At 48.0% G+C, this 53,963-nt stretch carries 60 protein-coding genes, 1 pseudogene and 1 riboswitch; of the genes and pseudogenes, 51 read left to right on the forward strand and 10 right to left on the reverse strand.

The genetic code is table 11. The features are described from left to right. From KB186_RS26435 to KB186_RS26455, 5 genes and pseudogenes are all read left to right on the forward strand, one after another. Window positions 1-206, forward strand: a pseudogene (locus KB186_RS26435) (PTS sucrose transporter subunit IIBC); the annotation flags it as partial. Between the two features lie 171 nt (window positions 207-377). Further along, on the forward strand, window positions 378-1,220 hold the full coding sequence (locus tag KB186_RS26440) for a PRD domain-containing protein (RefSeq protein ID WP_173611153.1): 843 nt from the start codon (window positions 378-380) through the stop codon (window positions 1,218-1,220). A gap of 653 nt (window positions 1,221-1,873) precedes the next feature. Further along, window positions 1,874-2,020, forward strand: a complete 147-nt coding sequence (locus KB186_RS26445) for a hypothetical protein (protein ID WP_173611009.1) — start codon at window positions 1,874-1,876, stop codon at window positions 2,018-2,020. A gap of 101 nt (window positions 2,021-2,121) precedes the next feature. Next, on the forward strand, window positions 2,122-2,694 hold the full coding sequence (locus KB186_RS26450) for a histidine phosphatase family protein (RefSeq protein ID WP_173611154.1): 573 nt from the start codon (window positions 2,122-2,124) through the stop codon (window positions 2,692-2,694). 30 nt (window positions 2,695-2,724) lie between these two features. Beyond that, window positions 2,725-3,291 carry an SMI1/KNR4 family protein gene (locus KB186_RS26455; RefSeq protein ID WP_173611155.1) on the forward strand — a complete coding sequence of 189 codons (567 nt, stop codon included), beginning with the start codon at window positions 2,725-2,727 and terminating at the stop codon, window positions 3,289-3,291. A 65-nt stretch (window positions 3,292-3,356) separates the two neighbouring features. On the opposite strand, the gene KB186_RS26460 is transcribed toward KB186_RS26455, so the two are convergent. Beyond that, window positions 3,357-4,223 (reverse strand): RNA polymerase sigma-70 factor, encoded by an 867-nt coding sequence (locus KB186_RS26460; protein ID WP_173611214.1) that lies wholly within the window; start codon window positions 4,221-4,223, stop codon window positions 3,357-3,359. A gap of 46 nt (window positions 4,224-4,269) precedes the next feature. Then, the gene (locus KB186_RS26465; protein WP_173611156.1) at window positions 4,270-5,442 is read right to left on the reverse strand and encodes an NAD(P)/FAD-dependent oxidoreductase; all 1,173 of its coding nucleotides are present in this window, start codon (window positions 5,440-5,442) and stop codon (window positions 4,270-4,272) included. Window positions 5,443-5,585: 143 nt separating this feature from the next. Here KB186_RS26465 and KB186_RS26470 point away from each other — a divergent pair, with 143 nt between their 5' ends. The 3 genes from KB186_RS26470 (at window position 5,586) to KB186_RS26480 (ending at window position 8,380) form a co-directional block, all read left to right on the forward strand. Then, the gene (locus KB186_RS26470; RefSeq protein ID WP_173611157.1) at window positions 5,586-6,326 is read left to right on the forward strand and encodes a GNAT family N-acetyltransferase; all 741 of its coding nucleotides are present in this window, start codon (window positions 5,586-5,588) and stop codon (window positions 6,324-6,326) included. Between the two features lie 111 nt (window positions 6,327-6,437). Further along, a complete protein-coding gene (locus KB186_RS26475; protein ID WP_370646716.1) occupies window positions 6,438-7,004 on the forward strand; it encodes a sigma-70 family RNA polymerase sigma factor in 567 nt (188 codons plus the stop codon). Next, window positions 7,001-8,380 (forward strand): hypothetical protein, encoded by a 1,380-nt coding sequence (locus KB186_RS26480; protein ID WP_173611159.1) that lies wholly within the window; start codon window positions 7,001-7,003, stop codon window positions 8,378-8,380. Before KB186_RS26475 ends, KB186_RS26480 begins: the two co-directional genes overlap by 4 nt. Before the next feature lie 84 nt (window positions 8,381-8,464). On the opposite strand, the gene KB186_RS26485 is transcribed toward KB186_RS26480, so the two are convergent. The 4 genes from KB186_RS26485 to KB186_RS26500 all read right to left on the reverse strand — a co-directional run bounded on the left by KB186_RS26485 (window position 8,465) and on the right by KB186_RS26500 (window position 11,930). Beyond that, complete coding sequence (locus KB186_RS26485; RefSeq protein WP_173611160.1) at window positions 8,465-9,871, reverse strand: ferrous iron transporter B; 1,407 nt, start codon at window positions 9,869-9,871, stop codon at window positions 8,465-8,467. Beyond that, entirely contained in the window at window positions 9,849-10,580 is a 732-nt protein-coding gene (locus KB186_RS26490; protein ID WP_232774698.1) for a FeoB small GTPase domain-containing protein, read from the reverse strand. Before KB186_RS26490 ends, KB186_RS26485 begins: the two co-directional genes overlap by 23 nt. After that, the gene (locus KB186_RS26495; RefSeq protein WP_173611162.1) at window positions 10,577-10,831 is read right to left on the reverse strand and encodes a FeoA family protein; all 255 of its coding nucleotides are present in this window, start codon (window positions 10,829-10,831) and stop codon (window positions 10,577-10,579) included. The genes KB186_RS26490 and KB186_RS26495 overlap by 4 nt, the downstream gene beginning before the upstream one ends. Before the next feature lie 223 nt (window positions 10,832-11,054). Next, entirely contained in the window at window positions 11,055-11,930 is an 876-nt protein-coding gene (locus KB186_RS26500) for a dimethylarginine dimethylaminohydrolase family protein (RefSeq protein WP_232774699.1), read from the reverse strand. A 187-nt stretch (window positions 11,931-12,117) separates the two neighbouring features. On the opposite strand from KB186_RS26500, the gene KB186_RS26505 reads away from it, so the two are divergent. The 4 genes from KB186_RS26505 (at window position 12,118) to KB186_RS26520 (ending at window position 16,750) form a co-directional block, all read left to right on the forward strand. Further along, entirely contained in the window at window positions 12,118-12,861 is a 744-nt protein-coding gene (locus KB186_RS26505; protein ID WP_370646717.1) for an IclR family transcriptional regulator, read from the forward strand. Between the two features lie 99 nt (window positions 12,862-12,960). After that, complete coding sequence (locus KB186_RS26510) at window positions 12,961-14,490, forward strand: hypothetical protein (protein WP_232774702.1); 1,530 nt, start codon at window positions 12,961-12,963, stop codon at window positions 14,488-14,490. 21 nt (window positions 14,491-14,511) lie between these two features. Continuing rightward, window positions 14,512-15,057: an RNA polymerase sigma factor gene (locus KB186_RS26515; RefSeq protein WP_069851796.1), complete on the forward strand. Its 546-nt coding sequence runs from the start codon at window positions 14,512-14,514 to the stop codon at window positions 15,055-15,057. After that, entirely contained in the window at window positions 15,041-16,750 is a 1,710-nt protein-coding gene (locus tag KB186_RS26520) for a hypothetical protein (RefSeq protein ID WP_173611166.1), read from the forward strand. Before KB186_RS26515 ends, KB186_RS26520 begins: the two co-directional genes overlap by 17 nt. Window positions 16,751-16,908: 158 nt before the next feature. Here the strand turns inward: KB186_RS26520 and KB186_RS26525 are convergent, their stop codons facing one another. Beyond that, window positions 16,909-18,162, reverse strand: coding sequence for an ATP-binding protein (locus KB186_RS26525; protein ID WP_173611167.1), 1,254 nt, complete (start codon window positions 18,160-18,162; stop codon window positions 16,909-16,911). 201 nt (window positions 18,163-18,363) lie between these two features. Next, a riboswitch (SAM riboswitch) is annotated at window positions 18,364-18,483 on the forward strand. 370 nt (window positions 18,484-18,853) lie between these two features. Here KB186_RS26525 and KB186_RS26530 point away from each other — a divergent pair. The 37 genes from KB186_RS26530 to KB186_RS26710 all read left to right on the forward strand — a co-directional run bounded on the left by KB186_RS26530 (window position 18,854) and on the right by KB186_RS26710 (window position 47,373). Beyond that, on the forward strand, window positions 18,854-19,876 hold the full coding sequence (locus KB186_RS26530) for a sugar ABC transporter substrate-binding protein (RefSeq protein ID WP_173611168.1): 1,023 nt from the start codon (window positions 18,854-18,856) through the stop codon (window positions 19,874-19,876). A 93-nt stretch (window positions 19,877-19,969) separates the two neighbouring features. Continuing rightward, complete coding sequence (locus KB186_RS26535; protein WP_173611169.1) at window positions 19,970-21,460, forward strand: sugar ABC transporter ATP-binding protein; 1,491 nt, start codon at window positions 19,970-19,972, stop codon at window positions 21,458-21,460. Between the two features lies 1 nt (window position 21,461). Further along, window positions 21,462-22,460 (forward strand): ABC transporter permease, encoded by a 999-nt coding sequence (locus tag KB186_RS26540; RefSeq protein WP_173611170.1) that lies wholly within the window; start codon window positions 21,462-21,464, stop codon window positions 22,458-22,460. 144 nt (window positions 22,461-22,604) lie between these two features. Continuing rightward, window positions 22,605-23,789 (forward strand): glycerate kinase family protein, encoded by a 1,185-nt coding sequence (locus KB186_RS26545; protein ID WP_173611171.1) that lies wholly within the window; start codon window positions 22,605-22,607, stop codon window positions 23,787-23,789. Between the two features lie 56 nt (window positions 23,790-23,845). After that, on the forward strand, window positions 23,846-25,186 hold the full coding sequence (locus KB186_RS26550; protein ID WP_255688974.1) for an SLC13 family permease: 1,341 nt from the start codon (window positions 23,846-23,848) through the stop codon (window positions 25,184-25,186). A gap of 96 nt (window positions 25,187-25,282) precedes the next feature. After that, window positions 25,283-25,969, forward strand: coding sequence for a response regulator transcription factor (locus KB186_RS26555; protein WP_232774706.1), 687 nt, complete (start codon window positions 25,283-25,285; stop codon window positions 25,967-25,969). A 3-nt stretch (window positions 25,970-25,972) separates the two neighbouring features. Beyond that, the gene (locus KB186_RS26560) at window positions 25,973-27,337 is read left to right on the forward strand and encodes a HAMP domain-containing sensor histidine kinase (RefSeq protein ID WP_173611215.1); all 1,365 of its coding nucleotides are present in this window, start codon (window positions 25,973-25,975) and stop codon (window positions 27,335-27,337) included. A 12-nt stretch (window positions 27,338-27,349) separates the two neighbouring features. Further along, window positions 27,350-28,183 (forward strand): PepSY domain-containing protein, encoded by an 834-nt coding sequence (locus tag KB186_RS26565; RefSeq protein WP_232774708.1) that lies wholly within the window; start codon window positions 27,350-27,352, stop codon window positions 28,181-28,183. A 294-nt stretch (window positions 28,184-28,477) separates the two neighbouring features. Further along, window positions 28,478-28,693, forward strand: a complete 216-nt coding sequence (locus KB186_RS26570; RefSeq protein WP_217367232.1) for a hypothetical protein — start codon at window positions 28,478-28,480, stop codon at window positions 28,691-28,693. A 5-nt stretch (window positions 28,694-28,698) separates the two neighbouring features. After that, a complete protein-coding gene (locus KB186_RS26575) occupies window positions 28,699-29,028 on the forward strand; it encodes a DUF2085 domain-containing protein (RefSeq protein WP_173611175.1) in 330 nt (109 codons plus the stop codon). Window positions 29,029-29,122: 94 nt separating this feature from the next. After that, window positions 29,123-29,938, forward strand: a complete 816-nt coding sequence (locus KB186_RS26580) for an alpha/beta fold hydrolase (protein ID WP_173611176.1) — start codon at window positions 29,123-29,125, stop codon at window positions 29,936-29,938. 136 nt (window positions 29,939-30,074) lie between these two features. Continuing rightward, the gene (gene map / locus KB186_RS26585) at window positions 30,075-30,818 is read left to right on the forward strand and encodes a type I methionyl aminopeptidase (protein ID WP_173611177.1); all 744 of its coding nucleotides are present in this window, start codon (window positions 30,075-30,077) and stop codon (window positions 30,816-30,818) included. 123 nt (window positions 30,819-30,941) lie between these two features. After that, window positions 30,942-31,499: a DNA-3-methyladenine glycosylase I gene (locus tag KB186_RS26590; protein ID WP_015893337.1), complete on the forward strand. Its 558-nt coding sequence runs from the start codon at window positions 30,942-30,944 to the stop codon at window positions 31,497-31,499. A 28-nt stretch (window positions 31,500-31,527) separates the two neighbouring features. After that, on the forward strand, window positions 31,528-32,004 hold the full coding sequence (locus KB186_RS26595; RefSeq protein ID WP_173611178.1) for a DinB family protein: 477 nt from the start codon (window positions 31,528-31,530) through the stop codon (window positions 32,002-32,004). 374 nt (window positions 32,005-32,378) lie between these two features. Continuing rightward, window positions 32,379-32,717 (forward strand): RNA polymerase sigma factor, encoded by a 339-nt coding sequence (locus KB186_RS26600; RefSeq protein ID WP_173611179.1) that lies wholly within the window; start codon window positions 32,379-32,381, stop codon window positions 32,715-32,717. Continuing rightward, entirely contained in the window at window positions 32,663-32,890 is a 228-nt protein-coding gene (locus KB186_RS26605; protein ID WP_017251813.1) for a hypothetical protein, read from the forward strand. The genes KB186_RS26600 and KB186_RS26605 overlap by 55 nt, the downstream gene beginning before the upstream one ends. Then, window positions 32,887-33,084, forward strand: coding sequence for a hypothetical protein (locus KB186_RS26610; protein ID WP_173611180.1), 198 nt, complete (start codon window positions 32,887-32,889; stop codon window positions 33,082-33,084). The genes KB186_RS26605 and KB186_RS26610 overlap by 4 nt, the downstream gene beginning before the upstream one ends. A gap of 250 nt (window positions 33,085-33,334) precedes the next feature. Then, window positions 33,335-33,988 (forward strand): hypothetical protein, encoded by a 654-nt coding sequence (locus KB186_RS26615; protein WP_173611181.1) that lies wholly within the window; start codon window positions 33,335-33,337, stop codon window positions 33,986-33,988. Between the two features lie 200 nt (window positions 33,989-34,188). After that, the gene (locus KB186_RS26620; RefSeq protein ID WP_173611182.1) at window positions 34,189-34,326 is read left to right on the forward strand and encodes a hypothetical protein; all 138 of its coding nucleotides are present in this window, start codon (window positions 34,189-34,191) and stop codon (window positions 34,324-34,326) included. Window positions 34,327-34,347: 21 nt separating this feature from the next. After that, window positions 34,348-34,845 carry a hypothetical protein gene (locus tag KB186_RS26625; RefSeq protein WP_232774709.1) on the forward strand — a complete coding sequence of 166 codons (498 nt, stop codon included), beginning with the start codon at window positions 34,348-34,350 and terminating at the stop codon, window positions 34,843-34,845. After that, window positions 34,845-35,036 (forward strand): hypothetical protein, encoded by a 192-nt coding sequence (locus KB186_RS26630; protein ID WP_173611183.1) that lies wholly within the window; start codon window positions 34,845-34,847, stop codon window positions 35,034-35,036. The genes KB186_RS26625 and KB186_RS26630 overlap by 1 nt, the downstream gene beginning before the upstream one ends. Window positions 35,037-35,038: 2 nt before the next feature. Further along, window positions 35,039-36,376 (forward strand): phage tail sheath subtilisin-like domain-containing protein, encoded by a 1,338-nt coding sequence (locus KB186_RS26635; RefSeq protein ID WP_232774710.1) that lies wholly within the window; start codon window positions 35,039-35,041, stop codon window positions 36,374-36,376. After that, the gene (locus KB186_RS26640) at window positions 36,377-36,829 is read left to right on the forward strand and encodes a hypothetical protein (protein WP_007723453.1); all 453 of its coding nucleotides are present in this window, start codon (window positions 36,377-36,379) and stop codon (window positions 36,827-36,829) included. A gap of 15 nt (window positions 36,830-36,844) precedes the next feature. Further along, window positions 36,845-37,231 carry a phage tail assembly chaperone gene (locus KB186_RS26645; RefSeq protein ID WP_047069578.1) on the forward strand — a complete coding sequence of 129 codons (387 nt, stop codon included), beginning with the start codon at window positions 36,845-36,847 and terminating at the stop codon, window positions 37,229-37,231. A 232-nt stretch (window positions 37,232-37,463) separates the two neighbouring features. After that, on the forward strand, window positions 37,464-39,935 hold the full coding sequence (locus KB186_RS26650; RefSeq protein WP_221868320.1) for a phage tail tape measure protein: 2,472 nt from the start codon (window positions 37,464-37,466) through the stop codon (window positions 39,933-39,935). After that, entirely contained in the window at window positions 39,932-40,522 is a 591-nt protein-coding gene (locus tag KB186_RS26655) for a hypothetical protein (protein ID WP_047069576.1), read from the forward strand. The genes KB186_RS26650 and KB186_RS26655 overlap by 4 nt, the downstream gene beginning before the upstream one ends. A 15-nt stretch (window positions 40,523-40,537) precedes the next feature. Further along, window positions 40,538-41,491, forward strand: a complete 954-nt coding sequence (locus tag KB186_RS26660) for an XkdQ/YqbQ family protein (protein ID WP_221868321.1) — start codon at window positions 40,538-40,540, stop codon at window positions 41,489-41,491. A gap of 3 nt (window positions 41,492-41,494) precedes the next feature. Then, on the forward strand, window positions 41,495-41,743 hold the full coding sequence (locus KB186_RS26665; protein WP_221868322.1) for a hypothetical protein: 249 nt from the start codon (window positions 41,495-41,497) through the stop codon (window positions 41,741-41,743). Then, window positions 41,743-42,177: a DUF2634 domain-containing protein gene (locus KB186_RS26670; protein WP_221868340.1), complete on the forward strand. Its 435-nt coding sequence runs from the start codon at window positions 41,743-41,745 to the stop codon at window positions 42,175-42,177. The genes KB186_RS26665 and KB186_RS26670 overlap by 1 nt, the downstream gene beginning before the upstream one ends. Further along, window positions 42,165-42,980, forward strand: a complete 816-nt coding sequence (locus KB186_RS26675; protein ID WP_221868323.1) for a baseplate J/gp47 family protein — start codon at window positions 42,165-42,167, stop codon at window positions 42,978-42,980. Before KB186_RS26670 ends, KB186_RS26675 begins: the two co-directional genes overlap by 13 nt. Beyond that, window positions 42,977-43,528: a hypothetical protein gene (locus tag KB186_RS26680; RefSeq protein ID WP_221868324.1), complete on the forward strand. Its 552-nt coding sequence runs from the start codon at window positions 42,977-42,979 to the stop codon at window positions 43,526-43,528. The genes KB186_RS26675 and KB186_RS26680 overlap by 4 nt, the downstream gene beginning before the upstream one ends. Next, complete coding sequence (locus KB186_RS26685; protein WP_221868325.1) at window positions 43,522-43,821, forward strand: hypothetical protein; 300 nt, start codon at window positions 43,522-43,524, stop codon at window positions 43,819-43,821. Before KB186_RS26680 ends, KB186_RS26685 begins: the two co-directional genes overlap by 7 nt. 1 nt (window position 43,822) lies before the next feature. Further along, window positions 43,823-45,445 carry a carbohydrate binding domain-containing protein gene (locus KB186_RS26690; RefSeq protein ID WP_232774711.1) on the forward strand — a complete coding sequence of 541 codons (1,623 nt, stop codon included), beginning with the start codon at window positions 43,823-43,825 and terminating at the stop codon, window positions 45,443-45,445. 18 nt (window positions 45,446-45,463) lie between these two features. Then, a complete protein-coding gene (locus KB186_RS26695) occupies window positions 45,464-45,811 on the forward strand; it encodes a hypothetical protein (RefSeq protein ID WP_232774712.1) in 348 nt (115 codons plus the stop codon). Between the two features lies 1 nt (window position 45,812). Further along, complete coding sequence (locus KB186_RS26700) at window positions 45,813-45,950, forward strand: XkdX family protein (protein ID WP_232774713.1); 138 nt, start codon at window positions 45,813-45,815, stop codon at window positions 45,948-45,950. Between the two features lie 124 nt (window positions 45,951-46,074). Further along, on the forward strand, window positions 46,075-46,530 hold the full coding sequence (locus KB186_RS26705; protein ID WP_232774714.1) for a phage holin family protein: 456 nt from the start codon (window positions 46,075-46,077) through the stop codon (window positions 46,528-46,530). Window positions 46,531-46,536: 6 nt separating this feature from the next. Beyond that, window positions 46,537-47,373: an N-acetylmuramoyl-L-alanine amidase gene (locus KB186_RS26710; protein ID WP_232774715.1), complete on the forward strand. Its 837-nt coding sequence runs from the start codon at window positions 46,537-46,539 to the stop codon at window positions 47,371-47,373. Window positions 47,374-47,418: 45 nt separating this feature from the next. Here the strand turns inward: KB186_RS26710 and KB186_RS26715 are convergent, their stop codons facing one another. The 3 genes from KB186_RS26715 to KB186_RS26725 all read right to left on the reverse strand — a co-directional run bounded on the left by KB186_RS26715 (window position 47,419) and on the right by KB186_RS26725 (window position 50,222). Beyond that, window positions 47,419-47,925 carry a S4 domain-containing protein gene (locus KB186_RS26715; protein WP_232774716.1) on the reverse strand — a complete coding sequence of 169 codons (507 nt, stop codon included), beginning with the start codon at window positions 47,923-47,925 and terminating at the stop codon, window positions 47,419-47,421. A gap of 312 nt (window positions 47,926-48,237) precedes the next feature. Then, window positions 48,238-49,122, reverse strand: coding sequence for a glycosyltransferase family 2 protein (locus KB186_RS26720; RefSeq protein ID WP_232774717.1), 885 nt, complete (start codon window positions 49,120-49,122; stop codon window positions 48,238-48,240). Further along, on the reverse strand, window positions 49,119-50,222 hold the full coding sequence (locus KB186_RS26725) for a glycosyltransferase family 2 protein (RefSeq protein ID WP_232774719.1): 1,104 nt from the start codon (window positions 50,220-50,222) through the stop codon (window positions 49,119-49,121). Before KB186_RS26725 ends, KB186_RS26720 begins: the two co-directional genes overlap by 4 nt. Before the next feature lie 149 nt (window positions 50,223-50,371). On the opposite strand from KB186_RS26725, the gene KB186_RS26730 reads away from it, so the two are divergent. Next, complete coding sequence (locus KB186_RS26730; RefSeq protein WP_232774721.1) at window positions 50,372-51,460, forward strand: glycosyltransferase family 2 protein; 1,089 nt, start codon at window positions 50,372-50,374, stop codon at window positions 51,458-51,460. A 441-nt stretch (window positions 51,461-51,901) separates the two neighbouring features. Continuing rightward, window positions 51,902-53,963: alpha-helical endospore appendage domain-containing protein (locus KB186_RS26735; protein WP_232774723.1), on the forward strand; the 2,062-nt coding region annotated here is incomplete at its 3' end.

A 53,963-nucleotide genomic window follows, 5' to 3' on the forward strand; every position in this document is an offset into this window, starting at 1 on the left:
GCGGCCATTGGAGGGGGGTGGGCGGGGCATATGTCGTAGGTGCTCACGTGGTTGCCAACGCATATGGCTTAACCGGAATCCCCATGCTTGCGCTCGTGACTCCATTAGGAATATCAAACGCAGTCCATTATCTTATTGGTCTAGCTATTGCGGTTACTACCGCTTTCACCTCGACATGGATACTTAGATTTACCGAAGAGGAATAAATCATTCTGATGACCCGGGAGAAGGTTTTCCTGGTCCAAATTGGATGCGTTATATGGGTGATGGTTACGGTAAAATGAAAGGTAATGGAGCTCCTCGCAGATGTAATTTTTCTCATCATGGTTCACCTAGTAAATGGGGAAGGTGACGGGAGGATAGACAGGAGGGATACCATGAAAATTAAAAAAATCTTAAATAACAACGCGGTCGTTGTCCAGGATCAGGGAGAAGAAAAGATCGTTATGGGCTTAGGGATCGCTTTCCAGAAAAAAAAGAATGATCTGGTAGACATTTCAAAGATAGAAAAAGTATTTGTCATGAATGAATGGCAAGAGTACGGAAAGTTCGAAGAGATATTAATAACACTTCCTGAAGAACATATCCAAGTGGCTGAGGAAATTATCTCCCATACGGAAAAAGAACTAGGGATAACCTTGCATGACCATATTCATATCGCTTTGACCGACCACTTGTCCTTCGCCCTAGAAAGATTAATGAAGGGAATGGTCATTAAAAATACCTTGCTGAACGAAATCAAAATTTTGTATGCAAAAGAATTTCAGATCGGTTGCTGGGCGAAAGCATTGATAAAAGAAAAGCTAGGGATAGAAATTCCCGAAGATGAGGTCGGTTATATTGCATTGCATATCCACACTGCCAGGATAAACGCGGGAGATATGGCAAAAACAATGGATATGACCACTATGATACGGGATATGATCGATCTGATCGAAAGCAGTTTGAAAATCAAGATTGAGGAGAAAACGGTTTCCTATGAGCGATTAGTCACACATTTGCGCTTTGCAGTACAACGGGCGGAGTTTGGCGAATCGTTTCATGATATAGAACCGGAAATGTCCCAGATCATAAAAGAACAGTACGAGGAATCTTATTTATGCGCACAAAAAGTAGGTGAATTTGCGCAAAAAGAATATGATTTTGAGTTCCCCGAGATGGAATTGGTCTACATCACGATGCAGATTCAAAGGATTTATAGTAGAGTGTTGAGTGGTTAACCCATACGAATGCGACTCGCTTGCCCTAAGGAAGCGAGTTTTTTTCAAGTACCCATGAACATTATCCATGCAAGGAGGAGACCAGAAAGAGGTCCCGGGAAATTCTAAATATAGTGGAGCCCGAATTGTTTGATAAGCTCGACAAACATGATGAGAAGATCACAGTAAGAAACAGCACAGGGAAAAAGACTGCGCACGACTACACATCCGTTAACAATAAAAGAAAGGCTTCATCTCAGAAGGGATTGTCTTTTTCTACACCAACGCGTAATTATTCTCTTCCGGAAGGTAGCATTTGTATTTCATATCCGAGATGGTCACCGATTCATGCTTATCCCCTTTAGTCACATCGATTGTTTCGTCATGATTGTCAATCCACAAGTTCTCCAATTTTTCGAACAAACCCGGTGTGTCTTTCTCAACAACAAGGAAAAATGTTCACCGCCAAGCCCGTTGTTGTCCCTGAAAATTTTTTTGTACCGGAATACCCAAACTAGATCCTGATTCTGCTTGTGCTCCTGAGCGCTCTTTAATTGATATCCTTCGGGAACCTGCAGCAGTTGCAACGCTGCTTGTAACGCTTTGCTGTAATCCTGCTATTTCACTTTTGGAACCAATAAACGGAAATTGCGATCACTGACTCGAAGGAATCGATGGAAAAAATCAACCTGTTGGCAGAGGCGATCACTGAGCAATCCCGCATTATTGCGGATAACAACCAACAGGTCGCGGCTATTTCCGAGCGAAATGTCGGCTTGACGGAGACGATGGAAGAGATCGTGCATCGGTTCAAAATCTAAGAGTGCCCCCTTTCTGGTCAAAACGGAAAGGGGTTTTTGTTGTAATATATTTGCAGGAAGGATGATGGGCGGAAAATAAAAAATTTCCACGGAGGGTATGTATGAAAACCTTTATTTACATGGTCAGGCACGGAGAATCACCAAAAAACGAAGGGGACGAAAGAACACGAGGACTGACTGAGAAAGGAAAGTCAGATGCCCGTATCATTACGCAATTGTTGAAAGATGAGGCGATAGATACGTTCATTTCAAGTCCGTATAAAAGAGCAATGGCAACCATAGAAGAATTAGCCCAATCCGTAGGGAAAGAGATCGTGGTTTTTGAAGAGCTGAGAGAACTCGTTTTTATCGGAAACAATCAGACCATGGCCGATAACGAGTTGTATCCATTAGTAAAGAAGATGTTTACTGAGCCAGACTTTTCTTTACCTGGAGGAGAGTCCATCACAATTTGCCGGAATCGTGTGGTAAGAACGTTCCGAAACATTTTAGAGCAATACAGAGAGCAGAAAGTTGTAATCGGAACACATGGTGCTGTTATGACATTAATGATGGGATACTTTGACAGTCAGTACGACTTGGATTTTTTATGGACGACGTCCAAGCCTGATATTTACAAGATGGAGTTTCAGGATGAAGTACTCGTGGAAACGAAGCGATTATGGAAGAACTGACTTCCTATTAGGAAAAAGGAGGCTTACCATATGGAAATAAGAGAGTATATCAAGAATGGTTTTGAAGCTTACTACGCTCGATATAACCAAGTGACAGAAGAAGGTTTTTGCAGATGGATGCGGCCAGACGTCCCTGATGTCATGAAGGTAGCTGATGTCGATGAAGAATGGTCCAGATGGAAGCTGGTTCCTTCTAGCGTAAGTCAGGAGGATGTGGCTGCACTCGAAGGAGAATTTGGGTTGACATTTCCGGAGTGGTATAAAGCCTTCATTTCTACTTATCATCATTTTTTCGACGTCATTCCTGAACAAGGGATTGATGAACCATTCGATCGTATTCAGGATATGTACAATCCATTGCTTTGCAAGTTAGGCTACCTTCCTTTTTCATGGGATACAGAGTACGGAAAAATACGATGTATCGATTTGCAAGAAAGTCTGGATGAAGAGAAGTGTGGAATCTATGAAATTGACCATGAAATTTTGTTTGAAATGGATGAAGAAAATACGGATCGGAGCAAGCTGAAAGAGTCACTAGTCTTTTTGTACCCGAATTTCAAAACTTATTTTGACCACACTTTTTTGGAACGTTCATGACGCGAAATCAAACCCTCTTTCACGAAAATAGGAAAGAGGGTTTTGTGTTCTACGCTAAGAGCCGACTACGGCTCTATGAATCGTAACTTATCAGGATTTCTGACAAAGTAGAGGTTACGAATAACTCCGTGTTCAATATGCAAAAACACCACGGTGTCGATTCTGCCGTCCAGTCTGATTACAAATCCGGTCTGATCGTTTAAAGGTGCGAACTCTACAGCGAAATCTGGACGCTTCGATAAGCCCCGCATCAAGCCGAGTAAGAAGGATGCCACGCGTTTGCCAGATAAGATCGGATGCAGGGCTGCGGTGACCTTGCCGCCGCCGTCGGAGAGCAATACCGCATCTGTGGCAAGCAGAGTGAGCAATCTCTCGACATTTCCGTGCTCCAGCGCAGACAGAAAACGGCTGATCCATTCTTCGCCGAGCTCTTTGTCTGCGGTGAGATGAGATTCCTCTGGGTCAATCCCCATTTTCTTTTTAGCCCGACTCACGATCTTGCGGCAATTCGCTTCAGTTTTTCCAATCAGCTCAGCAATCTCGTCGTATTGGAAGTCAAAGGCTTCTCGCAAGACGAACACTGCTCGTTCCGGGGGAGACAGTCGCTCTAACAGGACGAGCATGGCGTAAGATAGCAAGTCTTTGGTAATGACAGAATCATAGCTGTCTGCATCAGGGGTAGAGATAGGCTCTGGCAGCCATGGCCCAGTATACAGCTCCCGTTTTTTGCGGGCTGATTTTAACAAATCGAGGCAGCGGTTTGTGGTCATTTTGCACAGGTAAGCCTTCGGTTCAAGCATCTGTTCCAGCGAGACATCATGGGCCTTCACGAATACGTCCTGCACGATATCCTCCGCATCTGTGGCCGAGCCAAGCATCTGATAGGCGAGGCGGAACATGAGCCCCTTATATTGTTTGTACAGAGCCTCCATGGTCTGTGTCACTTCCTCTTGTGTCTTCGTACTTCCCTCTTTTTTCCTATTTTATCATGCTGGCAATATTCCAGGTGAACTGGCGAAGCTTCCACGCCAATTTCCCTGTCAAAATGATATCCAGTCCCCATTTTCTCGTCCAAACCATTCCGCGTTCAGGGCCGAGTCCGACGCAGTACATGTCCATGTAGCTTTTGTGTGTGGGGGCAGGGGTTCCATCCAAGTCGGCCAGCACAATTTTGCCCAAACGTATTGCCTGACCGGAGGCTTCCTTACATGTCATCGTGTCTGCTTGCCCGCTGGTTGGATCTACGATGCGTGCACAATCGCCAATACTGTACACCCCAGGCGTTCCCGCTACACGATAGGATTCATCGACGACCACCTGTCCGTGCGTGGTCAGTGGCAGGCCCATGCTGCGCAAAGCTGGATTAGGCTGGAGTCCGAGCGACCAGACGCACAGCCCGACAGCAAGCGTGTGACCACTGTCTAGCGTCAGCACCCCGTCCCGCTCATGAAGGGCCTTTTGACCATGCAGAATGGTAACGCCGCCATCCGTGAGTGCACTCTCCAGCTTACGCCCCATTTTGGCAGGACCTTCCGTAAACAAACGACTTTGTGCGTTGACGAGATAGACCTTGACTTCATCAGGATGAATGCCCAAGTTCTTCGCTTCCTCGCGCATGGCAAAAGCCAGCTCCGCAGCGGTCTCCATCCCGCTGATGCCAGCTCCCGCAACGGCGAGCGTCAACAATCGCTCACGTTCGGATGGCTGCTTCACTTGGACAGCTTGACGCATATTGGCAAGCCACTTATCCCGAGCTGCCTCGGCCGCCTCTACGCCCGTCAAAGCGATGCCGCCTTGTTCTGGCTCCGGTTGGCGAATGACGCTTCCTACTGCCAAGATGAGCATGTCGTAGGGTAACGCCTGTTCTTGGCTGTTTTTGTTCCGGAATAAGAGGGTTTTCTCCTTCCCTTTTATCGACGTGACTGCACCTTGCACAAATTCGACGCCCTCTGGAAACAGGTTTTTTAGCGGAATGGAAATATCCGTTTTGGCAGCAGCTGGTTTGAACAACAGGACTTTTCGAAGGTGATGAGGTTCTTTATCGATTAAGATGAAGCGGATCGGGTGTCCTTTGCATGTATCCCGAACGGCTTTTAGTGCGTGGATACCTGCGTACCCGCCTCCGACAATCACACATGTTTGCTCTTTCATACCAATCAGCTCCTCGCTTGGTTTGACCATATAACGAGAGAGGGGGTGATTGTGTGACACATCCCAAGAGGAAAATGTCGAAGAAAATCGAATAGGGAATAGATGGGAAGCTAGACATCTGCGTTTGTAGGAGGATTCCAAGCATGTCATACAACATCTACACTTTCGCGCAAAGATCAGATCTAAACGATCAAGCTGATGCACTAATTGAAGCAAGCTGGTCTGCCTTCATGCTGAATGACGAAGTGGCTAATGAATATTACAGTCATCTGTATGACTGGTTCTCTCCTTATCAATTTATGCTGACAGACGAGGCTGACAAAGTGATGGCTGTAGGAAATGCGATTCCATTTTATTGGGATGGCACTGCGGAAGGGCTGCCAAAAGGCTGGGATGATGTCTTTCTGCAAGGGATTGAAGACTACCGCCAAGAAATACAGCCTAACGCGTTATCGGCCCTCTCCATCTCCATCGATCCCCGCTATCGCGGACTCGGTCTGAGCAAGCAGATGGTTACGGCGATGAAGGATATCGCCAAGGAAAATAGCTTGGTGCACTTGGTGGCACCTGTACGTCCATCGCTCAAGCACAAGTACCCGCTCACGCCCATGGACAAGTATGTTCAGTGGAAAACAACCGATGACGCTCCGTTTGATCCGTGGGTGCGCACGCATTGGAAACTGGGAGCGACGATCATGCAGGTAGCGCCGGAATCCATGCTGATCAGAGGAAGTCTGACGGATTGGGAAAGCTGGACTGGGATGAAATTTCCCGAGTCTGGATCGTACATCATTCCTGACGCATTAGTTCCGGTGCAGGTCGACGTGGAAAAGGACGAAGTGGTATATATCGAGCCGAATATTTGGATGCAGCATTTTTTGTAGAGCGATAGCGAAGTAGCCGTTGTGGAAGCCACAGCGGTTTCTTTTTGTATTTTCTGTCACCTTTTTGCTGTGAGATGGATCATACCTAATAGCAAGCATTTAACGGATGAGGTGAACGGGTTGAACGAAGCAGAAACAATGCCAGCGAGTCTGGAGGTTACACGGGAAGCCAGACTGAAATGGCTGATGCAGCAATACGGGGAGAAGATTTTTCATCTGGTGAGTCTCACCGTAAAGAATCATGCCTTGGCGGACGATATTACCCAAAACGTGTTTATCCAAGCATATCGACATCTCGATCAGTTTCGCGGGGACGGAGAGATCAAGCATTGGCTCTACAAGATCGCGATGAATGAGAGCAAAAAGCATTTTCGGTCGTGGTCGTTCCGCAACATTTTTCCGACGATGGATGATCATTTGGGCGACCTGATGGATCGGCAGGCAAACAATCAGGTAGAGGAAGAGATTTTGAACCGGGTGAAGCGGGAAGAGATCGTCACATACATTCAATCCCTCGCACCGAAATACAGACAGGTTATCCTCCTGCATTATTACGAAGACCTGTCGATTGCGGAAGTGGCGGATATTCTCTCGGTTTCGCAGGAGGTCGTCCGTACACGGTTGCATCGAGCCAGGAAGCAATTGAAGGAAACCATGTCGAAGGAGGTAAAAGGATGAGCGACGATCGCATGTGGAGGGAATGGAGTCAATCAGCAAAGCAATCCGTTCGTGAAAAATATCCGTTTCATTTGGAAAAATTCGAGCAGGAAGTACTCACAAAAATTCAGCGTGAGAAGCGTCGCCGTCGTTGGCAGGTAACCTCCTGGGCAGCAGGAGTGGCAGTTGCTGCGACGTTGTTCTTCCAGATTGCACAGCCCTTTGATAGAAGCTTGTGGGGACTGACGGGGGCAGAGGAAGGTCAGGAAGCTTTTGAATGGATCACACCCGATGAAGGTTTCATGCATGCTTTGAAAAATGGCTATCCGATTTTGTCTGAGGTGAAATTGGAAAAGGACGGTTTTGTTTATCAAATCAGGGATGCTATGGTCGATCATAGACGGATTACGTTTACGCTGTTAATCTCCGGTGAAAAAATGGAGGAGATCGCGCGAATTCCGGACGAATCGACAAGAAGCGATATGCTTTATGGGAGTCTTCGTGTAGAGTTGGGGAAGCTGTCAGAAAGAGGTCATGGATCAAGGGATTTTCAAATGATCGATGGTGTGCATTATCTCATAATCAAGTCGGATTATCGAATTGACGAAAAAGAAATGCAGGCGCTGATGGGTCAGAGCAAGCCTGTCCTGCCAGTGCAAATCGTTGATATGCGAAAATCAGGAGATGATGTAGTGGTCGCTGAGCTGTTGCTGCCCCTGCCACAGTCTGTCACTGCAGCCGAAAAAGTAATCCAACCGGATTCAGATGTAAATGCGGTGCTTAAAACAGATGGTTTGGTGACGAGCTTACAAGTGAACCGAATGATAGCTTCGCCTACTGTGACAGAGATAGAGCTTGAGGCTAAGTTTGAGGATGGGTTTGTTCTACATCGATTAGAAAATATGAAATTGGTGGATAGAAGCGGGAAAGAGTATCAGGCGATAGACGACAAGGTGAATAAAAACGTGGAGCATGTGCAGGGGACAGATACCTATAGGGCGCAATTTATTCCGTCGCTGTTCTATGGGGCTCTCCCGGAAAAATTGGAGCTGCGATTTGATGAAGTGACGATGAAGCGATCCCTAAAGGATAACTTCGTGCTTGATATGAATGCCAAATATCCGCAAACGATTCCGTTTGGAAAAAAGAAACAGCTGGACATTGAAAAGGTAAATTACGACAAAGGCAAGCTGTCCATTGTCGTTCCAAACAAGGGACCAGAAGAAATTAACTTACGTGTAGAGGGTCAGGCTTACAAGGATATGATTGTGGCAGAGAATTTGGAAACTGTTTCCATTGTTTTCAGGGTACCGAAACAGGATACGTATACGGTAGAGATGGGCGGGCTAGAGTTTGAGAGAGTCAGATTGGATGGCGTGATACCTATTACAAAATAAAGTACGATTCCACTGGGAAAGTCACGAAAAAGCCTTTGCACGAACCAGGAGGTCTGGTTTTGTGCAAAGGCTTTTTGCTGTTTTTTACACCCAACCGAGTGCCCTTGCCACCTGGGCAGTCAAGAACGTTACTCCGATAGCAATGGCGAGCGGAATGAGTGCGGATAGTACTGTCCATTTCACACTTTTCGTTTCCTTGTAAATATTGAACAAGGTTGTGCCGCAAGGGTAATGAAGCAGAGAGAACAGCATCATGTTGAGTGCAGTCAACCAAGTCCACCCGTGCTGCAAGAAGACATCCTTGATATTGTCGATCCCTTCCACATCAACCATGGCACCGGAGGACATGTACCCCATCAGAAGGATCGGCAGCACGATTTCATTCGCAGGCAAACCGAGAATGAAAGCCATGAGAATATAGCCATCGAGCCCAATGATTTGCGCAAACGGATCAAAAAAGGCAGCCATATGGGCGAGGATACTGTCTCCACCGACATAGATATTACCCAATACCCAAGTGATGATACCGGCAGGGGCGGCCACAATGACAGCTCTTTTCAGCACGCTCCACGATTTATCCTTGCTTGCGATCAGGATCGTTTTCCATATCTGCGGACGGCGATAGGGGGGCAGCTCCAATGTATAGTGTGTCGGTACTCCGCGCAGAGCTGTTTTGGATAGTGTCCAGGAAACCGTAAGAGTGATAGCGATTCCAAAAATAACCATACCCATTACAATGAGAGCAGTAGTCAAAGATTGCCATCCACTTGTCGCGCTGGTCGCCATAAATAGCGAAGACAATAAAATCAATGTGGGCCAGCGACCATTGCACGGAACGAAATTGTTGGTCAGAATCGCCAGCATTCGCTCCCGAGGAGATTCGATGATTCGGGTTGATAGGATGGCAGCTGCGTTACAGCCAAACCCCATCGACATGGTCAATGCTTGTTTTCCGTGTCCGCCGGCATTTTTAAACAGACGATCCATGTTGAACGCAACACGCGGCAGATATCCGAAGTTTTCGAGCAGGGCAAAGACTGGGAAAAAGATAGCCATCGGAGGCAGCATGACGCTGACAACCCATGAGGTACCGCGAAAGAATCCGAGAACCAGAATGCCGTGCAGCCAATCTGGTGCGTGCACAGCTTGAAAGCCAGCAGTCAGATAACCCTCGACAACGCCGAACATGTCGGCAAGCATTCCAGATGGAACGTTGGCACCTGCGATTGTGATCCAAAATACCGCGCCTAAAATCGCCAGCATGATCGGGTAGCCCCATATTTTGGACGTCACAATTTTATCAAGCTTGTATGCGCTAGACAGCTTTTGCTTGTTTTCGTAGGTCACAGCTTCCTTACAAATACTGCGACTGGTGCGGTAAATGTCACTTACAATCGTGTCCCGAATCTCACTTCCTTCTGCTGAGGCGCGGGCCACGGAAAGAAGCGCATCCAGTGGATCGGACGGATTAGTGGCAAATGGTTTGGCCATGGGTCAAGCGCTCCTCCCCGAAAGACTCAGCTGGCTCTTGCATTCGCTTCCGCAAGGTATTCAACAAACTCTCATCGCCATCCAGCAGCCTCAGAGCGATCCATCTTGTCGGAAAACGGCTACCCAAGGTTTTCTCAATGAGAGGCTCCAACTGTGCCAGCTTGGTTTCAATTTGTTCACTGTAAGTTATCTGTACAGGATTGGACACGATGGTTCCGTTTGCGACCTTCTCCACCTGATCGAGTAAATTCTCGATCCCGATTTGATTTCTGGCGGAAATGGCGATACAGGGAACGCCTAATCTTTGCGAGATTTTTTCCAGATCAATACGAATGCCAAGCCTTTTCGCTTCATCGATCAAATTGACGCATACGACAACGTGCGGAGTCATTTCCAACACCTGCAAGGCCAAATTGAGATTCCGTTCCAATGAAGTGGCATCCAGGACCACGATGGTGACGTCAGGCTGCTCGAAGATAATGTAATCTCTCGCCACTTCTTCATCCGCCGAGTTGGAATACAAGGAGTACGTACCTGGCAAATCGATGATCCGAAAAGTCGTATTTCCCCGAGAGAATTCTCCCTCAGCCATTACGACTGTCTTTCCTGCCCAGTTTCCTGTATGTTGGCGCAGTCCCGTCAATGTGTTGAATAATGTACTCTTACCGGTATTCGGATTTCCTGCCAACGCAATTGTGTATGAACTCATTTTTCGTCACTTCCTACGTACTCGCCGAATATGAGGGAGCTTTCTTCTTTGCGCAGGGCGATGATCGTGTTATTTACCCGAAAGGCAATGGGATCGCCTAGCGGACTTTTTTGCATGACTTCCACGATGTTGCCGGGGACGAATCCGAGATCCAGCAATCGCCTGCGCAGTATACCCTGAACGTCAATACGATCCAGACAGATGTGGCTTCCAATCAAGGCATTAGACAAAGGAATGCTGATAGATGGCATGATGTTCACTCTCCTTTTTCGTTAAGGACAAACTGTTGGCTTAGGGCAAAAATGAAGGTAAAAAAAAGTACGCGTAGTCGATATCTTCATGATTTTAGTTTAAGGTAAGATTCTTTCCTAGGCAACAAAGTTTTTGCTTAAGGAAACTTTTTGGTCATAGAAAACTGCACCGCCAATCGTTAATGGTATCTAACAATGGAGGTACAGTTCAGCTTGTTAACAGCTATATTCGTTCCACCGGGCTTGTCAGGCAAGTAGGTCCACCTGTTCCCTTATAAGAAATCTCCTCGCCCTCATACTCGTACACAGTCGCTCCTGCGTCGAGAAGGCGTTGCCTGGTAATCGGGTTGCCTGCCACGACCATGCACACACGCGGCGCAAGGGCGAGAACATTGCTGCCGAGATTATCGTACTCATGATCGGGTACCTCGATTAGCTGAATGCCTCTATCAATGAGCAGTTGACGGAAAAATACAGGCATCAGCTTGGAGTAGACCACTGCCAAATCATGATCGACCATGCTGATAATCGACATCAGATGCAAACATTCCGCAGGGCCGCGATCATACGGAAGCTGTACCACGATGATTTCGTCCGTGAAATCCTTGACCATTTCCGTAATTTGAGCGATAGCCGCTTTGTTCGTCCGGAAGCCAAGGCCAATCGCGAGTGTTTTTTCATCCAGCCAGACGAGATCGCCGCCATCTGACAAGGCATCGCCTGTGAGCTGTCCCAGGATCGGAATATTGTTTTCGTCTAAAAAAGCTTTGTATACTTCTGCTTCTCCCTGACGGAGCTCTTTACCAGATTTGAGGATGATTGCCCCTTTGGAAGTAAATTTCACCGGATCATGGGCGTAAATGGAATCCAGTCCGGTTTTATCGGATTGTGGCAAGTGCAGGACATTTTCCACATGCTCGCGCAAAATCGATTCGAATTTGGCGTATTCATGCAGAGCGCGGTCCCAGTCAGGGCGGTCTGTATAGTTGAAGGTTTTCCACGATTGATCGAGATGTTCTTGACTGATAAATGCTTGATGGGGATGCTTGATGATGACTGTTTTCATCTTTTTGACCATGGATTGGCTGCCTTGGAACATAGTTGCCTCCCTTTTTCCACATTGCAGAATATTATTCATATTTCGAAATGTTCATTATTAGTTTACACATTCTGATTTCTGACTGTCAATCTGTGATTCCTTGGAGTTTTTTTGCGATTCACAAAATTAGAGCAAATGGTTTAACATAGTTTCATATGAGAAGATAGATAGAAAAGGGGGGATGACCGTGATTCAATCGTTTGATCGAGCAATGGCGATTGCAACGGCACTTTCGTCGGATGAACATAGAAAATGGTGGACGATCAATGATTTAGCGAAGGAATGCCAGCTCCCGGTCAGCACCATTTATCGACTGTTGTACACGTTGATGAACCATGGACTGGTAGAGCAGGATGCTGCGACCAAGCAATATACGTTGGGGATAAAATGGATGGAGTTCGGCTTGCGCGTGCTTGATCGGATCGATTATCGGAAGGTGATCAAGCCGATGATCGAGGAGCTCGCCAGAGAAGTGAACGAAAGTGTTTATTTCAGTCAGCCTAGCGGACTCGAATCCATTGTCGTTGATCGCGTAGACAGTCAGCACAATATCCGCATCTACGACCAGTTGGGCTTGCGGATTCCGATGCATATCGGTGCGGCCAATAAAGTCGTGCTGGCCCACATGCCTGTGGAGGAAGCACGACAAACCGTAGTGCAGCTAGTGGGTGAAGAGCAGGTGCCTGCTTTTATGGAGAAGCTTCAGGAGATCAGGGCAGCTGGTCATGCGGTCAGCTTTGCGGAGCGGACGGAAAATACGGCGTCTGTCGCAGCACCGGTGATTGATTACACCCAAAAGGTAATCGGGGCGTTAAGCATTGGAATTGTTACGTATGATTTGAAGGAGGAACGACTCCAGTATTTGATTGAACGGGTAAAGGATGTCGCTCACAAAACCTCGCAACGGCTAGGCGGCCTGTCAAAGGCTTGACTGGCCTTTTTTTATTTTGATTTCCTTGTAACATTTCCCTTTTGCTTCCGACTATTGGGCTAAGAACGTAAAAAAGAGGAAGCCAGGAGGAAATTCAAAATGAAACCATACGCAATCAAAAAGCTGATGATCACAGTAGGAGCTGCTGCTTTGCTCTTCTCAAGCCCATTGTGGATTACGCAACCACAAGTATCTGTACAAGCCGCGGCAGTCAAATCGACACAACCCCAATTGAACAAAGCAGCCCAAAAAACCGTAGACAGGCTGAACAAACACTACCCGGAATTAAAAAATGCGGAAAAAACCATTTCGCGTAACAATCAGGAGCGAGATGTTTTCCACATCCAATTCCGCATCTTCAGCAACAAGGAGCGGACGGAAGTATCCCTGTATGCGGATGCCAAAATCGATGCAAACAACGGTATGCTGTTATTCTTCTCTGCACACGACATTCCCAAAAAGAAACCGACTGCACGTCCTACGGAAGCGATGGGAAAAGAAAAAGCGCCGAGTATTCTGAAGGATTTCATCGGTGACGCCATCAAGCAATACCAAATAGACGAGGTAACAGTTGATGGTGAGGGTGCAGAGGCCGTGGCAAATGTGCGTTTCGTTCGGGTTGTGAATCAGATTCTGGTAAAAGACGATCTTTACGTAGTAGGGATCAATGGAGTAGGCGAGCTAGACTATATAAACGCAGGAAACACAACAGGATTGCAGATGGACGCAAGTAAATTCGCCGCTCCGTCAGGGGTTAGGAATCCAGACGAATTCGGCAAACAATTAGAAGACATGCTCCACCTTCGCTATGAGCAAAAAGCAAGAGACATAAGCGCTGGCTTCCGCCCAGTCTACAGCCTGAATTTTTCCGGATATCTGGATGCACGATCAGGAGCCGAGGTAGAGTCCGGATGGACCAAGAAAAATAAGTACGGGAAACCAATCCCGATAACGCCTGGCAACCAGCGGGTCTTCGCCAAAACAAATGAGGAGATAGCCACCGCACTCTCCACTTTTATTCCATTGCCTGAAGGAATTGAGTTTAAAATAACCAAAGGTGCGCCAGTTCTCGAAGGGGAAAAGGAGTATGATGCCGTGGTTGGAAACAAAAAGTTCTCAGTGAGGACAGTGAATGATCAGATTGCGTACTTCCATGTAGTTGAAAACCCACCAAAGCAGAAAGTGATTACAGAGGCAGCTGCCGAGGAAAAAGCAGTGGTGTTTCTGCAACCGTTTGTAGACGCAGAGGTAACGGAGCTAGTACCACAAATGGAGCTGGTACCACAAATGAATAACAGAGAAGCAGGCAAGCAAACGTTTCTATTTTCCCCTGTACACCAAGGGATTATGGTTGAGGGACAGGGCTATTCAGTAAAAGTTGACATGCATACGGGAGACATTGTATCCGCCAGTTTACCAATAACTACTGGTAAATTATCCTATGATGATGCCTCAAATGTCGTAGGGCCCGAGCAAGCCGTACAAGCATTGTTGAAAGCTAATCCGCTTACACTGCGCTACGTGTTTCCTTCCCTTAACGGACGGTACCAGGGAACACCTGTCCTTGTTTATGAGCCGAAAGAAAGAAACGGAAAGGTTGACGCGGTTACAGGTCAATTTATCAAGTAGGGAGCAGGGAGAGGAAATCCAGTGCAGGACACAGTCGATTACGAAGCGCGGATTAAAGCGATCTATCGCGAGCATTACCGTGATGTCTATCAATATCTCTACTACTTTACGGGGAAGCGTGAGCATGCGGAGGATTTGACACAGGAAGTGTTTATCCGGGTCTTGGACGCTTTGGCCAGATATGAAGAGCGTTCCAGTGTGAAGACATGGATTTTGCATATTGCCAAGCATGTCGCCATCGATGATTACCGGAAGAGGCGGGTGCAAACGCTTTTTGGCATGGATTTGTTAAAAGGGCTGCCTTCTCTTCTGGGAAGGCCGGAAGCGGAGCTGGCTTCCAAGGAAGAACAGCTGGAAATTGAGCAGGCGATGCAGAAAATGAAGACGCATCATCGGAATGTACTGATTTTGCGTGGCATCAAGGCCTACAGTATTCGGGAAACGGCAGAAATCCTCGGGACAAGCGAAGCCAAGGTCCGCGTAGATTTTCATCGGGCAACAAAAGAACTCAAAAAAGTTTTGCATGTCGATTGGATAGGAGGGTTGGCCAATGAATACTCCAAATGACGAGCAATTCTTCGCGGCTCTTCCTCGGTCAAAGGATGCGGAACCAAGGAGCGAATTCGTAGAAGCGCTGGAAGCAAAGCTGGTGCAACGGGCACGCACCAAAACGAATCGTCCGAAAAGAATCGTCCTCAAGCTGGCAACATGGACAGTTTCCGCTGCGACGGTGGCAGCAGCAGTATGGATGATGGGGGTAACCCCGGAGATATTCAAGCAATCTCGGTTTGAATCACAAGCGCATCTGGTACCCCGCTCCTTCTCATCGACAGAAATAACAGAAAGCGAGCTAAGCCAAGCGGCGATTAGAACGTTGGAAAAGCTGTACGAGAAATATCCTCCTTTTCGGGAAGCGGAAAAGAGGGTCTACGTAACCAAAGCTCCTCGCGAGGTGTACAACATAGATTTTCGCACGTTCAGCAACAAAGATCGAACAGAAGTGTCGCTATATGCCAGAGCGAAATTGGACGCCAAAAGCGGACTCTTGCTCGGGTTCGACCTGGAAAAGATTCCAGGGCAAGAGAAAGTCGAAGGAGTGCCTTCCAAGGAGAGAATAGAGCGACAGGCGAAGGCATTTATGGAACCGTTTCTGGGCAAAAATCTGGAACAGTATCGGATCGAACAAGTAGATGGGCAAGAGGGAGCAGATACCGTTTCGCATGAAGCCGTCCGATTGCAACGCTACGTGAATGACGTGCAGGTAGAGGGAGATAACTATGGGATCGGCATGAGTGATGCCGGGCATATTCGCTATGTCAATTCAGGGGATTCAACGGGAATGAATTTGGACACCGGGCAGTTTCCTTCAATTGCTGAGCGGCCTTCTCCGAAGAAAACGGAGAGCGGACTTGCAGAAGTCATGCAACTGACGTATCAGAGAGGCGGGAAGAAGGACGTGGACTACGTTCTTCGTTATACGGAAAACTTCTCCGGGTATCTCGACGCTCGTACTGGCAAGGAAGTGAAAACGACCTTGTGGCGCGGGGAGTCGTTTCGCGACAGTATTGCCGTCAATCCCGGAGGCAAGAAGACAATGGTTGCATCGGCAAAAGAGGCTGCGGCCGCCATGGAGTTCTTCGGTCAGAAGGTGGAGGGCTTCACATTTACCGGGAGTAATGTGCCCGATTATATGATGGGAGACAACGAACGGGAATACCAGGCCAAAAAAGGAGAGCGATTCATGCAGCTGACTACTGTCAACAATCGGGCAGCAGCGTTCAAGATATCTTATCCGGAGCTGCGAGAAGGTGATCCGACACTTGCCGTCGCAGAATTGCAGGAGCGAGCGATCTTGTTTTTGGAGCCGTATCTGGATTCACGGGTGAAGACTGTTCGGATGCAGGAGCAAATTTATGTGATGGGCAGACAGGTTGAATTGAAATTTGTCCGAGAAGTAAACGGCGTAATGGTGCCGGATCAGTATTATAAGGTCACGATCGACGGGCAGACAGGAGAAATTATCGGGGTGAATTTAACATTCCCGCATGAGCAGGAGACCTTCCCAGATGCGTCCAAGGTGATTTCAGCAGAAGAGGCGGCGCGGGTTTATCTCCAACATAAATCACTCAGTCCCCGTTATCTATTCCCGCTTGAAAACAATAGGATTCAAGAGCAACCGATCTTGGTCTATTCGGCGGAGATACTGAAAAGCAACGGGGATGTGGATGCCATTACGGGAGAATGGCTACCATTCCAATAAAGAGAGACACCAGGGGGAAACTCCTGGTGTTTTGTTTTGCGTAATGTCTTCCCGGAAATTGCATAGTAAAGCGTGAGGGGAAGGGCAACCGACCGTCATTTGCATCATTATCGATCGAATGGAAAAAGGCACAGTCCCTCTGCAAAAGCTGCATGAAGTCACTGTGCCTTATACGGGAGCATAATGGTGAATTTGGTTCCTACTCGCGGTTTGCTTGATACATTGACCGTTCCGCCAATTGCATGGATGACATGATAGGAGTACGTCAATCCAAGACCGGTCCCGGTTGTTTTCGTAGAAAAGTAAATCGTTCCGAGGCGGCTGATCTGTCCTGCATCCATGCCGACACCGTTATCCTTGATGACCAATAGGGCTTTGTTTCGCTCGATGAGCAAGTCCAGGGAGACTTTTCCGTCCGAAATATCTGAGCATGCCTCAATGGCATTTTTGATGAAATTCACCAACACTTGCTTGAACTCATCTGGATTGGCCTTGATCGTCACAGGTCTCTCAAAGTCTTGCAGCGTAAGCTCCACGTTATGCATATTGGCAAAGGGGAGCATCACTTCGCGGATGGCATGCAGATGCTCACTGACATTAATGATTTCATGCCGTTCCTTGAGCGGCTTGGAAATCGCAAGGTACTCGGTCAAAATGGCTTCTGTCCGTTGGATTTCATCGAGACTGATCCGAATGTATTGATCGACTTTTACCAAATTTTCCGGACATTCCTGTATTAATTTCAAGAAGCCTTTGACTGCTGTCAGCGGATTGCGAACCTCATGTGCAAGCGATGCAGCAACATGACTCATCGTCTGGATTTTTTCGTTTTGCGCGTGGCGGATAAACAGCTCCTTATCCGAAACGCATTTGCTGAAAAGCGACATTAATAACCAGAGGCCGAAAAAGTTTTGAATAGGAATCACTATGGTGTAGTAAACGAGGTGTTGAGTTACATAGGTGGGAAAAAAGTAATAGGTAGTCCCTAAAGCAACCGTAGAAAAAATCGCACTCGTCATAAAAAGATACAGTGTTTTCCGATAACTGGCTTTGTAGTGTCGATACAAAAAGAGTGATATGACAAAATTGACTGTAAGGATCAGCAGGGCAACCCATGTTCCTTCGCCACCGAGGTAGTACCGATAAACCAAGGCTTCAATCAGAAGGAGCAAGGCAATCTCGACTCCGCCATAAACCAGTCCGAAAAGAATGATGACATGTCGGATATCAAAAAACATGCCATTCGTGACACTCGGGGCGAAGGTCATCGCGAGAAACATGCAGGCTGAGCTGGTGATGACAATAAAGGAACGGCTGTAGTTCCTCATTTTGTCACGGTAATAAATGTTGAAAAACACAAACGGGATAATGGCGAAACACCATTGAAGAATGACTTCTTTTAATAGACTCATGTAGCATCCCCATCGCAAATATTTGCTAGGCTTGTATCAATCTACGATAATTCGACAAGACACAACAAAATCCCTCTTGATGTTACAGAAGAAACTGGAATATTTATCAAGAAAATTGTTTCGTAAACCTAGTTGACAGATAGGTAATTGCCAGATTATATTCTGTATATACTTATACAAACGTTTTGAAAATAGAAACAACTCTTATCAAGAGAAGGCTGAGGGAATGGCCCTATGAAGCCCGGCAACCTAGCACGAGAGAATGCGTTCTTTCGAGCCAAGGTGCTAACTCCAACAGGTAGAATACCTGACAGATAAGAGGCGAGAATCTTGTCGATTTTTGTCCTCTTTCTCTGTGAAAGAGGATTTTTTGCGTAGCTGTCGTGGGGAAGAAGCGCATTTCCAGTCTACGCTTCGGCCTCCGCCCCGCTGTGAGTGAAGACTGTCCGCTTCGGAAGAAATAGCGGGAGCGCTTCAAACGCAGAAGGTTCAGGAAGGATTTCATAAGTGAAGCCGCTATTTCTTCCTACGCTGAGATGGGCCCCAGAGGCGCTTGGACTGGAAATGCGCTTCTTCTACGAAGTTTTTTTCCTTTTTGAAAGTGAAATCAAAAGAAGCTTCGATCGAATGAGGGGAAACAAAATTTTTAATTTTGTTATGTGTTTTAAAAAGAAAAAGGGGGAACATCTCAATGAAAAAGAAACTCGGTCTGATCACATCACTTGTTTTGGCAGCATCTGTTCTTGTGACGGCATGCGGCAGCGGGGCAACAACGGGAACCGGCAGCACAAACGGCGGTGCTTCGGGAGAGAAGGCGAAGAGAATCGCATTGATCATGCGTCAGAACGTAGGAACGTTTTCTGCACAATACATCAATGGCGTGAAGACAGAGGTGGAGAAAAACGGCGGCGAGTTGACCGTTTTCAATGCAGATACCGATCTGGCAAAAATGGCGTCCAATCTCGATGCGGCTGTGAACCAAAAGTTCGACGGCATTCTGATTGATCATGGTACGGCGGAAGCGTTGCAGCAGGGCACGCAAAAGGCCGTGGATAAAAAAATTCCGGTCGTTCTATTTGATACAGACATCAACATTCCGGGTGTGCCAGTTGTGGCGCAGGATGACAATAAGTTGGCAGAGCTGAGCCTGGAGAAGCTGGCGGCAGATACAAACGGCAAAGGGAATATTGTGAAGATTTGGGTAGCTGGCTTTGCGCCTATGGAAAAGCGCCAAGTGACCTATGAAGCTTTCCAGAAGAAATATCCGGATTTGAAAGAGATTGCGGCATTCGGTTCTGCTACCAACAATACGGCTCTCGATACACAAACGCAGATGGAAGCAATCTTGAAAAAGTATCCGAACAAAGGCGACATCACAGCGGTATGGGCGGCATGGGATGAATTTGCCAAAGGGGCGACACGCGCCATCCAGCAAGCAGGCCGTACGGAAATCAAAGTATACTCCATCGATTTGAGCGATGAGGATCTGCAAATGATCCAGGCGGAAAACTCTCCGTGGGCAGCGACGGCAGCAGTAGACCCATCCAATATCGGACGCATCCATGCCCAAACCGTGTTCCAAAAAATCAAAGGCGAGCAGGTGCCAGACAACGTGAAGCTAACCCCAGTGCTGGTGAAACAAGAGGACCTGCCGAAGGATAAAAAAGTAACGATGGGCGACCTGTCCCAATACGTAAAAGAGTGGGGCAAGTAAGAACCAAATTGGCTTTTCCCGTTGAGCTGTAACCGTCAACGGGATTTTTCCTTATAGAGGTGGGAACACGCAGGTAAACAGGAGGTGTGAAACATGTCCACATTGCAGATGAAAGGGATGGCGAAGCAATTTTCTGGGGTTCCTGCCCTGCGATCCGTCAATTTTGAGGTGCGTGCAGGAGAGGTTCACGCACTGCTCGGAGCCAATGGCGCGGGAAAGAGTACCCTGATGAAAATCCTCACGGGAGCGTATCAGGCAGATGGCGGTACGATCACCATCGATGGACAGGCTGTGACGATCAATTCGCCGCAGGATGCCAAAGCACAGGGCATCCAATGTGTATATCAGGAAGTGGACACCGCCTTGATCCCGTATTTGAGCGTCGCCGAAAACATATTGGCGGACCAGCTCGTCCAGGCGAAAACCAAAGGACTGATCAACTGGCAGAGCTTGTACAACGAAACGGAGCAGATTTTAAAAAACTTCGGCTTTTCCATTCCGGTGAGGATGCTCGTCGAGGAATGTACGCTGTCGGAAAAGCAATTGATTTTGATTGCACGGGCGACCGTCCAAAAGGCGAAGTACGTTATTTTCGATGAACCGACAGCGCCGTTGAGCACGAAGGAGAGCGAGCGGCTGTTTCAAATCATTGCGCAGTTGAAAAAAGCTGGAGTCGGGATCATTTATATCTCCCACCGCCTGCCGGAAATCTTTGAAATCTGTGATCGGATCACGATCATGCGCGATGGACAGCACGTCATGACCACAGACACGGTGAATACCAACATGGACGAAGTGATTGCGAACATGCTGGGCAAAAGCTTTGACGAGGAGTTCCCGAAGCTCGAAGTGCCGATTGGCGAAACGATTTTTGAGGCGTCAGGTGTAGCTGGCGGCAAAGTACACGGAGTCGACCTGCAGGTGCGCGAGGGAGAGATCGTGGGTGTCGTCGGTCTAGTCGGGGCAGGGAAGACTGAGCTCGCCCGATTGCTCTTCGGTGCAGATGAAGCAAAGGCTGGAGCCATTCGATTGCATGGAAGACGTATCCAACTGCGCTCGCCAAAAGACGCCGTCGATGCCGGAATCGTACTCGTCCCGGAGGAAAGGCGCAAAGAGGGTATTTTTGTAGAGGAGTCCGTACAGAACAACCTGTCAGTTGCCTCGTTGAAAAAGAAATCCTGGCTGGGTTTTATCAAAAGAGGGGCGGAAGCGGCTAACGCAAAAGAGCTGGTGCAGCGCCTTGGTGTAAAAGCAGCCGATATCAAGCAGTTGGTCGGTTTTCTCAGCGGCGGAAACCAGCAAAAAGTCGCGATCGGAAAATGGCTGGATACAAACGCTCACCTCTTTATGTTTGACGAGCCGACAAAAGGAGTGGATATCGGAGCGAAAAGCGATATTTACCGCCTGATTGGAAATCTTGCCGAGCAGAAAAAGGGCGTCCTGTATTTCTCCTGTGAGTTTCAGGAAGTCATCGGGATCGCAGATCGGATTCTCGTCATGTTCGAGGGCAAGATCGTGAAGGAATTGAGTCGCGAGGAAGCAACACAAGAGCTGATTATGTACTACGCAAGCGGAGGTGAGTAACGTGGCAGATAAAAAGTTTAGCTTATTTGATTTTGTTTACAAATACGGAACGGTTGCAGTCATCGTTATTGTCATGTTGTTATTCAGCTTGACTAACCCGTATTTCTTCACGTACGACAACTTGACGGACATTCTTCGCTCCATCTCGATTGTGACATTTGTCGCGATTGGCGTTACGTTTTCGCTGATTGTCGGAGGCTTTGATTTGTCTGTAGGATCGACGGTTTCATTGACCACGGTCGTTTCTGCTTCGATGATGGTTTGGTACGAACAGGGAGTCTTCCCGACACTGGTTGTTCCGATTGTACTCAGCTTGCTCGTCGGGCTGATCAACGCGTTCTTGGTCGTGAAAATTCGCATTCCTGATTTGCTGGCTACTCTGGCGATGCTCTACATCGTCAACGGTATTCATATGACGTATTCCCAAGGCTACTCGATCTACGCAAACATGCCGATGCAGGACGGCTCGCAAGCTCCGGGAAAATTTCAGGAATGGTTCCTGTGGCTGGGCCAAGGAGAAATTCTCTCCGTTCCTGTTCCGGTTATCCTGACCTTTCTACTTGTCGCGATCACGCATGTGTACTTGACCTATACGAGACAGGGACGGATGCTGTACATGACAGGCGGCAATTTGGAAGCAGCCCGTCTGTCGGGGATTCCTGTGAATCGCTATCGTACCTTGGCATATGTGCTTTCTGCTCTTTTTGCAGGCTTGGGCGGGATGCTTTTGGCAGCACGGATCGGCACCGGGCAGGTGAGCAGTGGCGGCTCCATGCTGATGGATGCAGTAGCGGCTGCTTTCGTAGGCTTCTCCGTTTTCGGTGCAGGAAAGCCAAACGTATTCGGTACATTTGTGGGAGCCATTCTGATCGGAGTACTACTCAACGGCATGACGATGCTCAATCTGCCGTATTATGCTTACGATATTATTAAGGGGACGGTTTTGGCGCTTGCCCTGGCTGTGACCTATTATCAACTGCGCAGAAAACGAAACGCTTAGAATCGTAACGTTCTTCTTGCTTTTCTCTCATCAACTTCTCATCTTCCTATTATTCCCTTCTCTTTTTTGAAGCTTAGTATTGGTCTTACTCAAGTGAGACCAATGTGAAAGCAAATTCAAATAAAGAGAAGGGATGTTGTTTTTATGCGTATACTCGTTGTGCCTTCGGGCTTTAAGGAAAGCTTAGATGCTGAGCAAGCCGCTGAGTGCATGAAAGAAGGAATTCTGCGCGTGCTCCCGCTCTCCCAAGTACAGACACTGCCGATGGTAGACGGAGGAGAAGGCTTTACAAAAGCGATTGTGAAAATTTCGAATGGCTCGATAATCGATAAGGAAGTAACAGGCCCTGTAGGGGAAAAGATTCCTTCCCATTTCGGAATATTCGGATCAAAGACGACAGGTCAAACGGCTGTGATTGAGATGGCGGCAGCAGCGGGACTGCGACTGGTTCCAAGGAGCTTGCGTGACCCGCGCAAAACGACGACACATGGCGTCGGTGAATTGATCAAAGCGGCGCTGGACATGGGGGCAGAGCGTATTTTGCTAGGCTGCGGCGATTCTGGTACTTCCGATGGCGGGGGAGGCATGGCGCAAGCACTTGGCGCGAGATTTTTGGATGCAAGCGGTCAAGAAATCGATATTGAAGGCGGTATCTCGCTGGCAAAAGTAACGAAAATCGATGTTTCCGGGATGGACAAACGACTCAAGCAGGTGCAAATCGATGTGGCTTGCAACTGGTTTAACAAACTGTGTGGGGATAATGGAGTCGCCCGTGTGTTTGGACCGCAAAAGGGAGCGACGCCTGAGCAAGTGGTTGAGCTGGAAGAAGCACTCGAACAATTCGCGTCTATCATTAAGCGGGATTTCGGGATCGACGTCAGAGAAATGCCGGGCAGTGGTGCATCGGGTGGCTTGGGTGCCGGACTGCATGCTCTCACGGGTGCGAATCTTTATCCACGCTACGATATCATCATGAAATACATTGATTTGGATCGGATGCTTCAAGAGACAGACCTTGTGTTTACGGCGGAAGGAAGCATTGATTTTCAAACACCGCGAGGAAAAATTCCGGTGGAAGTGGCGAAGCGGGCGAAGAAGCATGCCCTGCCGGTAGTGGCTTTGGTGGGGACTGTTGGCAAAGGTGCCCGACTTAATTATGAGCACGGAATTGACGCGTACACGAGTATTTTGCCGATGCCGTCTACGTTGGAAGAAGCGTTTATTCATGCACAGAAATGGTTGACCGATTGCTCGGAAAGCTCCATGCGAACCATCATGGTGGGCTTGCAGCTCGCAAATCGTTTAATGGCGAAGGAGCAAGTATCGTGATTGCACAGACCGTCGCAAAGGAAAGACCTGCCTGGGTTCTTCCGATTGTCCTGATAATGTTCGTTGAATTACTACTTATGCTGCCCTCTTCCCTGACATTGGAAGCCAAATGGAGCTTGTTCTGCTTCTGTGTCGCCGTGATCCTGTGGACGACCACCTCGCTGAACTCCGCCTATGTAGCGATTGGCTCCGTATTACTCCTCGTCGTGACAGGAACGGCTGACCAGGAAATTTTGTTCGACTCGCTCGCCTCCGATGTCATTTGGTTAATGATTGGCTCGTTCATTCTCGGCGGTGCGCTTCAAGTGACCGGCTTGGCAGGGAAACTAACAGATCTGGTTGTGAGCCGCGCAAAGAATGTCAAAAGCTTGTTTTGGCTCTTGACGGTCGTCGTTCAATTTCTCGCTTTCTTTATCCCGTCTACTTCTGGACGCGCAGCGGTGCTACTGCCTGTTTTTCACTCGCTGACCTCCGAAATCGGGAACAAGCAAATCACGAAAGCCATGGCGATCCTGATTCCGACGATTATTTTAGTATCGACGAGCTCCACTATGATCGGAGCAGGCTCCCATTTTATCGCGCTCGATATGCTGAAGGAGTTCAATGGGGAAGGGATTAGCTTCGCGGAATGGCTGTTGTGGGGACTGCCGTTTGGAGTAGTGGCCAGCATCGTGACTTGCCGGATTGTTCTGGCTCTGTTTCTCACCAAAGACGAGATGCAGCGCCCACTCGCGAGCAAAAAGCTCTCCCTTACCTTGTCCCGCAACGAAAAATATACGATTGCCGTGATCGGGGCGATGGTCATTTTCTGGCTGACAGAGCGTTTTCACGGAATCGAGATTGCAACTACGACAGTCGTTGGCGCCTTTCTTTTGACATTGCCGAATGTGGGTGTCATGAAATGGAAGGATGGCGTACAGTCTGTCTCGTGGAACCTGATTCTGTTTGTAGGGGCAGCCATTGCACTCGGAAAGTCATTGTTGGATAGCGGCGCGGCAGAGTGGATCATGAAGAAGCTGTTCACAATCACAGAGTATCTGGAAGGGGAATCATCCATTCTGATCATTGTGGTTATTACCTTGCTGACGCTGACCTCCCATCTGTACATTACATCGCATACAACGAGAGCCGTCATTCTTGTACCACCGCTTCTCTACTTTGCGAGCAGCCTTGATTTGAATGAAGTGACCATTTTGTTCTTAGGAATCGTCGGCATGAACTACTGTCTGACCTTCCCTGTCAGCTCCAAAGCATTGCTCATGTTCCAGGAAAGCGGCAAGGAGACCTTTTTGCCAAAGGATTTGCTGGGGTTGAGCTTGTATGCAGGGGCAGCCCACGCAATTCTGATGATCGTCTTTTATTACGCATACTGGCAGTGGGTGGGGTTATCGATATAAGTAAAAAATGATATCTTTCGTACGGATTACTCTTTGATCCACAGCCAATATTTGCTAAACTCATCTGGATAATGGAGCAAGGCTTAGGAGGATTACATGTCGGAGCGAATATTAATTGTGGAAGATGAAGAGAAAATTGCTCGTGTGATTCAATTAGAACTGGAATACGAAGGGTACGAAAGTGAGATCGCCAAAACAGGGCTCGAGGCGCTGGAACAATACAACCAAGGCGGATGGAACTTGGTTTTGCTCGATGTACTGCTGCCAGGTTTGTCAGGCATAGAAGTGCTTCGTCGGATTCGGGTAAAGGACTCCGCGACGCCAGTCATTTTGTTGACGGCCAGGAATGCTGTCGTAGACAAAGTAAATGGACTCGATCAAGGAGCGAACGACTACATCACGAAACCTTTTGAAATCGAAGAACTGCTGGCTCGCATTCGTTCCTGCCTCCGCTTGTCCCAGATGACAAGAAAAGTGGAAGCCAGCTCCAAGGTAGAAGTAGCGGATTTAAGCCTGGATGAAAAATCGCGGGAAGTGACGAGAGGTTCCAGTCAGATCGAGCTGACGCCGCGTGAATTCGATTTGTTGCTTTATCTGATGCAGAATAAAAACCAAGTTCTGAATCGTGAACAGATTCTTACTCACGTATGGGGATTTGATTATTTCGGAGACACAAATGTCGTTGACGTGTATATCCGTTACTTGCGTAAAAAGGTGGACCAAGGGCATGAAACCCCGCTTTTGCATACAGTACGAGGCGTTGGTTATATGCTGAAGGGGTAGATGATGAAAATCAAAAATAAAATTCATTTGTTCTCCACGGTCGCACTCTTGCTTCTGTTGCTCATGGTCAACAGCTTCATTTACTTCATGTTCTACAAAGTGACAACAGACGGAGAGCTGGATCGTCTGCAACGAGAAGTTCTGCACATCCAGAGTGGACTCAATCAGATCGGTGTAGAAAGTTTCGACCCTGCTACGCTCTTGCAGCCGTATTTGCCACCGAACGGGATGATCCGGATTATCGATCAACAATCGCGAGCCATCGTCACGCAGGAAGTAGACAGCACGCAGCCAATCCCGGCACCGAAGCCCATTTTTGATAGAAAAACGAGTGACGGTGTCTTCGATGTCAACGGAGCGAAATACGCATACGTCAAGGTCCCGATCATTTGGACGAATGGAAAAATTGTCACGTTAGAAGTCATTGAAAGTATTGCCGGTTTGCAAGAAAATTTGAGCCTGCTGCAAAATGTTCTGCTATTTGCTTCGTTGTTCGTGCTGATTCCTGCTTTTTTTGCAGGGCGTATGTTGAGCAACCTGATTTTGCGACCAGTCAACTCGATGATTCAAACGATGGAAGACATTCAAGCGCGCAGTATTTTTAAGAAAATACCGCTTGAGCACACATCCAGGGATGAATTGCATGCGTTAGGAAGTACCTTTAACAAGATGATGGATTTATTGCAGCAAAACTTCGAGAAGCAGCAGCAATTCGTCTCTGATGCTTCCCATGAATTGAAAACGCCGCTGACCGTAGTAGAAAGCTATGCAAAGCTATTGAAGCGTTGGGGGACGAAAAAGCCGGAGGTTCTGGCAGAGTCGGTGGAAGCGATCTATTCCGAAGCCGTGCGCATGAAGGATATGACCAATCAAATGCTCCTTCTTGCAAACAATAGTGCCGAATGGAATCTGGATGTCAAAGAAATCGACTTGATCCCGATGTGCCAAACGACCATTGCACAATTGACCAATGCGTATGGCAGAGCCTTTCAACTGGGCGCAAGCCACGAATCGGTTCCGGTGATGGCCGATGAACAAAAACTAAAACAAGTGCTCGTCGTTTTACTCGACAATGCGATGAAATACAGCTCCAATGAAATTGAGGTTGAGGTGGGGATTCAAGGGGAGCGTCCATTTTTCTCAGTGAAGGACTACGGAATGGGGATTCCCAAGGAAGATTTGCAGCATGTTTTTGATCGTTTCTTCCGTGTAGACAAAGCCCGCAGCCGTGAAACAGGGGGCGTAGGACTCGGTCTTTCCATTGCCAAACAGATCGTCGATGCCCATCAAGGCGATATTGCCCTGGATAGCGAAGAAGGGAAATGGACGCTCGTGACCGTTTTTCTGCCAGGGCAGGCAAAGAAATAGCAGGAGGTACGTATGAATAAAAAGTGGAAAATAGGGCTGCTGGCGAGTTTTCTGTTGGTCACTACAGCATTTGGCATGCAACGGATCTTCGCGAGCATGGATTTGCGGTCATTGTCAGCGGAGGAAGTCAAACAGATCGTGACGGCCCGCTACCCGGGGAAGATTGAATCAATCTCCATGACAAATGTAGGAGAAAACAGCATTTACAATCTCCAGCTCCTCAATGAGCGTGGAACATATAGTGTGATGGTGAATGCACATACGGGCGAAATTATTGATTTGAAGGAGCTATCCTTGGTCGCAGCCACTGCGCAGCCGAAGGCAAACGAAACGACGACGAATCCAATACAGCCGGGTTCAATTCCGACAGCCAGCACAGCACAGCAACCTAATAACGCTGGGAAAGATGCTTCTGGCAACGCGACCAAGCCAGCTACAACCCCAACACAGCAGCAGCCGAAGCCAAATCAAGGCTCGAATCCACCAGCGCAGTCACAGACCAAAATTACGGAACAGCAAGCGAAACAGATTGCGACAGAAAGAACAAGTGGCGGCAAGATCGATGATGTTGATTTGATCGAGACAAAGAGTGGAGCCGTCTATCGGGTGATCACGGAAAAAGACTCGAAAACGGTAGACGTACGCATACATGCTATTACCGGAAAAGTGCTCTCGACTACGACTATCGACAATAGCTCTACCGATGATGACGACGATGATGATCAGACACCAGCGGATAAAAACGGCAGTGCTCCGGCGGATACTCCGGCGGATACTCCAACAAGTGGGGACACGAACTCCGTCGACATCGACGACGATGATTTGGATGATGGTGATGACGATTAGGATTTAGATTTTTCATATGGAGGGAGCCGTCAGTGTCTGCATTGACGGTTTTTTCGATGTGCAAATTGAGGACAGAGATACAAATAGAAGAGAAAAAGCATCTGTTCCGATCCCCGTCTATCGGCTTACATACGCACGTACAGAGCGGTATAAATATGTCGACGCCATAACCAATCAGCCGGGTCGATGACTTCACTCTCTTTCGTAACGCACAGTGAAACTGCAGGTACGCTTTCTCGTAGAAAGAGAAGAAGGGAGAGGGTGTATCTGTTTTTTCTTGGATTAACGCTTTGCATGATCGCATGGATAGCGGGAGGCGTATTTCTGTATCAAGGGGATTATGTTACAGGAGGAGTCTTGATCATACTTGGTTTGCTTGTTTTGATTAGCATGATCCTCTATTATTCGACAAACCGGAAAAAGCGTAAAAATTGCTCGCCAGATTGCAGCCATCTTCCCGTTGATTGTCCGAATTGTGATGCAACCGATTGCGATTGCAAGCCAGATTGAGGGGGATGAAAATGAATACGCAGTGGATTCCCTGTCATCGACGAGCAGATCGTTCCTTTTCTATCGGTGGCAAGAAAATGCCGCTATGTGCCAGGTGTGTTTCGATCCTAGCTGGATACTTGCTGGCGCCTGTTTTTGCAGGAATGCATATCGTGACCTCTTACTATTTCATTGGACTGCTTTTATTGCCCATGCTGATTGATGGCTTTACCCAACATTGGAAGTGGCGAACAAGCAATAACAAACTGCGCTTTTTCACAGGGTTCAGTTTTGGAATCGGACAGTCTTTGCTCATTTCCAATGTCGTTTGGTTTTTGGTAGAGAGACTGGGGTGAAGCGATATGCCTCTATGTACACAAAAATTTCAATATTATGCTAATCCTTTCACCGGGGACATCCCTCCTATATAATACTGGTGGGGGGATATAAGTGATCCATTATAAGACATACATACGTGGTGAGGATTGCGAATGGGTGACTTTTGTCCATGGGGCAGGGGGCAGCTCGTCGATTTGGTATAAACAACTTAAGGCATACAAAGAGAATTTCAATGTTCTTCTAGTAGATATGCGTGGTCACGGAAAATCTAAAAACATCCCGGGCAAGCTGTTTAAAACATACACCTTTGATGATGTCAGCAGAGATATCATTGAGGTTTTGGATCATTTAAAAATCGTTTCCACCCATTTTGTGGGGATTTCTTTGGGGACGATTATTGTGCAGATTATTTCGGAGCAGGCCCCGGACAGAATGCGTTCTATGGTTTTGGCAGGGGCTGTGACGCACATGAACGTTCGATCGCAGGTATTAATCACGCTGGGGAATATGGTCAAACATTTCATCCCGTACATGTGGTTGTATCGACTATTCGCATGGGTGATCATGCCGAACAAGCGTCATAAAGAATCGCGTTCCTTGTTTATCCGCGAAGCCAAAAAGCTTTGTCAAAAGGAATTCAAGAGATGGTTCAAGCTGACTAAAGGCATTAATCGCTTCCTGGGAACCCTCTTTGATAAAGAGCCTCCCATTCCTACCTTGTTCATTATGGGGGACGAAGACCATATGTTTTTGCCATTCGTCCAGATGCGTGTGAAAAAAAGGCAATATGCACAGTTGAGTCTAGTCGCTGACTGCGGTCATGTCGTCAATGTCGATCAGCCGGAAGAATTTAACCGAATCTCCATCGGGTTTATTCAAAAGCAGTCGACAATAGCACACAGAATGTATGCACTGAATCCAGCCTAGCTTCGTAAGATAAGAGCCGCAGAGGGTGCTTCTGGGGTTCTTTGTTTTTTCTGCGGGTTGCGATTGGTGATGAAAAATGTTCCAATGTAGGAGTAGAAAAGGGGAATAATTACATTCGTAGACAGGAGGGAATCACATGTCAATTCAAAATGAACATGATTTGATCTGTTTGAAGCGGATCGGTAGTATTGTCGCTGAAGCAAGAGAGGCGATGATAAAAGCAGTGCGGGCAGGCGTGACAACAAAAGAACTCGACCGGATTGGCGGAGAGATCTTGGCAAAATACGGCGCGCGTTCTGCACCGAATATCACGTATGATTTTCCAGGGAATACGTGCATCAGTGTCAATCACATTGTTGCCCACGGCATTCCTGATGATACAGTCTTGAAAAATGGCGATATCATCAATATTGATGTCTCGGCGGAGCTGGATGGATATTTTGCCGATACAGGTGCTTCCATCGTGGTAGGGGAAGGTGAGCCCGAGAAACAATCCTTATGCGAATGCGCCGAGGAGTCGCTGTACAAGGCATTGGATGCGGCAAAGGCGGGATCGAAGCTTAGCCAGATTGGTCGCATTGTTCATCAGGAGGCCAGGAAAAAAGGCTTTACAGTGGTCAAAAACCTTACGGGTCATGGCATCGGCAAAAGCTTGCATGAAGAGCCTGCTTACATTTTGAATTACTATGACAAAAAGGACAGACGCTTGCTCACAGAAGGTCTCGTATTGGCCATTGAAACATTCATTTCAACGGGGACGGAATATGTGGACGATGGCAGGGATGGTTGGGCGCTCATTACGCCTGATAAGAGTTACGTAGCTCAATACGAGCACACCATCGTTGTGACGAAAGGGAAGCCAATTATTTTAACGGCTTGATTGCAGGGAGACCTCAGATGGATGAGGTCTTTTTTTGTAAAGAAAAACTTGCAGAATACCCAATGATTGTATATTCTTTATATAGGAATATATGTTCGCATTTCGTAGAGGAGGCTTCTTTCCATGAATCGGTGCGGCTGGGTGAATCAGGACCCTATTTATATGGATTATCACGATCACGAGTGGGGAGTTCCTGTCTATGAGGATCGGTTGCTCTTTGAATATTTGAATTTGGAAGGCGCACAGGCCGGACTGAGCTGGTACACGATCCTGAAGAAGCGGGAAAATTATCGAAGAGCGTTTGATAACTTTGAAGCGGAGAAAATCGTTCAATACGATGAAGCCAAAATTGAGCAATTGCTGACAGACGAAGGCATCGTTCGAAACAGGCTGAAGATTCGCGGCGTCGTGAAGAACGCCCACGCGTATTTGCGGGTTGTGGAGGAGTTTGGGTCCTTTAGCAGCTATCTTTGGTCGTTTGTAGGCGGAAAGCCGATCCATAATCATTTTCAGGAAATGAAGGATGTGCCTGCTTCTACCGAAATCAGCGACAAGATGAGCAAGGACCTGAAAAAGCGAGGTTTTACGTTTGTCGGTTCAACCATTTGCTACGCCTTTATGCAAGCAGTCGGCATGGTCAATGATCACGTAGCGACATGTGATCTCTATCAAAAAAACTAGGACGAGCTTACGGGGAGGGGAGAATGGCATGAACGAAAATGATCTCTTAATCTTAAACTTTGAGGAAGTAAGACGTAGAAGCATCAAGGTGTGGAAGGCAATCCCTACAGAAATGCTGAACTGGAAGCCTGACGATAAAGCGTTCACGTGCGGAGAAATGATTCGCCATGTCATCGAGGGTGAGTTTTTGTATCACCAGATTTTGATCCAACGGGGAAGCGCCGCCTTGTCTGACATCCCCAATCCGTATGAAACCAAAGAGTTTTCGAGCGTAGAAGAAGACTTGGCCTTTGCGAAACCGTATCGAGAAGAGTTTCTCCGCTTCGTCAGAGGGCTGTCCAAGAGTGACTTGGAGAGTGTCCGCATCGATCGATCCGATGTAGGCTATGTCCGCACACTTGGAGACATGCTGCTGCGAATCGCTTATCATGAGTCGGTACATACCGGTCAACTGCTTGATTATATGAGAACGATGGGTGTTGAACGTCCGAATATTTGGGATTAAGAGAGTGCGAAAGATAGAAAAGCAAGCAAGTTCTTCTGCTATGGATGCGAGAGGGGCTTGCTTTTTTATTTTTATAAGATATTTCAAGCGTGATGGGCAGATAAAACCAAAAAGTATGAGAATTATGTACTTTTATAGAGTGGGAACATCAGTTATATAAGGATAATTTCATACTTCTACACAAGCACGATCTCCACTCGGGAACGTGCTTTTTTGATGTCTTCTTCTGAAAATTATGCAGTGGATCAACCTGGAAAATCATCTCCAAAAATCTGGTAGAAAGAACTTGAACTTATTACATCAGTATGAGATACTTGTACTACAAGAGAACGAATGTTCCTATTTTCGGATGAAAAAGACAGAAGGTGAAGCAAGTGACAGATGAGCAGTTGAAAGAGCATTGCAGAAAAGTGCTCAAGAGGATTGCTTGGCGATTGCAGTACGCCGCCAAGAAGCGTTTGTACAGGGAGACGGTGATCAAAGAGGAGATGCGGGGAACGGAAGCGATCGAGGACAATCTGTCGGATCTGTATGTTCAGGAGGTGTTGATGCAACTCCCAGAAAAAGCCCGGATTATTATCAAGCAGGTCGTCCTACAAGGAATGACAGAAGAACAGGTAGCCAAAAAACTGAATATGACCAGACAAGGAGTGAGTAAATGCAAAAACAAATATTTGCGCCAATTGGCCGAGAAGCTGACTCGTTCAGCCTGACCCTCCAAAAAGCACAGTCAGGAGATAATCGGGCTGTACTGACGATCCTCGACTTTCTGCTTCCTGACATGGAGTACCTCGCTTCCTTTATCAAACTACCTCGCGAAGAGAGCATGCAAGAAATGAAAACCGCGATGCTCGAAGCGATCCGCAGTGGAGAAGTGATGCTATGATGACGATTGATTACGTTCAGGTTCTCGCGGTTGTCGTGTGCTTCCTTGCTTTAATCGTCACGTTTAAGCAGGTGGATTTGCAGATTCGGATTAATAATCTGTTCAATCTGCAATTAAAGGCAAACAAAGAGAAAAAGAAAGAGCAACTGGAACAAAAAAAGGAGACTCCGACTGACGATCGGAATCCCCGTTGAATGCTTGGGGCAAAGAATACAACTGGTGAGTATCCTCTTTGCCCCCTTTCATTATACAAGAAAATGACGATGCAAAGGAGATACGTACGAAATGATAGAAGCAGCATTAATCGGAGCAGCTGTTTTATTGGTCGGAGTCATTATCGGACAGATTGGTTTGTCTCAAAGATTAAGAAAAGACGCAAGAGTCAACGAAAACCGATAAGCAATCATACGGACTTCATATATATGACCGAGGGGGAATAGTGCCTTGATCAGCAAAGATATTTTCATGGAAGCAGTATGCGAGGTTTGTCCGGCAACGTGCTGGGGAAAGAAATCACATTGTCAGGTTCATGATAAGCACGTAGGAAAAATCGATTCTTGCCCGGAGTGGGACAAGTACATGCGGGATCAAGAGGCAAAAGGGCAGCAAAAGACAGTATCCGCTAGAAAAGAAGGCTTCGTCCGGCTGAGTGAGCAAGCACCCATTGTAGATTTTCTACAGAAAGCCGAGGAAGAAATCCGCGACTATAATTACATGCAAATCGAGATCGTTCGTATCCAGCGTTTTTTGCGCGAGGCGGGGGAAGGAATGGTCTCTCAGTATGGATTGGATGCAGGCATGCCAAAAGGAAAGGGCACCACGGGAGATAAGACGCACGCGGAGGTTGTACGCCGGGAGCGAAAGTGGAAAAGGCTGCAAAATTTGCAGGATAAAATTGAGCGGATCAATAAAGCGGTAGAGACGATTCCGGGGGAGCAGGAACGCTTGGTGGTCGAGGCTTTGCTGGATGGCGACAAGAACAATCTGATTGCCAAAGAAATCGGTGTGTCCCGTCAGCGGTATTATGAAATCAAGCGCAGTGCGGTGATGAAGATGGCATGGGCGATGTATGGTGATCAGGCTCAGCAGACCGGATGATGATTTAATAGATGAGAAGCTGTCTGGAAGATGACAGCTTCTTTTCATTTTCACAAGTATGATTGAGGTTGACAAAGGTTGACACTTCCTGACACATCGGGTCATTTTCCCGGTTTTTCCTCCGAATCAGTTATACTTGAGTCAAGCGAAACAAGTAAGAGAGATACGAGCCATCCGAAGAAGCTATCGGGTGGCTTTTTATGTACGCCGACGGCTCAAATGCCCGGCGAGCGGGGAAAATGGCGATGGCGCCACACGATGTTGCGAGTTCAAAGCTACAGGCTACTCGCTCCCTGCTCGGCGGGTATTTGCCGTGGATGCCTTGCCAAATGAAGTGAAATAGTGGGGGGAAGAGTCATGTGACGAAGACAGAAGAGAATACCGCAAGTATGGGAGGTGGAAGCTGGATGGATCGTGAGCTAGCCGTTCTCATTGAACTGGTGAAGGAAGCGTACCCAGAGCTGGCTACTGTTGTAAATGTGGACGACTGGATGGCGCAGCGATTTCAGCCGCCTATCGCGTTTCTTTTGACGCAAGGGGTCCGTGAAGAAGGAAGAAGCCTCACTTCCTATCAGGTTGTCTCAGAAGCAGCCATCGTCCTCCACTATCCAAGGGTAGCAGGCGTCTACCAGCCGCTTTCAGCTGAGCCGCTGCGTGAGCTTCTTCGCCAAAATCAATTTAGCTATCAAGGCAAATCGTCTGGATTGTCCATCGAGATCGACAGCTCCACCTTGCGTATTTGGCGGGATAAAAAGGACCGGACGGAGATCGCGTTCCAGTTCACCTACAACGTGGCGGTGCAGAGAGCAGCCACAGAAAAAATCAACGAATTTGATGTAGAGGGGGTCCGATCATAGTGGCACGAAAAGAACAACAAGCACAGGCCCCAGAGCTTGTGCAAACCAAACAAGCGTGGATCAAGAGCGCCGCTTATCTTGGAGCCGAACGGTTCGAGGTAGCAGGTGCTCTTTTTTCTGAAGCAGATGATCAACTACTGGCAGAAGGACAAGTGAAGAGCCGACTGACCAAATACAAAGGCGGGGTGTAAGCATGACCATTCAACGTGAACGTCCGGGTGTAACGGTCGAACTGATCGCAAAAGCAAAAGAACGTGTAGTACCGAAGAGCGGTGTCGTACTGGTTCCGTATCAAGCAGAGTGGGGCGCGTCAGATGAGCTCGTCAAGCTGGGGAGCTTTGAGGAGCGACTTGCTCACACATTTGGCAAGGTCGATACCGTGGAGCTGGCAGCAGAAGGCGGCGCGACGATTCTCGCGTACCGCATGACGAATGGCACAGCCACAAAAGCAGCGTATGAGCAAGCGGATGCAATCAGAGTCGAGGCTCTGTATCCGGGCTTGGTAGGTAACGAGCTGAAGGTTACGATTACTGCCTCGACGTCCGAGCCAGGCAAGAAGGAACTCCAGGTAACAGGCCCGCTGCAAACCGAGAAGTTTTCGTTTGCGGATGCGAATGAGTTGGCAGCGAAAACGAGCCAATCCAACTATGTGCGTGTGAAAAAACTGGGCGAGACTGCCGTTACAATCGTGCCAGAAACAGCGCTGACAGGAGCGAAAAGTGGCACAGTAGCGCTTACCGCAGCTGACTCAACTAAGCTGTTCATGGCTGTGTCCGGTGCTGATTTTGACACGATGTATCTGCCTTTTGACGATGCGGCTGTACAAGCGGCAGCGAAGCAACTCATGAGCGATCGTCGTACACAAAACAAGAAGCTCAGTACACTGGTAATCGGCGGCAAAGCGGCGGACGACGAGAACATGGCGAAGCACATCGAGCGGTCTGTGGCGCAAAATGCCCGTTTTGTCGTGAACAGTGCTATCGCTGGTCAACACAACAACGGGAAAGTATACGGTAGTCTGGAGTGGGCAGCATGGGTGGCGGGTATGATCGCCGCGACACCTGCGCATGAATCGCTGACGGCTGTCGTCGTTCCATTGAAAAAAGCGCTCAAGGATTGGGGCCACACCGATATTTTGAGTGCGCTCGGCTCCGGTACGCTGATCGCAACCCGCGACGGGGATGTGTACATCATCGAGAGCGCCGTCAATACGCTGGCGGTGCTTGGTACGCATGAGCGCGAGGACTACGGCAAAATCCGTGTGAGCATGACGCTGGATCAGATCGTCAACGACATCAGTCAAGTCGGCAAGAAATACAAAGGCAAGCTCGGCAACAACGATTTGGGCGGCGCGGTGTTTGTCTCTGCCGTCAACGCGTACATGACCGTTCGCGAGCAGCAGGGCGCGATTGATACGGGCTGGACATTTACGGATAAGAAGAACGGCATCGGGGATCGCCGTGGCTTCCTCTTGTCTGCGAAGCCGCTTGATGCCATCGAATACTTTGACATTGACTGGGAGGTGCTGTAATTGGCTATTGCACGCGATATTAAACTAAAGAACTGCCAAATTTACGATGAAAACGGGGACCCGATCTTCGGTACCCTGGAAGGAAAAATGGTGCTCAAGGTAGAGTACGGCGACACGAATCGCCTGCAAAAAGGAAAAATCCAGACCGTCAACGACTGGCATGTAGAAGTGACATTGAAAATTACCGCAACCAACGCTGCGTTGAAATACTACTGCGTCGATCAATTGACGCAAGGCAAAACCCCAGTCCTCCCATTCCTGATCGGCGAGACGCTGGACAAGGAAGCGGGCAACTCCGAACGCGTCCGCATTTCCAATATTGTGCTGAACCCAGACGAAATTACGCTGTGGGAAGCCAAAGCAGACGGCAACGATCACGCGACCTACGACCTGAAAGGGATGTCCATCGAAAAGCCGGACTACCTCGATGAATTGCCAACCTACACGGAATAGGAGAGTTTAATCCACATGAACAAAAACAAACTCGAGAAATTTTTGGCCAAGGCTAATGAACAAGCTCCGCGAAAAGAAATTACCGTAACCATCGACGGTGACGAGTGGAAGGTTCGCCAACTGAATTTGTCCGAGCTGCGCGATTGCGAACGCATGGCTGACAAAGGCGAGAAAACCGACTGGTTCCTGTACAACGATGCACGTCTGGTGAAAGCCACCGAGCACGATTTCCCTTGGAATCAGGAAGAGCTCAAGAAAGCGTATAAGGTCGGCACCAAGTACGAGCTCGTCGAGAAAATTTTCCGCGACAATCCAGAAGGCTACACCAAGCTGCTCAATGCGGTCCGTGAAGTCAATGCAACCCAGACGGAAGAAGAAGCCATTGAAGAAGCAAAAAACTAATCCGATCTGACGGTGAGGCCTGGCATATTTGCCGCGCTTTTCTAAAAGGCCGAGGCCGCCCGTCGGATCTACTCGAGTACGAAGTCGATTTGTACAAGCAGAAGCTGTTTATTTTTGCTTGTCAGATGATTGAGGCGGAGGATGAGGAAAGAGCTGGGGGGTAGGTCTCCCGGCTTTTTTCGGGTTCTGCTGGGGGAGAGAGAGACATCAGGGGAGGACAGGGGGTGAAAGAATGGCAACTGAAAAAGCGAAATTAAAAGCAGCTCGTCAGGAAATGACCAATATGGTCAAGGAGACCGAAAAGCTCACGAAGGCCATGGGCGAAACCAGTAAAGAGATGCAAAAGATGGCGAGAGAGTTCTCGGATGGTATGTCGCAGATGCAGCAGGACATGCGGAAGCTACGTGAGGAAACACAGAAACTGGACAAGGTGACAGCGAAGCCAAAGATTGAGTTCAAGGACATGATGAGCAAGCTGGGCGAAGTGAAAAAGGAACTTGTCGGGCTTAGCGGTTTGGTTACTGGGGTAGCCCTGGGAGCTAGTATGGCGTCAGTAACAGATGAAGCGAAGCTAGTCGCTAGAGAGCGTGCGTTGTATGCTGCCAGCGGGAAATCCGAAAATGAAATCAGGGAATTTGAAGAGACTGCAAAACAAATGACCAACCTCAATCCATACTTGAGCCTTTCAAAGGCAATGGATCTTATTTCCAAAGGTGAGCTGGCCAATGCTGACAATGGTGCACAATACGCCAAGCAAGCAGCACTGCTAAATGTTACGACCAAATTTGCTCCAGAGGACACCGTGAAGATGATGGCCGCGATGGGGGCATCTACTCAAACACAAGATGCAACAAAATTGGCGAATGCACTTCAGCATATGAGCAATAATGGTGGGGCGAATGTCAACCTCAAGTTCGTAGAGGCGATGGCGGAACTAAATGCTCAAAAAGGCAATTTCCTCAAAACACCTGAACAAATGGCGACTAGTTTTGAGGCCATGGGGAAGGTTTTGAATGATACAAAGTCATTTAGTATTCTGCGTGAAGGGGCATTGAAACAGTTAACCGCTAACGGTGCATTGACTAGCCAGTTCCAGAGCGAATATGTAAACCAAGGTATGAGCGCGGAAGAAGCAAAGACCAGAGCGGAGGAAGAAGCGAAAAGGCTAACAACAGCTCTATCGACTGGAGATAAAGACGCTCAGAACATTGCCTTGGCAAAGGTACTTATGTCCACATCTTTGATGAAGAACGATCCGAAAAATCCAACTAAACAACAAGATATAATGACGGCTTTAGTAGGTAGTGGCGGGGTGCAATTATCGTCCAGCTTGGAAGAAATAAAGAAAATTGCTACAGGTGCGACTGGTTCGAAGGTGAATGAATCCGAGGCGCAGTTGGCTTATGATGCCGCTGTCAATAAGAATGAGTTCATGAAGATGATGCAAGCGCAAAACACAGCGAAAAATGCAGCAATGGAAGCTGTCACGCAGATTGCTAGTGATTTATCGGGAGTAGCTGTAACGATTTCGGATGTGACTGCGGGGTTCTTTAACTGGTTTAACACTTGGTCCCCAGAGGCAAGACTCGCTGCCGTTTATGTAGGCGGTGCTTTTGCAGCATTTTCTACGCTTGGTGTCATGCTTGCCAGTACAATTACGTCCATGAAAGGTCTGTTGACCACAACACGAGATTTTTTTGGCAGAAAAAAAGAGAAATCTGCTTCTAACGAGAACTCATCGCTTGCCCCTAATAAAGGAAATTTGGGGGCAGGTGGGGACAAAGGCTACTGCTGTTGTTGTGATGGCAAGACAAAAAGGAGACCTTCTTTTAAATATAAATCTAAGAAAAAAGGTGCTTCAAGTAGCTCCCAAGGAGGCAATAAGCCTAGTTCGGATACTGGGGGTGCACCGAGAGAAGGGACCAAAGCTAACGGCAAGCGCCGAAACGCTTCCCCATCTGCTTCTACAGCAGGGCACACACCAGATACTGTTATGGGTGGTTCCCAACGAGAAACCGCCAAAACAGCAGAACAAAGCAAGAACAGCGCCCCAGCTACGTCCCCGGCAGGTAACCAAGCTGGACCAGATAGTGGCGGCAATCATGTAGAGGCAGCTGTCCGCAAGGGCGCCTGGAAAAGCATGTTCAAAGGTGGACTCAGAAGGATACCTCTTCTTGGGAATTTACTGGGTGTTAAAGAAATTGCAGAATCAAAGAACAAGCTGGATACTGCAGCAAAAGTGGGAGCAGAGTCACTTGGTGGCTGGGGCGGAGCTGTAGCGGGAGCGGCCACTGGAGCAGCGATTGGTTCAATTTTACCTGGCGTTGGTACTGCAATCGGCGGTATTGTTGGCGGGTTTATTGGAGGTATGGGAGGATCGTTTGCGGGCGGTGCCCTATACGATGGAGTCAAGTCGTGGTGGCAGGACAAGCCTTCTTCAGAGTCTGCGACTATTCAACCAACAAATCAAGCGGGACCTCCTGTTCCAAATCAATCGCCAGTTAGCAATTTGCAAGAAAAAATCCAACCTGTTGCGATTACAATTCCGCAAATTTCTATACCTTTACACATTCAAGGCGTACTACAGGATATCCCGACCATGCTGAATATGCTTAGTGACCCGTCTGTCGCCCAACGAATCAAAGACATCATCGAGCGCTCCCTGCTGGATGCACTAGAGACGAGGGGAGGGGTAACGACATGATCCGCCTTCAAGGCAAATACAGGCTGACATTTCCTGTCACACCTGCGGAAATCCAGTTTCGCGGCTATGGCAACGACATCGAAAGCACGACATCGATTACATTATTGTCCGGCAACCGCATCTCTTCCAGACGCCCAAAGTCTATCTCCTTTGACTTCATCTTACCCGGAGACAGTACGGCTCCCTATGTCGAGGTACAGGGCTATCAAGGGCCCAGACAGTGGCTTGCTGGATTGGACCGCTTAACGGGCTCGGAAGCACTTTTGACTATAGACGAGCTTGATCTGGCGTGGAATGTGCTCATCGGGCCATGTGACGGAAAATTCCAAGGAAAAAACGTCGATTTTCACGGCTCGATTGAGCTGCCGCTGTTTGTCAAAGACGAATTCATTACGTGGAGCAATCAGACGCAGCTTTTATCCCCCGGGGCGGTCATTACGAAACAGCAGCCAGCTCGCCCGAACACGAGTGGGAAGGTAGCCAAGAAGACGAAGAAGCAGCAAGCGGCTCCACGGATAGACAGCAAAAAGTTGGAAGATAGGAAAAGAGAGATTCACGAAAAGCTAGAAAGAGAAAACAGAATGTAACGGAGGGCAGACGAAATGAAAGTCATTTACGGAAAAGAACAGACCCGCTATGACCTGACCCCAGCCGTTACCGAGCTCTCCTGGTCCTCGGCCAGGGGACAAATTGCTCAAAACTGTGATGTGAGAATCAAGGAAGGCCCGCCGTTGCAATCGGCGGGTTTTTTGATGCTCTTTGCAGGTGCAGAGCTAAAAGAATCCCAGCAGCTTTTCCATGGCCCGCTCGTTCGTTTTGACCGGGATGATCGGACAGGCGATCTATCCGCAACAGCATACGAGTTGGGCTGGTATTTGCAAAAAAACGAAATTTCCAGACTCAAGCTGGACGGGGATGCAGGGACAGAGCTTGCACGAATTATCAAGTCGGCAGGTATCAATTTTAGCTGCCCGGCGTTCGGCTTTACGGTCAAAGAGAGAATCTCATCACAATCATACACGTCTCTCTTTACATCACTGACAGAGCAAGCCTATGAAAAGACGGGCATCCGCTATTTCGTGCAATACCAGCGCGATAAGCTGACGGTACTGCCCGAGGGGAAAAACAGTATTATCCCGATGTTCAAGGCTAGTTTACTCGCAAGTAGCTCGACAGGAGAGAGTATCGAGGATGTATACACCGTTGTAACAGTAGAGCGCTACCGGGATGATCGGGTCGTGAGCAGTTCAACGAAATCTAACGATAGTCTGGTCAAACAAATCGGTCGCATGCAAAAAGTCATCGACGCTGGCGAGGACAAAAACGTAGCTGGATTGGCAGCCAAGCAGCTTGCAGAGTTGTCCAAAATCCCCAAGACACGCTCCATTTCGGTCAGGCACGAGGATGAGAATGCGGCGAGGCTACGTGCGGGCTGGCTCATCAAAATCATGGAAAAAGACAATAAAACAATCACAGATTGGATCGTCACTAACTGCCAAGCGCGTTGGCAGGGCGGTCAATACACAATGGATCTCCAATTGGAAAGGAGGACGTAAGGGATGCATTCCGTTATTGCAAAACTGAGAGGGCATGCGCAGGATGGCATCGAGAATACGCAAGGGGAGTTTGGCAAGCTTTTGTCGCTGTCCCCTTTGTCAGTAAAGCTCGACGAGGACCCGACACCTTTGGAGCCGTATGAGCTGTCTGTACTACATTCTGCCCGATTGTTGCCGGAAGATGTGGGTAAAAAAGTAGCTCTGTTGCGTTGCAACAACGAACAATACCTCCTGCTTGGGGTGGTGGAATGATGTTTCCACAATTGCTAGGGACTGAAGAGATATTAGCGGAAGGAACCGAAGTACCGATTCCATGGACATATCGGTTTGATTGGGAAACGAAGCAGCTGAGGCAGGGACCAGACGGAAGATATTTGCGCACCAAGACGTACGTGGAGTACTTGGAGGAGACCGTGAAAAAGATCCTCCATACACGGCGGTTCCGCTATGCGATTTACTCGGAAAGGTATGGTGTAGATTTTTTGTCCGATAAAGGGCGAATGCGGTCTGCGCTGTCCTTGTCCGTGATGCAGGCACAGGTGCAAGAAGCGTTGGAAGCGCACAGTGAGATTGAACGTGCAGAGGTGCTCGATATCCGTTTTGAGGGGAATCGGGTTATTTTGCATGTGGAGATTGCTGGGATGCGTGGATCGACGAGAATGGAGGTGGATGCATGGAAACGTTAGAAAAACCGGAGATGCCGATTCTTCGGGAGACCCCTGACCAGATTTATCAGCGAATAGCTAATCGTATGGCGGTCATTGCCAAAGAGCGTGGTGAAACTCCACCTGCCACAGAAGAAGGTGAACTGTTTTACGATTTGCTTTATCCATTAGCGGAAGAGATCAGTGAACAGCAACAGTTATTTGAATATGGCTTTTTACAGCGATTTTTGCCATGGGCCGAAGGGGAGTATCTTGACGCAAATGGAGTTTTCTTCGGGCTCTTGAGACATAAAGATGAAGTTGACGCTTCGTATAAACAACGTTTAATCGACAGAGCCCGTACAGAAGAAGGAGACGGGAGGCGTGCGGATTACGAGCGCTGGGCACGGAACATTGATGGTGTTGGAGGTGCTATTGCTGTTGAGAAAACACGGCACGACAATTCGATTGATGTGTACATCACGGACCTGAGCGGTCAGGCAGCCACACCAGAGTTGGTTCAGCAAGTACGAACGAAACTAGAAAACAATCGGAAGGCGTTGCACGATCTAAAAGTCTTTCCTGCGAATGTGTTCCCTATCACTATTTCTGTACGCCTTGTTGTACGACCAGAAGTGGAGGTTTCGAAAGTGAAAGAGCAAATCACTACACAAATCAAAGCTTATCTTAAAGGGCGTTCTCTTATTGTGTATCAACAGTTAGGGGCACTTTTTTTCGTGGATGGTGTGAGTGATTTCACTGAATATACGTTAAATGGTGAGAAAGCAAACCTAACCGTACCATCTGATTCTGTCTCTACACTGTCCTTGGTGGTAACCATATGATCCCAGAAAGATATCGAAGCATGTTACCGCAGCAGTGGCATGAGAATAAAGTCGCTGAACTTCATTTTGAGGGTGCAATGAGCGCTGTAGTCGCTCATTCTCAAAAGCGTTCAGACGTTGAGCAACAGTTTTTACCCTTGACAGCAACCTGGGGATTAGATGTATGGGATTGGATTTATTTCGGGAACAAGCAACTAATGCCATTTGACGATCGGAGAAAGAACATCCAAAGGAAACACTGGGGAAGACTCCCATTTACAATGCCAATACTTCGATCATTAGGACAAACAGCCGGTGACTTAATTTCCGTCACAGAGGACTATTCGAAAAAAGAAATTGAATTTGAATTCTCTCTTCAGTTACCTGTCGATTTGATCATGCTTCACGAAATGTTTGAACAGATGCGCCCTGTTCATGTTAACAGAGAGAGAATCGTCATAAGACGAAGTGGAGGTCTCGAGTTCAAACTGGGAACCTATCAGACTTACGAGAGTATCGCTCCAGATTGTGGGGCTTTTTATGCGGGAGGTGAGAACGGTTTATGTTAACAGATTACGCACTCAAGCAACAAACGAATGCCTTGGAATCGATTTTCCATCAAGCAGAGGTCGAAATCGATGGTAATTTGTTTCCTGCCACACTAGAAAAGACACGTCAGGGTCCGAGTAAAATAACGATTCTCGTTCGGATTCAGGCAAAACAAGCGGGTCTTATCACGAAGCGTATAGTAAAGGATCTTAAAGGCGAGGTGGTTTGGCAGGACAACGTGAATATAACAAAACCGGAAAGAGAAATAGCAATCAGCATTCCCATAGAAGTGAACTGGAAAGTAGGTGGATAGAGTGGTTTACAACAAACAGCAGCATGTTAATCGATTGGTTGATCGTCCAAACACATACACGATTACACAAAACACGGATGGTACAGCCAAGATACTACCCGCCTGGAATCAAATAGCAGGTACTCCAGTAGATGAGGTTCGGCTAAACCACATGGAGGACGGTATCGAAAGTGCTCATAAGAGTTTGGATGAGAAAGTAAATACTATTCGACCTATTTTTTATGGGCATCCATCTATTAAAGCATTTGCACCTGATGACCATGTGTTTTTGCAATTTTATCCGGACAAAGACAATCCATCAAAGAGAGAGGCTCATATAGGTTTTCCAAATAACTCAACAATTGATTTCACACTGGCAAATGAAAAGGTTGATGGCGGCATTAATCTCTTAACCAATGGTGCTGGCAAGGTCTTGATTAACAATCACCAAGTATTTCATCAAGGTAATCCGGAGATTCAAAACAATCCAAACCTATTGAAAAACTCTACAGGTCGTTTTGGACTTTTAGGTTGGTCTGATCAAAGCGGGAAAAAGATTTCTGTGGTTAAAGGAAGCAAGGGGGAAGGGGAGTATTTCGCAGCGGGAGTTGGCGCCGCTGCTAACGAGCGTCCCTATTTGAGCAGCGACTTTATTGATTTGAAGGAAAATACCCCGATTTCATTGTCAGGAGAAATGCAGACAATCGGCATAACTTCTGGATCAATATATTTAGAAGTACAGTTTTACAAGGCCGATGGCACACTTATTAACAGTAAAAATGTAACAGCGCAAAACAGTAAAGAATGGTCGTTCTATTTTTTAACAGTAACAACGCCGTCACTTACTGCTAAGGTAAAAGTACTTATGGCTATTAACCCAAGCACAACACTTACAAATGCTGCATGGCGCAAAATCAAGCTAGAAGCAGGAGCAAAACCGACGCCATATAGTGCAGAGGGTGATCTTGGATTCGTCTTGGCTCCAGAAGTGAACCTCACGAATGGAACGAAAATCTCGGAAACCGTAAATCAACGTACGGCGCTGTATGCCCATTCAAATAGACTTGATGTCTTATCACAAAATGGGTCGAATCTGATCCTATCAGCTAACGCAGGAGATCGCTCGCTCAAATTCCTGAATAGCGAAGTAATGAGAGCAGATAACATGGCGGCGCATTTGGCTACTGATTCCGTACATGGGTATATGAGTAGCGCCGATAAGAAGAAACTAGATACTATTGCATCGTATGCGAAATATTTTCACAACTCAATTCAATGGGATCTGACACCGAAAAACGGATGGTCTACTGCCAATACAAATGAACCGGCGAGCGCTGGGTTGATCGCGGGCAATGAAGACACTTCTGGACTTGTTATATTGATGGGCGAGCTTACTATAGCCAGTACGCCTCAACAAGGAAGTCTTATGGCTACTCTGATGCTTATGCACCGTCCTAGTTACTTTACGGAAGTGCCCGTTCTAATTACTTCATTGAGCCCGAAGGAAAAAATGTACCAAGGGCTTATATTTATCGACCATTACACTGGTGACATACAATTGACTTATAACGCAAATAATCCTCCACCACTAGGTGGGATAAGGGTTATCTTTACTGGTGCAAGCTTCCGAGCCAAAAAAACATAACGAGGAGAGATAAATCGTATGTCTCAAATCCAAGCATACAGGATCGATGTAAATGGTTTTTTCGTAGAACCAGTATTGATCGGTGCAGATTTACCACCTGAACAAATTCCGGAAGACATTGTGAAAGAAAGACCGACTGACGGACTCTTTAAAGCAAAATGGACAGGGGAGCAGTGGGAAGAGGGTCTAACTAATCAAGAAATAGGTAAGATCAAGAACTGGCAGCGACCACAATCTGAGTCAGAAATCATAGGCCAACAATTAGTAGAAAAGGAGTTGCAAATTCTGCAACTAAAGAACGAAAACAAGGTTCTCGGGCAATCCATCGTTAACCTTGAACTAAGACTATCCCAAGGAGGCTTGTAGCATGAAAGACTATCAAAAATGGCAGTATTACTATACACGTGGTTGGGCAAGCGATGATCAGCTCAAACAGGTGGTGTCCTTCGGCAAGATCACTGTAGAAGAGTTTAAAACAATCACTGGACAATCATACAAGGCTTAAGCACTCTTTTTTACGTGAAAGGGTGCTTTTTCTTTGTTATGACACTCTTGTTCACGAAATTAATAAAAGGCTTCGTTTTAAGCGAGGCCTTTTTTGTTATTTTAGCAAAAGGAGGAGACACACCATGAAACCCCTACACAGCCTAGAAAGCATCGCAACCCCAGCAAACGCCTGGGCGACCACAGTAGGTGCAATCGTGTCGCCCGCCTTTCACTATCTATACGGCACCAACCGCCAAGACATCCTCATCGTCCTCTTCTTCATGATCGTCCTCGACTGGATCACAGGCATCTCCGCCGCCAAAAAAGACCAATCCTACTCCTCCGACTACGGCCTGTCCCGAATCCCCCGCACCTTATTCCTCATGGCCCTACCAGCCGTAGCCAATCTCCTGGACCGCGTCATGGGCACCCCGGGCTTCTTGTTCTACGGCGTCACCTTCGGCCTCATCTACCACACCTGGACAAGCCTGACCGCCAATGCCCACCGCGCAGGCTGGCCAATGCCCAAATCCATCGAGAGATTAGTCAGCGCCGAAATTAAGGCAAAGGCAGAGCGTGCCAAACGAAAGGAGTCCTAGTAAACGATGAATATCACCGAGATGCTTTTGACCAACGTAAATTCCCGCCCCAAAAAGAAGATCGTCCCAAAAGGAGTCGTCATCCACTGGACGGCCAACGAACGCAGCGGCGCAAATGCCGTGGCAAACCGAAACTACTTCAACAAACCAACGACAGTAGCTAGTGCTCATTACATCGTGGACGACAAGCAAATCATTCGCTGTCTACCCGAGGACGAGATGGGCTACCACGTCGGGGCGCAGACTTATTCACAGGCCGCCTTGACCAAATTGAGCAACTACCCGAACAACTGCACGATTGGGATTGAAATGTGCGTCAATGCAGATGGAAGCTTTGCGAAAATGTACGAGCAAACAGTGGCACTGACCGCGGATATCTTGAAGCGACATGGCTGGGGAGTCGAGCACCTGTGGCGTCATTACGACATTACGGGGAAAAACTGCCCGGCCTTTTTTGTCGTCAATACGACCGCGCAAACCTATACGGGAATGCCAGCGAAGGACGCATGGGCAAAGTTTCAACAGGATGTCCACAGGTTTCTCACAGCTTATCCACAAAAACCACAGCCTGATGTGGATAAGTGCGCAGTTGAACTGAAACTTACCTCCACAGGAAAACTAATCGATGATGTTTCCTATGTACCCATCCGAATGATTGCGGAGGCAGTGGGTGGAGCAGTGGAATGGGAGCCTTCCACGCAAAAAGTGACCGTGAACGGACAGGAAGTCTCCTATGTAAACGACCAGGGAACTGCTTTTGCGAAAACAAGAGAGCTTGCTGCCTTACTAGGACTGCAAGTGGAGTGGGACGAGCCGAGAAAAGCGGTCGTATTGAAGAAATAAAAGAAAAGCCGCAGATTCCGTCTGCGACTTTTTCCATACATACTGTTACCTAATCAAAATCTGAATAATATCCGCTGCACTCAAGACAGCGCTTGGCTTCGTCTCCTGCTCATTCAGGCGAATATGCCCGTCCTTGATCTTGCGGACAATCTGGCTGCGGCTCCAACCTTCTATCTGTTCGGACAGCAGTTTGTCGAGGCGGAAGCGGGCCTCTGCGCTCTCAATTCGAATCGTCACTTTCTGAACGCCCTTTTCCTGGTATTCATGCAAGGGGAGCATAGGGAGGAGGGGCGCGATCTCTTCACTGAACTCCGTATCCGGCACCTCCCGATGATCTGTAAAGGCTTTATAGATGGCGAGCTTTTCGTTCCACGTATGATTTTTTTCGCATTTATAGATAGCGAAGCGATAGATGTTTTTGCCGTTTGCGTTGTGGCGGCGGATGTTTGTATCGAAGAAGAGAACGGTTCGCCCACAATTGCTGCAATATCGCCGCACTGGCTGATTCTCATGATTTTCACGTAATACCCACGTATGCTCGATGGTATGCATGGTCCTTCACCTCGTCTAAAAAGTGAAAGGAACGCATCTTCTATTTGGATGTCCTGTAGGGCAGGCCTGTTTTTGAACACAAAAAAACGGAGATTCCCCATAGCGAACCTCCGTTAGGATATACACCTACAGATTTCGTTACGTTCCTTTGTAATGGGAAAAAAGGGCAGACTGCACCTGTGCGAAAAACCGTTTGTTTTCCGAAGGGCAAGCTATCCAGTTTTTTAGGCCATTACAAAGTAGTTGTTGGCATACGTAGTTACCGTACCTTTCCATCCAAATAGACGTGTCGCCAGCATACCATATAATAGGTTAATTTCCAAGGGGGATCGTATTGTTGATGACAGGAGGACGAGTGGTTTTCACGCGTAAAGGAGCGGAGCCATAGATTTGCTTCATCCAGGTTCGCGCTTCCGCAAAGTCACTCTCCCGATAGAGATGAAAAGCGGGATGGTGTGTATCCACAAAAAGGGACAAACCCAAAGCCTGCGCCCGGACGCAGAAATGACGGTCCTCTCCCCAGAAGCTCAGGTTTGAAATTTGCCTAAAGCTGACGCCAGCTTGCAGCGCTTTTCTGCGGATGAGGGTGCAGGCTCCCAAACCACCTACCTCATATACGCCGGGGACACGAAGTTGTCCGTAGAAAGCGTATTTCCGCAGGTACTGTTCTTCCAAGGAAATTTGTTCATGGCGTGCGCATTCGAATTGGGTGTATTCGTCTTTGAGCCACACCTGAGGGACGGGGACGGTATCTGGTGTCCAGCTCGTCCAGAAGATTTCAGATATGATCTCTTTGTCAGAGGCGAGCAAAACTTCCAAAGTGGCTGGCTGGAGAAGCAAATCCGAATCGATGAGGAAGAGGGCATCGTAATCTTGGTGTTTGGCGCGGGCGATCATTTCGTCTTTGAATCCAGCGACCTTCCATACGAGTGCTTCGCTCCAGTAATGGGCCCTCTCATCGCATGTGTAAGGATGGAGGTTGCTAGCAGCGGGGATAATGTCGACCTGGCCCGTGTGTTTGTCTGCAAAGTTTTGAAGGATATTGCTCGAATGCGGATCGTTATTGTCATCGACGAACAAATAATGCAACGTCAAGTTTGAGGTCGACAACCTTTCTAACGAAAACAAAAACATCCGGAGAACATCTGGTTTCTGACAAACTGGACTGCCAATTAGCACGCTTGTTTTCACGCTCATAGCACCACCTCTCGCTTTTTTCCGAAGTGCGAAGCATGTATGGAGCTCGCTGTGTAATCGTAGACAAGGGATTCATGTGTCTTGCCCATGCGCTCCATGCATCGTCCCAAAAAGTGAAAAGCGTAAAAGCTCCCCATTCCTTGCTCACTAAAATGCTCCCACTGATTGTCCCCGATCTCCAAGCAATACTCAAAAGCTTTTACCGCCTCGGCATACAGACCATGCTCCATCAGGAAAACGCCTTTGTAAAAATGAAGGTCTACGTAATTGGGGTAGATTTGAATAGCTCGTGCAATCCCCGGCCATGCTCCGCGCATGCTGCCATGCTGGAAAAGAATATCGAATTTCAGCTTGTAGCAAATGGACGGGGGAGGTTTTTGGGTGGTTAAAAAGCCTTTCATTGCTTGATTCACCAGTGTAAATGCATATTCAAATTGTTTGGCGCGAAAAAATTCGTTTGCGAGATGGTAATCGCACCACGGGTCTTGCTTGGATTTCTTTCTTTCATGACGTAAGAGCCTCAAGTTGCGCAAAGCTTTTTGTTTTCGTTGAACGGCATCGTCCATATATCCGAGATGGTGAATATGTACAGGTAGCAAAGGGATAGCGATATCTCTCGAAGCGGTGGTCGGCCATTGAAGAATTTCGTGTATGTCGCGCACAAATCGAAATCCTTTTTTGTTGCGAAATAAGCGGACTTGCCCGGATCGGTAGGCGGAGTGGCGCGAAGCTTGCTCCTTTTGCGAGCCAGTGTAATGGATCATTTTCATAAAAAAGGCGTCGCTTTTGCTGGCACTTATAGCTTGACGAAGCACCCCCGGCTTTTCTTCTTGTACGATTTCATCTGCATCCAGCCATAAAATCCACTCTCCCTTGGCAACCTCCAATCCGGCGTTTCTCGCTTTCGCAAAGCTGTTTTCCCAAGGAATCTCCAGAACTTTCGCCCCGTATTTCCGACAAATATCCTGTGTACCATCGGTTGATCCTGTATCGATAACAATGATCTCGTCTGCCACCATATGCACGCTGGACAGGCATGCTTCGATCTGGTCTGCTTCGTCTTTGACGATCATGCATAGGGAAAGGAGAGGCGGGCTCATTTGATGATCACCTTCTTTTCGGTGTTGTCAGAACATATTGTTACACCATATTCGTGCGGGGAGATGGTTATGAAAGTACGGATACATAAAGGGGGATGGAAGGAAATAGGATGTTGAGAAAATGATTTTCTGGGGAGGGGGCGATCTGCATGTTCACGGTTAGCTTGTGCATGATCGTTCGGGATGAGGAAGAATCACTCGGTCGATGCTTGTCGACGGTCTACGATTTGGTGGATGAAATTATCATTGTCGATACAGGGTCGATAGATCGGACCAAAGAAATTGCATTGACCTATGGTGCACAACTGTTTGATTTTACCTGGGTGGACGATTTTTCAGCAGCTCGTAACTTTGCTTTTGCGCAAGCCAAGATGACGTACATTTTTTGGCTGGATGCGGACGATGTGCTTTTGGAAGCGGATCGGGAACGTTTTGCAGCACTGAAGGCCTCGGACAATTTCGATTACGACAGTGTCTCGATGCCGTACCACTTAACGGTAGATGAACGAGGGAAGCCGGTTCACTATTTACGGAGAAATCGCCTCGTCAAAAGGAAGTGTAACTTTGTTTGGCATGGGGCAGTTCATGAGTATTTGGCTGTTGCGGGGGATATTCTGCACAGCGAAATCGCCATTACTCACCAAAAAAATAAGCCGTACACAGACCGGAATTTGCAAATTTATGTAAAGCGCAAGGAAAAAGGCGAGGTTTTTGAACCGCGTGACCAATTTTATTTTGCAAATGAACTGTTCGATCATGCGAGGTACGAAGAGGCGGCTGAGCAGTATCAGTTATTTTTGGACGGAGGCTTGGGCTGGATCGAGGATCAAATATGGGCGTGCCAGAAGCAGTCAGAGTGTTACGCTCACTTGAAACAGCCTGAAAAACAGGTCCAATCCTTGACCAGGACACTTGCGATTGACCTTCCGCGTGCGGAGATTTGCTGCAGGATGGGGGCTTTTTTTGTGGAAAAGCAGGATTTCCCAAAGGCCATTTACTGGTACCGGCAAGCGACATTATTGGAGCGGCCACAAGATTCCATGGGGAAGGTAGATGAATCAGCATGGACGTGGCTGCCTCATATACAGCTATGCTACTGCTACGATCGGATCGGGGATCAGCGAAAGGCTAAAATTCATCACGACATGGCAAAGCTATTTTACCCGACACATCCAAGTGTAGCGTACAACGAAGCTTATTTTGCAAGACTGGAGCAATTGGATTTGGTGGAACAATAGATGGCTATACTCCTTCTTGGTTGTCCGTATTGTATGGGGGAAGTTGTTATTTTGCTCGGGTCTTCTCTACAAAATAGAATCGATCCTCGTTGATTAAAGAAGGAGATTTTCCATCCGTTACTGGTAAGAGCTGCACGACAGTTTGTTGGAATCCCTTTTTAGATTAAGGGGGATGGCTTCTTTTTTGGAGGAAGAGGATGGATGAAAAATAAGACCCGATTACGGTTTGGTAATGCACTTCGATAACGATTACTCCTCGTATTGATTCCTCTAATGAATGAGCAACGATTTCCTTTCTCCTTCTATTTTCTCGTGGTTGTCTGGAAGCGCGATTTTTTCATTCCATACATTTTCAAATGATTGGGAAATCAGTATGCCATGGCTTCTTATGTAACAACTCATGAGGGAGGGGAAACATCCTTTTCAAAGAGGAGGAGAATCATGTCATTTCCAAATATACCGAATATCACCCCGACCATTCATATAGGGCGTGATGAAGCGCTCAATTTCATGTTGTCTTCTTTAGCTATGGAAGAGTTGGGACTTAGTCATATTTTAAATGCGGAAGCTGAAAAAATTCAGTATGCACTCGGGACAATTCCCGGGCTATCTGGACCAGGAGCCACCATTTCGGATTTGCTCGCGCTAAACAAGAGTGTGCGGGACATGCTCGAAGCAACGACAAAGCAAGACATGCTTTTGCAAAAGAAACTGGAGGCTGTGCTGGATGCTTCTAAACATCCGGTACGGAGGATTACTGGGCCAACAGGGCCAACTGGACCGACAGGAGCAACGGGAGCGACTGGGACGAGAGGAGCAACGGGAGCGACCGGAACAACTGGAACCATCGGAGTGACTGGAACATCTGGAGCAACCGGAGCAACAGGAGATACCGGAGCAACAGGAGAAACTGGAGTGACGGGTGCAACAGGAGAAACTGGAGCGACAGGAACAACCGGAGCAACCGGAGTGACTGGAGCAACTGGAGCAACTGGAGCAACCGGAGTAACTGGAGCAACTGGAGATACCGGAGCGACAGGAACAACCGGAGATACTGGAGTGACGGGTGCAACAGGAGAATCTGGAGCGACAGGAACAACAGGAACAACAGGAACAACAGGAGCTACCGGAGTAACTGGGGCAACGGGAGATACTGGAGCGACAGGAACAACAGGAGCCACCGGAGTAACTGGGGCAACGGGAGAAACCGGAGAGACGGGTGTAACTGGAGTCACCGGAGTAACTGGTGCAACAGGAGAAACCGGAGAAACCGGAGAAACCGGAGTGACGGGTGCAACAGGAGAAACTGGAGCGACAGGAACAACTGGAGCCACCGGAGTAACTGGGGCAACGGGAGAAACCGGAGAAACCGGAGAGACTGGTGTAACTGGAGTAACCGGAGTAACTGGGGCAACAGGAGAAACTGGAGCGACAGGAATAACTGGAGCCACCGGAGCAATTGGAGAAACCGGAGCAATTGGAGAAACCGGAGTGACGGGAGCAACTGGAGTCACCGGAGCGATTGGAGCGACAGGAACCACCGGAGTGACTGGAGCAACCGGAGTAACTGGAGTAACTGGGGCAACCGGTACCACTGGAGAAACCGGAGTAACAGGAGACACCGGAGTAACAGGGGCAACGGGAGATACCGGAGCGACAGGAACAACCGGAGATACTGGAGTGACGGGTGCAACAGGAGAACCTGGAGGGACAGGAACAACCGGAACAACCGGAGTGACGGGTGCAACAGGAGAATCTGGAGCGACAGGAACAACCGGAGCGACTGGGGCAACCGGAGCAACTGGAGTAACCGGAGTAACTGGGGCAACGGGAAAAACCGGAGAAACCGGAGTGACGGGTGCAACAGGAGAAACCGGAGCGACAGGAACAACTGGAGCCACCGGAGTAACTGGGGCAACGGGAGATACTGGAGCGACAGGAACAACCGGAACAACCGGAGCAACAGGAGAAACCGGAGTGACGGGTGCAACTGGAGCAACTGGAGCGACAGGAACGACAGGAACAACCGGAGCAACCGGAGTGACTGGAGCAACCGGAGTAACTGGAGTAACTGGGGCAACCGGTACCACTGGAGAAACCGGAGCAACAGGAGCCTCCGGAGTAACTGGGGCAACGGGAGGTACCGGAGCGACAGGAACAACAGGAGAAACCGGAGTGACGGGTGCAACAGGAGAAACTGGAGCGACAGGAGCGACAGGAACAGCCGGAGCAACTGGAGATACCGGAGTGACTGGAGAAACCGGAGTGACTGGAGCAACGGGAGAAACCGGAGAAACCGGAGTGACTGGAGCAACGGGAGAAACCGGAGAAACCGGAGTGACGGGAGCAATTGGAGATACGGGAGTAACTGGGGCAACCGGTACCACTGGAGCAACCGGAGCAACAGGAGCCACCGGAGTAACTGGGGCAACGGGAGATACCGGAACAACCGGAACAACCGGAACAACCGGAACAACCGGAACAACCGGAACAACCGGAACAA

The organism is Brevibacillus sp. AF8, from assembly GCF_021270385.1.
In the GTDB taxonomy this organism is placed as follows: domain Bacteria; phylum Bacillota; class Bacilli; order Brevibacillales; family Brevibacillaceae; genus Brevibacillus.

Excerpts from the sequence above, each read along its gene's own strand:
- KB186_RS26490 (WP_232774698.1), bottom strand. The coding sequence starts at position 10,580 with ATGAGTTCATACACAATTGCGTTGGCAGGAAATCCGAATACCGGTAAG.
- KB186_RS26665 (WP_221868322.1), top strand. The coding sequence starts at position 41,495 with ATGCATTCCGTTATTGCAAAACTGAGAGGGCATGCGCAGGATGGCATC.
- KB186_RS26470 (WP_173611157.1), top strand. The coding sequence starts at position 5,586 with ATGTCATACAACATCTACACTTTCGCGCAAAGATCAGATCTAAACGAT.
- KB186_RS26560 (WP_173611215.1), top strand. The coding sequence starts at position 25,973 with ATGAAAATCAAAAATAAAATTCATTTGTTCTCCACGGTCGCACTCTTG.
- KB186_RS26460 (WP_173611214.1), bottom strand. The coding sequence starts at position 4,223 with ATGGAGGCTCTGTACAAACAATATAAGGGGCTCATGTTCCGCCTCGCC.
- KB186_RS26520 (WP_173611166.1), top strand. The coding sequence starts at position 15,041 with ATGAATACTCCAAATGACGAGCAATTCTTCGCGGCTCTTCCTCGGTCA.
- KB186_RS26455 (WP_173611155.1), top strand. The coding sequence starts at position 2,725 with ATGGAAATAAGAGAGTATATCAAGAATGGTTTTGAAGCTTACTACGCT.
- KB186_RS26445 (WP_173611009.1), top strand. The coding sequence starts at position 1,874 with ATGGAAAAAATCAACCTGTTGGCAGAGGCGATCACTGAGCAATCCCGC.
- KB186_RS26510 (WP_232774702.1), top strand. The coding sequence starts at position 12,961 with ATGAAACCATACGCAATCAAAAAGCTGATGATCACAGTAGGAGCTGCT.
- KB186_RS26525 (WP_173611167.1), bottom strand. The coding sequence starts at position 18,162 with ATGAGTCTATTAAAAGAAGTCATTCTTCAATGGTGTTTCGCCATTATC.
- KB186_RS26590 (WP_015893337.1), top strand. The coding sequence starts at position 30,942 with ATGAATCGGTGCGGCTGGGTGAATCAGGACCCTATTTATATGGATTAT.
- KB186_RS26725 (WP_232774719.1), bottom strand. The coding sequence starts at position 50,222 with ATGAGCCCGCCTCTCCTTTCCCTATGCATGATCGTCAAAGACGAAGCA.
- KB186_RS26485 (WP_173611160.1), bottom strand. The coding sequence starts at position 9,871 with ATGGCCAAACCATTTGCCACTAATCCGTCCGATCCACTGGATGCGCTT.
- KB186_RS26670 (WP_221868340.1), top strand. The coding sequence starts at position 41,743 with ATGTTTCCACAATTGCTAGGGACTGAAGAGATATTAGCGGAAGGAACC.
- KB186_RS26500 (WP_232774699.1), bottom strand. The coding sequence starts at position 11,930 with ATGTTCCAAGGCAGCCAATCCATGGTCAAAAAGATGAAAACAGTCATC.
- KB186_RS26650 (WP_221868320.1), top strand. The coding sequence starts at position 37,464 with ATGGCAACTGAAAAAGCGAAATTAAAAGCAGCTCGTCAGGAAATGACC.
- KB186_RS26495 (WP_173611162.1), bottom strand. The coding sequence starts at position 10,831 with ATGCCATCTATCAGCATTCCTTTGTCTAATGCCTTGATTGGAAGCCAC.
- KB186_RS26605 (WP_017251813.1), top strand. The coding sequence starts at position 32,663 with ATGCAAAAACAAATATTTGCGCCAATTGGCCGAGAAGCTGACTCGTTC.
- KB186_RS26595 (WP_173611178.1), top strand. The coding sequence starts at position 31,528 with ATGAACGAAAATGATCTCTTAATCTTAAACTTTGAGGAAGTAAGACGT.
- KB186_RS26610 (WP_173611180.1), top strand. The coding sequence starts at position 32,887 with ATGATGACGATTGATTACGTTCAGGTTCTCGCGGTTGTCGTGTGCTTC.
- KB186_RS26450 (WP_173611154.1), top strand. The coding sequence starts at position 2,122 with ATGAAAACCTTTATTTACATGGTCAGGCACGGAGAATCACCAAAAAAC.
- KB186_RS26465 (WP_173611156.1), bottom strand. The coding sequence starts at position 5,442 with ATGAAAGAGCAAACATGTGTGATTGTCGGAGGCGGGTACGCAGGTATC.
- KB186_RS26730 (WP_232774721.1), top strand. The coding sequence starts at position 50,372 with ATGTTCACGGTTAGCTTGTGCATGATCGTTCGGGATGAGGAAGAATCA.
- KB186_RS26720 (WP_232774717.1), bottom strand. The coding sequence starts at position 49,122 with ATGAGCGTGAAAACAAGCGTGCTAATTGGCAGTCCAGTTTGTCAGAAA.
- KB186_RS26570 (WP_217367232.1), top strand. The coding sequence starts at position 28,478 with ATGATCGCATGGATAGCGGGAGGCGTATTTCTGTATCAAGGGGATTAT.
- KB186_RS26440 (WP_173611153.1), top strand. The coding sequence starts at position 378 with ATGAAAATTAAAAAAATCTTAAATAACAACGCGGTCGTTGTCCAGGAT.
- KB186_RS26695 (WP_232774712.1), top strand. The coding sequence starts at position 45,464 with ATGTCTCAAATCCAAGCATACAGGATCGATGTAAATGGTTTTTTCGTA.
- KB186_RS26635 (WP_232774710.1), top strand. The coding sequence starts at position 35,039 with ATGACCATTCAACGTGAACGTCCGGGTGTAACGGTCGAACTGATCGCA.
- KB186_RS26620 (WP_173611182.1), top strand. The coding sequence starts at position 34,189 with ATGTACGCCGACGGCTCAAATGCCCGGCGAGCGGGGAAAATGGCGATG.
- KB186_RS26535 (WP_173611169.1), top strand. The coding sequence starts at position 19,970 with ATGTCCACATTGCAGATGAAAGGGATGGCGAAGCAATTTTCTGGGGTT.
- KB186_RS26660 (WP_221868321.1), top strand. The coding sequence starts at position 40,538 with ATGAAAGTCATTTACGGAAAAGAACAGACCCGCTATGACCTGACCCCA.
- KB186_RS26480 (WP_173611159.1), top strand. The coding sequence starts at position 7,001 with ATGAGCGACGATCGCATGTGGAGGGAATGGAGTCAATCAGCAAAGCAA.
- KB186_RS26680 (WP_221868324.1), top strand. The coding sequence starts at position 42,977 with ATGATCCCAGAAAGATATCGAAGCATGTTACCGCAGCAGTGGCATGAG.
- KB186_RS26655 (WP_047069576.1), top strand. The coding sequence starts at position 39,932 with ATGATCCGCCTTCAAGGCAAATACAGGCTGACATTTCCTGTCACACCT.
- KB186_RS26555 (WP_232774706.1), top strand. The coding sequence starts at position 25,283 with ATGTCGGAGCGAATATTAATTGTGGAAGATGAAGAGAAAATTGCTCGT.
- KB186_RS26710 (WP_232774715.1), top strand. The coding sequence starts at position 46,537 with ATGAATATCACCGAGATGCTTTTGACCAACGTAAATTCCCGCCCCAAA.
- KB186_RS26550 (WP_255688974.1), top strand. The coding sequence starts at position 23,846 with ATGTTCGTTGAATTACTACTTATGCTGCCCTCTTCCCTGACATTGGAA.
- KB186_RS26675 (WP_221868323.1), top strand. The coding sequence starts at position 42,165 with ATGGAAACGTTAGAAAAACCGGAGATGCCGATTCTTCGGGAGACCCCT.
- KB186_RS26705 (WP_232774714.1), top strand. The coding sequence starts at position 46,075 with ATGAAACCCCTACACAGCCTAGAAAGCATCGCAACCCCAGCAAACGCC.
- KB186_RS26715 (WP_232774716.1), bottom strand. The coding sequence starts at position 47,925 with ATGCATACCATCGAGCATACGTGGGTATTACGTGAAAATCATGAGAAT.
- KB186_RS26575 (WP_173611175.1), top strand. The coding sequence starts at position 28,699 with ATGAAAATGAATACGCAGTGGATTCCCTGTCATCGACGAGCAGATCGT.
- KB186_RS26530 (WP_173611168.1), top strand. The coding sequence starts at position 18,854 with ATGAAAAAGAAACTCGGTCTGATCACATCACTTGTTTTGGCAGCATCT.
- KB186_RS26700 (WP_232774713.1), top strand. The coding sequence starts at position 45,813 with ATGAAAGACTATCAAAAATGGCAGTATTACTATACACGTGGTTGGGCA.
- KB186_RS26685 (WP_221868325.1), top strand. The coding sequence starts at position 43,522 with ATGTTAACAGATTACGCACTCAAGCAACAAACGAATGCCTTGGAATCG.
- KB186_RS26645 (WP_047069578.1), top strand. The coding sequence starts at position 36,845 with ATGAACAAAAACAAACTCGAGAAATTTTTGGCCAAGGCTAATGAACAA.
- map (WP_173611177.1), top strand. The coding sequence starts at position 30,075 with ATGTCAATTCAAAATGAACATGATTTGATCTGTTTGAAGCGGATCGGT.
- KB186_RS26565 (WP_232774708.1), top strand. The coding sequence starts at position 27,350 with ATGAATAAAAAGTGGAAAATAGGGCTGCTGGCGAGTTTTCTGTTGGTC.
- KB186_RS26545 (WP_173611171.1), top strand. The coding sequence starts at position 22,605 with ATGCGTATACTCGTTGTGCCTTCGGGCTTTAAGGAAAGCTTAGATGCT.